59 protein-coding genes (3 of these 59 cut by a window edge) are annotated in these 57,171 nt (G+C 50.0%); 43 read left to right on the top strand and 16 right to left on the bottom strand.

Translation table 11 applies throughout. From position 1 onward, the window contains the following. From ACYVH9_RS18350 to ACYVH9_RS18305, 10 genes are all read right to left on the bottom strand, one after another. Positions 1-9 carry the 5' portion of a DUF5989 family protein gene (locus ACYVH9_RS18350; protein ID WP_460637844.1) on the bottom strand. Its footprint begins 141 nt before the window's first position, so 9 of the gene's 150 nt are visible here — the first part of the coding sequence; the start codon lies at positions 7-9; the stop codon falls past the left edge of the window. Positions 10-13: 4 nt separating this feature from the next. Further along, positions 14-1,918, bottom strand: coding sequence for a hypothetical protein (locus ACYVH9_RS18345; RefSeq protein WP_460637843.1), 1,905 nt, complete (start codon positions 1,916-1,918; stop codon positions 14-16). A 12-nt stretch (positions 1,919-1,930) separates the two neighbouring features. Next, the gene (locus ACYVH9_RS18340) at positions 1,931-3,172 is read right to left on the bottom strand and encodes a metallophosphoesterase (protein WP_460637842.1); all 1,242 of its coding nucleotides are present in this window, start codon (positions 3,170-3,172) and stop codon (positions 1,931-1,933) included. A 99-nt stretch (positions 3,173-3,271) separates the two neighbouring features. Further along, complete coding sequence (locus tag ACYVH9_RS18335; RefSeq protein WP_460637841.1) at positions 3,272-4,648, bottom strand: enolase C-terminal domain-like protein; 1,377 nt, start codon at positions 4,646-4,648, stop codon at positions 3,272-3,274. 75 nt (positions 4,649-4,723) lie between these two features. Next, positions 4,724-6,922 (bottom strand): outer membrane protein assembly factor BamB family protein, encoded by a 2,199-nt coding sequence (locus ACYVH9_RS18330; RefSeq protein ID WP_460637840.1) that lies wholly within the window; start codon positions 6,920-6,922, stop codon positions 4,724-4,726. A gap of 38 nt (positions 6,923-6,960) precedes the next feature. Then, the gene (locus tag ACYVH9_RS18325) at positions 6,961-7,947 is read right to left on the bottom strand and encodes a hypothetical protein (protein WP_460637839.1); all 987 of its coding nucleotides are present in this window, start codon (positions 7,945-7,947) and stop codon (positions 6,961-6,963) included. A gap of 169 nt (positions 7,948-8,116) precedes the next feature. After that, positions 8,117-9,850, bottom strand: coding sequence for a RagB/SusD family nutrient uptake outer membrane protein (locus ACYVH9_RS18320; RefSeq protein ID WP_460637838.1), 1,734 nt, complete (start codon positions 9,848-9,850; stop codon positions 8,117-8,119). 39 nt (positions 9,851-9,889) lie between these two features. Then, positions 9,890-13,339, bottom strand: a complete 3,450-nt coding sequence (locus ACYVH9_RS18315) for a TonB-dependent receptor (RefSeq protein ID WP_460637837.1) — start codon at positions 13,337-13,339, stop codon at positions 9,890-9,892. A 222-nt stretch (positions 13,340-13,561) separates the two neighbouring features. After that, positions 13,562-14,689, bottom strand: coding sequence for a FecR family protein (locus ACYVH9_RS18310; protein WP_460637836.1), 1,128 nt, complete (start codon positions 14,687-14,689; stop codon positions 13,562-13,564). Positions 14,690-14,795: 106 nt separating this feature from the next. Then, entirely contained in the window at positions 14,796-15,407 is a 612-nt protein-coding gene (locus tag ACYVH9_RS18305) for an RNA polymerase sigma factor (RefSeq protein ID WP_460637835.1), read from the bottom strand. A gap of 249 nt (positions 15,408-15,656) precedes the next feature. Here ACYVH9_RS18305 and ACYVH9_RS18300 point away from each other — a divergent pair, with 249 nt between their 5' ends. The 35 genes from ACYVH9_RS18300 (at position 15,657) to carA (ending at position 43,205) form a co-directional block, all read left to right on the top strand. Then, complete coding sequence (locus tag ACYVH9_RS18300; protein WP_265993378.1) at positions 15,657-15,782, top strand: hypothetical protein; 126 nt, start codon at positions 15,657-15,659, stop codon at positions 15,780-15,782. Between the two features lie 211 nt (positions 15,783-15,993). Further along, on the top strand, positions 15,994-21,000 hold the full coding sequence (locus ACYVH9_RS18295) for a translocation/assembly module TamB domain-containing protein (protein ID WP_460637834.1): 5,007 nt from the start codon (positions 15,994-15,996) through the stop codon (positions 20,998-21,000). Further along, on the top strand, positions 20,997-23,327 hold the full coding sequence (gene tamL, locus ACYVH9_RS18290) for a translocation and assembly module lipoprotein TamL (RefSeq protein WP_460637833.1): 2,331 nt from the start codon (positions 20,997-20,999) through the stop codon (positions 23,325-23,327). Before ACYVH9_RS18295 ends, tamL begins: the two co-directional genes overlap by 4 nt. A 406-nt stretch (positions 23,328-23,733) precedes the next feature. Further along, positions 23,734-25,836, top strand: coding sequence for an elongation factor G (gene fusA / locus ACYVH9_RS18285; protein ID WP_460637832.1), 2,103 nt, complete (start codon positions 23,734-23,736; stop codon positions 25,834-25,836). A 156-nt stretch (positions 25,837-25,992) separates the two neighbouring features. Continuing rightward, positions 25,993-26,298, top strand: coding sequence for a 30S ribosomal protein S10 (gene rpsJ, locus ACYVH9_RS18280; RefSeq protein ID WP_111626176.1), 306 nt, complete (start codon positions 25,993-25,995; stop codon positions 26,296-26,298). Between the two features lie 337 nt (positions 26,299-26,635). Then, positions 26,636-27,256, top strand: coding sequence for a 50S ribosomal protein L3 (rplC, locus tag ACYVH9_RS18275; protein ID WP_460637831.1), 621 nt, complete (start codon positions 26,636-26,638; stop codon positions 27,254-27,256). A 2-nt stretch (positions 27,257-27,258) separates the two neighbouring features. Then, positions 27,259-27,885, top strand: a complete 627-nt coding sequence (gene rplD, locus ACYVH9_RS18270) for a 50S ribosomal protein L4 (protein ID WP_460637830.1) — start codon at positions 27,259-27,261, stop codon at positions 27,883-27,885. 6 nt (positions 27,886-27,891) lie between these two features. Next, on the top strand, positions 27,892-28,185 hold the full coding sequence (gene rplW / locus ACYVH9_RS18265; protein WP_460637829.1) for a 50S ribosomal protein L23: 294 nt from the start codon (positions 27,892-27,894) through the stop codon (positions 28,183-28,185). 44 nt (positions 28,186-28,229) lie between these two features. Next, on the top strand, positions 28,230-29,054 hold the full coding sequence (gene rplB / locus ACYVH9_RS18260) for a 50S ribosomal protein L2 (protein ID WP_460637828.1): 825 nt from the start codon (positions 28,230-28,232) through the stop codon (positions 29,052-29,054). Positions 29,055-29,061: 7 nt separating this feature from the next. Beyond that, the gene (rpsS, locus tag ACYVH9_RS18255; protein ID WP_124878978.1) at positions 29,062-29,340 is read left to right on the top strand and encodes a 30S ribosomal protein S19; all 279 of its coding nucleotides are present in this window, start codon (positions 29,062-29,064) and stop codon (positions 29,338-29,340) included. Positions 29,341-29,413: 73 nt separating this feature from the next. After that, positions 29,414-29,803 (top strand): 50S ribosomal protein L22, encoded by a 390-nt coding sequence (rplV, locus tag ACYVH9_RS18250; protein ID WP_460637827.1) that lies wholly within the window; start codon positions 29,414-29,416, stop codon positions 29,801-29,803. A gap of 12 nt (positions 29,804-29,815) precedes the next feature. Then, positions 29,816-30,667: a 30S ribosomal protein S3 gene (gene rpsC / locus ACYVH9_RS18245; protein WP_460637826.1), complete on the top strand. Its 852-nt coding sequence runs from the start codon at positions 29,816-29,818 to the stop codon at positions 30,665-30,667. 43 nt (positions 30,668-30,710) lie between these two features. Beyond that, the gene (gene rplP, locus ACYVH9_RS18240; protein WP_460637825.1) at positions 30,711-31,139 is read left to right on the top strand and encodes a 50S ribosomal protein L16; all 429 of its coding nucleotides are present in this window, start codon (positions 30,711-30,713) and stop codon (positions 31,137-31,139) included. A 64-nt stretch (positions 31,140-31,203) separates the two neighbouring features. Beyond that, on the top strand, positions 31,204-31,398 hold the full coding sequence (gene rpmC, locus ACYVH9_RS18235; RefSeq protein ID WP_134032190.1) for a 50S ribosomal protein L29: 195 nt from the start codon (positions 31,204-31,206) through the stop codon (positions 31,396-31,398). Positions 31,399-31,415: 17 nt separating this feature from the next. Continuing rightward, positions 31,416-31,679 (top strand): 30S ribosomal protein S17, encoded by a 264-nt coding sequence (gene rpsQ, locus ACYVH9_RS18230; protein ID WP_460637824.1) that lies wholly within the window; start codon positions 31,416-31,418, stop codon positions 31,677-31,679. Between the two features lie 2 nt (positions 31,680-31,681). Continuing rightward, entirely contained in the window at positions 31,682-32,050 is a 369-nt protein-coding gene (gene rplN, locus ACYVH9_RS18225; protein WP_111626186.1) for a 50S ribosomal protein L14, read from the top strand. 2 nt (positions 32,051-32,052) lie between these two features. Further along, the gene (gene rplX, locus ACYVH9_RS18220) at positions 32,053-32,391 is read left to right on the top strand and encodes a 50S ribosomal protein L24 (RefSeq protein ID WP_460637823.1); all 339 of its coding nucleotides are present in this window, start codon (positions 32,053-32,055) and stop codon (positions 32,389-32,391) included. A gap of 38 nt (positions 32,392-32,429) precedes the next feature. Beyond that, positions 32,430-32,984 (top strand): 50S ribosomal protein L5, encoded by a 555-nt coding sequence (rplE, locus tag ACYVH9_RS18215; protein ID WP_460637822.1) that lies wholly within the window; start codon positions 32,430-32,432, stop codon positions 32,982-32,984. 20 nt (positions 32,985-33,004) lie between these two features. Continuing rightward, a complete protein-coding gene (rpsN, locus tag ACYVH9_RS18210; protein ID WP_460637821.1) occupies positions 33,005-33,274 on the top strand; it encodes a 30S ribosomal protein S14 in 270 nt (89 codons plus the stop codon). A gap of 88 nt (positions 33,275-33,362) precedes the next feature. Continuing rightward, positions 33,363-33,761 carry a 30S ribosomal protein S8 gene (gene rpsH / locus ACYVH9_RS18205; RefSeq protein ID WP_460637820.1) on the top strand — a complete coding sequence of 133 codons (399 nt, stop codon included), beginning with the start codon at positions 33,363-33,365 and terminating at the stop codon, positions 33,759-33,761. A 9-nt stretch (positions 33,762-33,770) separates the two neighbouring features. Then, the gene (rplF, locus tag ACYVH9_RS18200) at positions 33,771-34,325 is read left to right on the top strand and encodes a 50S ribosomal protein L6 (RefSeq protein ID WP_460637819.1); all 555 of its coding nucleotides are present in this window, start codon (positions 33,771-33,773) and stop codon (positions 34,323-34,325) included. A gap of 31 nt (positions 34,326-34,356) precedes the next feature. After that, a complete protein-coding gene (gene rplR, locus ACYVH9_RS18195) occupies positions 34,357-34,713 on the top strand; it encodes a 50S ribosomal protein L18 (RefSeq protein ID WP_460637818.1) in 357 nt (118 codons plus the stop codon). 8 nt (positions 34,714-34,721) lie between these two features. Beyond that, positions 34,722-35,237: a 30S ribosomal protein S5 gene (rpsE, locus tag ACYVH9_RS18190; protein WP_460637817.1), complete on the top strand. Its 516-nt coding sequence runs from the start codon at positions 34,722-34,724 to the stop codon at positions 35,235-35,237. 24 nt (positions 35,238-35,261) lie between these two features. Beyond that, positions 35,262-35,441 (top strand): 50S ribosomal protein L30, encoded by a 180-nt coding sequence (gene rpmD / locus ACYVH9_RS18185; protein ID WP_134032167.1) that lies wholly within the window; start codon positions 35,262-35,264, stop codon positions 35,439-35,441. Between the two features lie 2 nt (positions 35,442-35,443). Beyond that, positions 35,444-35,890, top strand: coding sequence for a 50S ribosomal protein L15 (rplO, locus tag ACYVH9_RS18180; protein WP_460637816.1), 447 nt, complete (start codon positions 35,444-35,446; stop codon positions 35,888-35,890). Positions 35,891-35,975: 85 nt separating this feature from the next. Then, entirely contained in the window at positions 35,976-37,289 is a 1,314-nt protein-coding gene (secY, locus tag ACYVH9_RS18175) for a preprotein translocase subunit SecY (RefSeq protein WP_460637815.1), read from the top strand. A 4-nt stretch (positions 37,290-37,293) separates the two neighbouring features. Beyond that, the gene (gene map, locus ACYVH9_RS18170) at positions 37,294-38,106 is read left to right on the top strand and encodes a type I methionyl aminopeptidase (protein WP_460637814.1); all 813 of its coding nucleotides are present in this window, start codon (positions 37,294-37,296) and stop codon (positions 38,104-38,106) included. Positions 38,107-38,109: 3 nt separating this feature from the next. Then, positions 38,110-38,328 (top strand): translation initiation factor IF-1, encoded by a 219-nt coding sequence (gene infA / locus ACYVH9_RS18165; RefSeq protein ID WP_460637813.1) that lies wholly within the window; start codon positions 38,110-38,112, stop codon positions 38,326-38,328. 95 nt (positions 38,329-38,423) lie between these two features. Then, positions 38,424-38,540: a 50S ribosomal protein L36 gene (gene rpmJ / locus ACYVH9_RS18160; protein WP_038119933.1), complete on the top strand. Its 117-nt coding sequence runs from the start codon at positions 38,424-38,426 to the stop codon at positions 38,538-38,540. 9 nt (positions 38,541-38,549) lie between these two features. Then, positions 38,550-38,927: a 30S ribosomal protein S13 gene (gene rpsM, locus ACYVH9_RS18155; RefSeq protein WP_460637812.1), complete on the top strand. Its 378-nt coding sequence runs from the start codon at positions 38,550-38,552 to the stop codon at positions 38,925-38,927. Between the two features lie 68 nt (positions 38,928-38,995). Next, positions 38,996-39,391 (top strand): 30S ribosomal protein S11, encoded by a 396-nt coding sequence (rpsK, locus tag ACYVH9_RS18150; protein WP_460637811.1) that lies wholly within the window; start codon positions 38,996-38,998, stop codon positions 39,389-39,391. 112 nt (positions 39,392-39,503) lie between these two features. After that, complete coding sequence (rpsD, locus tag ACYVH9_RS18145) at positions 39,504-40,109, top strand: 30S ribosomal protein S4 (protein WP_460637810.1); 606 nt, start codon at positions 39,504-39,506, stop codon at positions 40,107-40,109. 118 nt (positions 40,110-40,227) lie between these two features. Further along, complete coding sequence (locus ACYVH9_RS18140) at positions 40,228-41,217, top strand: DNA-directed RNA polymerase subunit alpha (protein ID WP_460637809.1); 990 nt, start codon at positions 40,228-40,230, stop codon at positions 41,215-41,217. Between the two features lie 9 nt (positions 41,218-41,226). Then, positions 41,227-42,000 carry a 50S ribosomal protein L17 gene (gene rplQ, locus ACYVH9_RS18135; RefSeq protein WP_460637808.1) on the top strand — a complete coding sequence of 258 codons (774 nt, stop codon included), beginning with the start codon at positions 41,227-41,229 and terminating at the stop codon, positions 41,998-42,000. A gap of 89 nt (positions 42,001-42,089) precedes the next feature. Further along, positions 42,090-43,205 carry a glutamine-hydrolyzing carbamoyl-phosphate synthase small subunit gene (gene carA / locus ACYVH9_RS18130; RefSeq protein ID WP_460637807.1) on the top strand — a complete coding sequence of 372 codons (1,116 nt, stop codon included), beginning with the start codon at positions 42,090-42,092 and terminating at the stop codon, positions 43,203-43,205. A 325-nt stretch (positions 43,206-43,530) separates the two neighbouring features. Here carA and ACYVH9_RS18125 read toward each other — a convergent pair whose 3' ends face one another. Beyond that, positions 43,531-43,731 (bottom strand): hypothetical protein, encoded by a 201-nt coding sequence (locus ACYVH9_RS18125; protein WP_460637806.1) that lies wholly within the window; start codon positions 43,729-43,731, stop codon positions 43,531-43,533. Positions 43,732-44,317: 586 nt separating this feature from the next. Between ACYVH9_RS18125 and eno the strand changes: the two genes are divergently transcribed. The 7 genes from eno to ACYVH9_RS18090 all read left to right on the top strand — a co-directional run bounded on the left by eno (position 44,318) and on the right by ACYVH9_RS18090 (position 53,421). Then, positions 44,318-45,595, top strand: a complete 1,278-nt coding sequence (gene eno / locus ACYVH9_RS18120) for a phosphopyruvate hydratase (RefSeq protein ID WP_460637805.1) — start codon at positions 44,318-44,320, stop codon at positions 45,593-45,595. A 50-nt stretch (positions 45,596-45,645) separates the two neighbouring features. Further along, positions 45,646-45,969, top strand: a complete 324-nt coding sequence (locus ACYVH9_RS18115) for an FtsB family cell division protein (RefSeq protein ID WP_460637804.1) — start codon at positions 45,646-45,648, stop codon at positions 45,967-45,969. A 47-nt stretch (positions 45,970-46,016) separates the two neighbouring features. After that, positions 46,017-46,544, top strand: coding sequence for a low molecular weight protein-tyrosine-phosphatase (locus tag ACYVH9_RS18110; RefSeq protein ID WP_460637803.1), 528 nt, complete (start codon positions 46,017-46,019; stop codon positions 46,542-46,544). A 159-nt stretch (positions 46,545-46,703) separates the two neighbouring features. Beyond that, complete coding sequence (locus ACYVH9_RS18105) at positions 46,704-47,654, top strand: UTP--glucose-1-phosphate uridylyltransferase (RefSeq protein WP_460637802.1); 951 nt, start codon at positions 46,704-46,706, stop codon at positions 47,652-47,654. A gap of 3 nt (positions 47,655-47,657) precedes the next feature. Next, positions 47,658-50,993 (top strand): UTP--glucose-1-phosphate uridylyltransferase, encoded by a 3,336-nt coding sequence (locus ACYVH9_RS18100; protein WP_460637801.1) that lies wholly within the window; start codon positions 47,658-47,660, stop codon positions 50,991-50,993. Positions 50,994-51,165: 172 nt separating this feature from the next. Continuing rightward, positions 51,166-52,698 (top strand): 2,3-bisphosphoglycerate-independent phosphoglycerate mutase, encoded by a 1,533-nt coding sequence (gene gpmI, locus ACYVH9_RS18095; protein ID WP_460637800.1) that lies wholly within the window; start codon positions 51,166-51,168, stop codon positions 52,696-52,698. Between the two features lie 171 nt (positions 52,699-52,869). Then, on the top strand, positions 52,870-53,421 hold the full coding sequence (locus tag ACYVH9_RS18090) for a hypothetical protein (RefSeq protein WP_460637799.1): 552 nt from the start codon (positions 52,870-52,872) through the stop codon (positions 53,419-53,421). A gap of 57 nt (positions 53,422-53,478) precedes the next feature. On the opposite strand, the gene ACYVH9_RS18085 is transcribed toward ACYVH9_RS18090, so the two are convergent. From ACYVH9_RS18085 to ACYVH9_RS18075, 3 genes are all read right to left on the bottom strand, one after another. Beyond that, positions 53,479-54,294 carry a TPM domain-containing protein gene (locus tag ACYVH9_RS18085; RefSeq protein WP_460637798.1) on the bottom strand — a complete coding sequence of 272 codons (816 nt, stop codon included), beginning with the start codon at positions 54,292-54,294 and terminating at the stop codon, positions 53,479-53,481. Continuing rightward, complete coding sequence (locus ACYVH9_RS18080; RefSeq protein ID WP_460637797.1) at positions 54,295-54,729, bottom strand: TPM domain-containing protein; 435 nt, start codon at positions 54,727-54,729, stop codon at positions 54,295-54,297. A 76-nt stretch (positions 54,730-54,805) separates the two neighbouring features. Next, on the bottom strand, positions 54,806-55,387 hold the full coding sequence (locus tag ACYVH9_RS18075) for a LemA family protein (protein WP_460637796.1): 582 nt from the start codon (positions 55,385-55,387) through the stop codon (positions 54,806-54,808). A gap of 232 nt (positions 55,388-55,619) precedes the next feature. On the opposite strand from ACYVH9_RS18075, the gene ACYVH9_RS18070 reads away from it, so the two are divergent. Beyond that, the gene (locus ACYVH9_RS18070) at positions 55,620-56,408 is read left to right on the top strand and encodes an SDR family oxidoreductase (RefSeq protein ID WP_460637795.1); all 789 of its coding nucleotides are present in this window, start codon (positions 55,620-55,622) and stop codon (positions 56,406-56,408) included. A gap of 11 nt (positions 56,409-56,419) precedes the next feature. On the opposite strand, the gene ACYVH9_RS18065 is transcribed toward ACYVH9_RS18070, so the two are convergent. Then, positions 56,420-57,171, bottom strand: partial view of a DUF4129 domain-containing protein gene (locus ACYVH9_RS18065; RefSeq protein WP_460637794.1) — the 3' portion only. 1 nt of this gene lie beyond the right edge of the window; 752 of the gene's 753 nt are visible here — the last part of the coding sequence; the start codon is cut by the window's right edge — 2 of its three bases fall inside, at positions 57,170-57,171; the stop codon is at positions 56,420-56,422. Then, positions 57,156-57,171 carry the 3' end of a hypothetical protein gene (locus tag ACYVH9_RS18060; RefSeq protein ID WP_460637793.1) on the bottom strand. The gene runs 881 nt beyond the window's last position, so 16 of the gene's 897 nt are visible here — the last part of the coding sequence; the start codon falls outside the window, past its right edge; it ends in the stop codon at positions 57,156-57,158. Before ACYVH9_RS18060 ends, ACYVH9_RS18065 begins: the two co-directional genes overlap by 17 nt.

The raw sequence follows: 57,171 nt of genomic DNA, 5'->3' as shown, positions 1-57,171 counted from the left end.
AAACTCCATCGGATTAGTTTTTGAGGGTTTGAAGCCGGGCCTTTAATTGCAACGCTACGGGGTTGCGTGGGTCCAGCTGAAGCGATTTATCCACGTATTTAGCGGCCCCGGCGGTATTGGCAAATTTCAGATAACCAGCCGCTAACTGATTGCTCAAGGCAACATTGGTTGTATCGGCCAGAAACTGATTTTTGGCAGCAACCAATTGTTCAACAAACAGCTGCAATTCGTTCAAACTGAACTGGGTTTCGTTATGAGCCGTTGCGTAGCGCAGATAAGGCAGGGCTTCGTCGGGTCGGTCAAGTTTCAGCAAAGTGATGAACAGGTTCTGCGCGGTCGGAAACGTTTCTTCCAATTGAAATGCTTTTTTCAGAAACCAGACCGCCCGTTCGGGCTGATTCAGGCTTAGGGATAATTTCCCGGCCTGACCATAAAAAGCCGGGTCATACGGAGACTCCAACATCAGCGCTTCGGTAACCTGCAAAGCAGCCTGTGGGTTTTGCGATTTCTGGTAATGGACCAGGAGTTGTTGCATAGCATTGGGCCACGAAATCTGCTTTACCACCAGCGCGCCCGCCAGCTGTTCTTCAACGGTTTTGGCGCGCTTTTCGTCCGGAGGCATTGGTTCATTGAACGGCCAGCCTTCTTTCAGGATCAGCATTTCAAATGACCCTTTGAGCGAGTCCACTGGCGTAATCGGCATTTGCTGGCGCAGTTGAGCCAGAGAAAGTTCGTTTTTCCACTCGTCGGCAATCAGGCGCCTTTTTTTCAGGGCCTCATAAAATGCATCCGAAAGGAGTGCATAACCGTATAAATTGGGGTGAACGTGTTCCAGCAGCGTTTCCTGGCCCAGAATGCCGTTCGGTGAATGGCGTTCAAAAACCGTTTGAGCGTCTACCACCGTAATGCCCGGATACCGGTTTGCCAGCCCCTGAATCACCTGATTCATGGCTTCTGGTGCCCGAAACCGTAACAAATCCAGTTCCTTCGCCTGCACAAACTGCTGTTTAGCCTCGGCAAAATGGCCATTTGCGTAGGACTGAGTGGCCTGTTCGAACTGGTGCTGCGCTGAGGCCGTGGTGTTGCCCGGTGCGCTGATAAACGGCTTTAGATCCTTTTCGTTGCTGACCAGGTTGCTGATGAAAACCGGAATGTGCTTTTTCGAAAATAACCGGCAAAGATCGTTCAAGTTGGTTTCAAACTGCTTAATACCTTGCTGATATGTGTCCGAACCGTAGACAATCTGCTGATCGGCGGCCATGCGTTTCATCAGGTTTTCGCGCAAATCGACGTCTCCGCCCGATACGGCTTTGCGAATACCCACCAGTGTACGGTTTAGCAACTGTATGACCCGAAATTCCCGCAGCTTGAGCACCAGCCGTACCAGCACCGGATGCCCGCCCAGCGAACTGGTGGACCCCACGCCCATGGCACCGTAATATTCGTTATGACCGGTGTAAATGAGCACGGCATCCGGCTCATAATCGGGCAGTTGCTGAGCAAAACCAAAAACCGTATAGGAGTTTACCGCCGTCAACGACAGATTAATGACCTCGAAAGTTCGGTTTGGAAAGGTGTGCATCAGCCGGTAGTGCAACCAGCGGTGAAACGAACCGTTGTGAAAATACGGATAGCCAACGGTGGTCGATTCGCCCAGCACAAAAATGCGGAAGGTGCCCTCGGCTTTCCGTTGCCGGAACGGTTCGAAATTGCCGACGGTAGCGTTATCGGTTTCGGTAAAATACCGTTCCGACGCGTGCGGATTCATGATCCAGTATCCCTTGCGCTGCGGGTCTTCGATAAACAGCCGATAATCGTGACCGTAACCGAATAGACGGAGCAGCCCTTCGACCAACAGCAGCAGCAGCAAGGGCGAAAGGGCCGCGAGCCCTTTAAAGAGCCATAACCGTTTTTTCATGGCTACAACCGTTTACCGTTTGCCCGTCAGGTGATACCTGCCAACTTCTTTTCCATCGTCCAGCAGCATGGTCAGGTGCAGGTCTTTCCGGTCTGCCTTTAGCCTGATCAGTGTCCGGGTGCCGTCTTTTGAGCCTCCGCCAATGATGATCGGGTAGTTGTGCTGGCCCGCAACCGGTTCGTGAACACCGTATTTGTGCGTATGGCCGCTGATGCACAAATCGACCTTGTGTTTATTGAACAGGGGCGTAAAAAGTTGCTGGCAATGCATGGGGCCATGCCAGTTGTTGTGGTGATGGGTCGGAATGTGCATAAAAACCACCCGGAATTTAGCTTTCCTGTACGCGGCACTTTGCATGACCTGATCCACCCAGCGGGCCTGTTCTTCGCGGTAGGCGTCGAAATCAACGATGCCCGCGTACACTGGCTCGCTGTCCGGCTTGTCTTCGCCGGTGTCAATCACGGTAAAATGAACCGGCCCCCAGGTGTAGCTATAATAGTGTTTGCCCTGTGGATTGGTGAAATACTGGTGGATTTCACCCCGGTATTTGCCGCGCGTTTCGTGATTGCCCCGAACAAACAGAAACGGTTTCTCCTTCGCGAAACCGGCTGAACACGGCTTCAGGAGGTGGTCAATCAGTTGTTTCTCATTGGTTTGGTAATCGAAAAGGTCACCGTTCAGAAAAACAAAATCAAATGGATCATTGCCCTTCAAACTCAGCAGGTGCGTGATGGTGTCGGGCCGGTCGTGAACGTCATTCAGCACCAGACAGCTTACGGCGTTGGCCTGTTCATTCGGTACCGTAAAGCTCAGCAGACTGCTTTCAAGGGTATTGCCGTAGGTGAGTTTATACGGTTTGAACTCGGTAATTTCTTTGGAAAAAACCCGGTACCGGTAAGTGGTGCCAGGTTTTAGGCCGGTGAGGGTGATTTTATTGATCCGGTTGTAGGCGTCAACCAGACCGTCGGTAACGCTGTGCGCTTTTTGGCCGAGCGATTCATTCTCCCCGTGTTCGACCCAGCTGTAGGACGGCAGATTGGTGATCCACATCACCGTCATGGAGCCTGGCCCGGTGTATTGGAGATACGGTTCGCTCAAAAAAATGTGCCCATTTGCCGGATTGGGCGAGTGCAACGACGGATTTTGGGCCAGGGCCGATGCGGGCAGGACGCTACTCAGCGCGCTCGTTGCGCCAAGACCAGTCGCCGATTTCAGAAAAGACCGTCGATTCGTCGATTGTTTGGGAGTATTCATGATGTAGGAAAATGCGGCAGTAGGCCATTGAAAACCGCTTCCCAAATCCGATATAGGTTTCAGATTCGTAAGCGGTTTTCAATGCCGGATGGCTCTTCTTTACGGACGGATAATGGTTCCGTCGGCTTTCCGAACCTGCCAGTTCGATTTGGTCGTGATGGGGTACTTTGCCGCTTCCTTCTCGTTGATGTCCACGCCCAGTCCCGGTGCTTCGTTGACCGACATGTAGCCTTTGTTCATCGTTGGGCAGCCGCTGAACACTTCTTTCATCTTATCCGAAAACTGCACGGCTTCCTGAATGCCGAAATTCCAGACGGCCAGATCGATGTGGGCATGGGCCGAGTGGCCAACCGGCGATACGTCGCCCGGACCGTGCCAGGCCGTGCGGATGTTGAACCATTCACCCAGCCGTGCTACCTTCATCGCGGGCGTGATTCCACCAATCTGCGAAACGTGAATCCGGATGAAATCGAACCATTGATTTACCATTGGCTCCTTGAACTCGTTGATGTTGTTGAACAACTCGCCCATCGCAATGGGTACCGAAGTGACCTGACGCAGCTGCGCGAACCACTTCATGTTTTCGGGCGAGAACGGATCTTCGATGAAAAACGGCCGGTAGTCTTCCAGTTTTTTGATCATATTGATGGCGTCGATCGGCTGAACGCGCTCGTGAATGTCGTGCAGCAATTCGACCTCCTCACCGCATTGTTTACGGACTACGTCAAACATTTTCGGTACCGATTTCAAGTAGAGCTGCTCGTTCATGTAATTGTCGGTAGTTCCCCCAAAACCGGCCGCTTTGAAGTCGGGTTGGCTGTTGCTCGCATTGGCCCCCACGGCCCCGTAACCACCCTGCTGGATGCGAATGTGTTTATAGCCCTGCTCCATGAATTTTTTCACGCTTTCGGCAGCCGCTTCGGGGGTGTTACCGCCCGCGTGGGTATAGCACGGAATGGCAAACCGGGCTTTTCCGCCCAGCAGTTGATACACCGGCATATTCGCCCGTTTGCCCTTGATGTCCCACAACGCCTGATCCAGCCCGGAGAGCGCGTTGTTCAGCACCGGGCCATTGCGCCAGTAGGAGCTGACGTAAGCGGCCTGCCACATATCCTCGATGTTATCCACATCTTTGCCCACACAAAACTCGTTGAGGTACGTATTGATGGCCACAATGACCACGGCGGCACGTTGCGTAAACGTTGCGCAGCCCAGGCCGTATAATCCCGGTTCGGTGGTTTCGACTTTGACAACGATCAGGTTGGAGCCCTGCGGAGCGGTGGCGATGGCTTTGACCGATTTGATTTTGACGGGAGCCAGCCCTTTGGCGTATTGGGGAGTACCCTGCCGTTCGCGGGCTTCAGCGTTAGAAATACCTCCGAACAAGCCCAGTAAACCCGCCGAGGAGCCAAAACCTATTTTTTTCAACGTCTCGCGACGGCTATTCCATTCGGCGGAGTTTTCGATTTCTTTCATGATTCAGGAGTTAAAGGTTTACTGACAAAATGTATTTATAAAAGCACAGAATTGGGTTTCGTTACTGTTTGCGGTTCATGGCAAGGCAAAGGCGATATAGGAGCCGCCCGGCTTGTGTCCGTTTTTTACTCCACCAGCCGCAATGACAATGTATTGCTTTCCACCCACTTCATACGTGATCGGCGTAGCAAAACCGCCCGCCGGGAGCTGGTATTCCCAGACAACTTTTCCCGTTTTTTTGTCGAAGGCCCGGATGCGTTCGTCTTTGGTTCCGGCAATGAAAATCAACCCTCCCGCCGTCACAATCGGACCGCCGTAATTTTCGGTCCCTGTGATGGGAATACCCTTTTTGGTCAGTTCGGGAAATTCGCCCAGCGGAACCCGCCAAAGGTATTCGCCGGTATTCAGGTCGATGGCGTTCAAAGTTCCCCAGGGCGGTTTGACGGCGGGGTAACCGTCTGGATCAAAGAAACGCGTATAGCCATTATTGATGTAGGGTGGAATGTACGGAAACTCGGCACGTTGATCCTTTTGAGTCAAAACCGGAGCATTATGCTGATCCTGACTTTCGGACGGTTTGGATTCGGGCGCTTTGGTGTCGGCATTGAGAAGATACCGAATGAGGGTGAAGCGGTCCTGGTCGGAAATATGCTGGAACGACGGCATTCGACCCCGGCCGGATTTCAGCACGGCGTTGATATCGGGCGCGGAAAGCCGTTTGCCAATGTCAATCAGGCTTGGATATTCCTGGCCACTGCCTTTGCGATCGGGTCCGTGGCAGGCCATGCAATTGGCCTGATAGAGCGTTTTCCCTTTCGAGGCAATTTCGGCGTTCCGGGTCGCCAGGTCCGACATTTTCAGGTCCCAGACCATTTCGTTCGAATTCTGGTACAGAATTCCGTCCGGATCCGACGCGTTGCCACCCCATTCGGCGCCACCGCCAATTCCGAAAAACAACGTTCCTTCCAGGCTGGGTGGCATAAACTTGTCACCGTGACGGGTTTTCAAAAACCGTTCCTTAACGAATTTGTGCGCTTCGGGCGTCCGGTCTGTGATGTCGCTTTCGGTAAAAACCTGCCGGGCAAAGGGTGCGGGCTTGAGCGGAAATTTCTGGGTCGGCCACGGCACCTCGCCGGGCAGGGCGGGCGAAGTCGGCACGTTGCGTTCTTCCACCGGAAACAGGGATTCGCCGGTATCGCGATTCAGAACGTACACCAGTCCGTCTTTGGTGGTCTGCGCCACGGCATCGACCAGCCGACCATTGTGCTTCACCGTCATCAGGTTGGGCGGACACGGGAGGTCGCGGTCCCAGAGGTCGTGGTGAATGGTCTGGTAAAACCACTTCATCTTGCCGGTTTCTACATCCAGCGCCAGAATGCAATCGGAATACAGATTTTGGCCCGCGCGAATACCGCCGTAGAAATCGACGGACGGCGAACCGGTTCCGAAGTAAACGGTCTTCCGCTTTTCGTCAAGAACCATACCGGCCCAGTTGTTGGCACCACCAATGCGTTTGTACGCATCTTTCGGCCAGGTTTCGTAGCCCGGTTCGCCCGGTTGCGGAATGGTATGAAAAACCCAGCGGACGTTGCCGGTACGAATGTCGAACCCACGAACATGGCCCGGGGCTGCGTCGCCCTGCTCCGAAACCGCCGACCCCAACACCAGAATGTCTTTGTAAATAACACCCGGCGTGGTAGACGTTACCGATACCTTGCTCAAATCCCGCTTCGATTCGTCGTCGAGCCCCAGCCGCAAGTCCACTTCGCCGTTGGTGCCAAACGTGGCTACAGGTTCACCCGTCAGGGCGTTGAGGGCGTAAAGTGTCGATCCGGCGGTATACAGAATGCGTTTGTCGGCCCCACTTTCCCAGTACATGACGCCCCGGCTCTGATTAAAGCGTGGTGATTTGTTTTTAAATGGGTCGAAAAGCCAGCGTTGTTTACCGGTGTTGGCATCCAGCGCAAACACCTTCAGCATGGGCGTTGTTCCGTACAGAAACCCATTGACGACAATAGGTTGACACTGAATTTCCAATTGTCGTCCGGCGGTACCATCGGCTCCGGCGGCATTGTACGTCCAGGCCACTTTCAGGTTTTTGACGTTTCGGAGGTTAATCTGATTGAGGGACGAATAACGGTTTCCGGCGTTGTTTCCGCCGTAGGTTGGCCAATCCTTCCCGCCCGGCTGATCGGTGCTGATTCCTTCCCGAATGGGCGCGATGGCCGAGCTCAGGAACCACAATCCCACTACAATTACTAAGGCATATTTCATGGTATATGCTGGAAAACTTGGCAATGGTTTAAACGGTCTTACTTAGCCGACGCCCCGGTCGGGAGCTCATAAAATTCGTACGCGATTTGCCAGTTGAACGTCTGGCCCGGTTCGGCTTTGAGCTGGATATACGGTTCGGGACAAACCGTAGTTGGAATGGACCAGAACGCCAGTTGGACAATCGGTTTGTCGCCCACCACCCGTACACCGGAACCGCTTTTACGGTTTTCAACGCGGAAGTTGTAATCACTAGCCGAGTCGCCGAAACCGGTCAGGTAACAGTGTGTACTTTCGCCTTTGGGCAATTCTTTCAAATAAATGAAACGGTTTTTCTGAATATCGGCCAGTGTACCGATGCCGCGCGAGGGTTTCACCTGAAGCTGGAAGGGAAACGTAACCGATACGTCTGGTCCGGTGGGCTGGTTGTCCATTACAAAAAAATTGTGGTTATACACCGTCGTCGTAATGGTTTTGGGGCCAGTATTTTTCAGGCTATGTTCCAGCACCAGCGTGGGTTTTCCTTTTAAAAGCCTGACGGTTTTCTGGTATACGTAGGAATAGCCAGCCGCATCAGTTAGCTCATGGGTAAAAACGACCCGATCTTTATTAGGTTTTACAGTCCATTTTCCGGCATTGACGATGGGGTATGGGGTTGCAAAACGATACGGACTATCTTTGGTTTTGCGCAGCGAACCCACGCCAATTTTCAGAAAGTCTTCACCAACGCTTGCGGCATCGTACCCAATGGGCGTAAACTCTTCCACCGGGCCGCTGATGGCGTCGTGGAGTTTCGGGTCGTACTTCTCAAACCATTGACCGAAATAGGAATGATCCTTGTAATGCAGGCTGGCCATCACACCCGACCAGTCGAAGCGGACGCCCTGATAATACCCGTTCACCGAATCCGGCAGATACAGTTTGGCCCGAATGATGCCGTTGGTGATCTCGGCTTCGGGAAAAGGCCGTACTACGGTGATACTCGCAAACCCGATTAGTACAGTGAGAAAAAAGAGGATTTTCTTCATAAATCGACATAGAAACCCTGCGATTGAAAAAACGGAGCAGCGCAGAACGGCTGCTCCGTTCGAAATCCGTTGAAGGATTGATCTGGCACTCGACCAATTTAAACCTATAAGGCCTTGGAGATGGGTCGCCCAGAAGGGGTCGCCTAAACCTTGCAGGTTCAATTAATTTTTAGTATCCCGGATTTTGCTTCATGCTGACATTCGAGTTGATTTCATCAATCGGAATCGGCTGGGCGTAATCGGTAGCTTCCCATTGAATGGTCCCGCCCCGAACCCGTTGGTAATAAGCGGCTTCCTGCGGGCCAAGCTGCCAGCGTCGAACATCAATCCACCAGTGGCCTTCCCCGAACAATTCGGCCCAGCGCTCGTACTTGAGCGGATCGTTTTTCAGGACCGGATCGGGTGCTTTTGTTGCGTCCGTCAGGGTTTTGTAATCAACCGGAGATGCGGCATTGACTGGATACCCGTACGCGCGTCGTTTCACCTTGTTGATATATTCCAGCGCGTTGGCGTTGTCGCCGGTTCGGGTGAGCGTTTCGGCGTAGAGCAGGTAGACATCGGCCAGTCGCAGGAGCAGAATGTTGTTTCCGTTCGCCATATTCACCTCCGTTTCGGTGGCATCGATGGTCAGGTACTTGCGAAAACTCCAGGCTTCCATATCCATCTCGGTGATATCGAGGAAATGCGAAAGCGGCCGTTTGCGGGTACTGACCACCATGCTATCCACGTAAGGTTGCCAGCAGGCGACCCACAAACGCGGATCGACGGTTTTGTTCCGGCGGGCTTGCAGCGACCGGGTAACATACGCCGGATCAAGATTGGTTGCCAGCGGCTGCGTTGTACCGGCTTTGAAATAGTGACCTTCATTAAATCCGAAACGGGCGATGTTTTTGGCGTGCGGAAAAACGTTCGACCAGGCCGACGCTGCGGGCAGGTTATTGTCGCCCACGTAAGTAGGAGCCAGCACCATGCCCATGCTCGAACCCATTGAATTGTCGGTATTCCCGCGTGCCGTCATGTCCACGTTCAGGTTCATTTCTACCAACGATTCGGAATTGAATTCGTTTTTGCCGTTGAACATGTCTTTGTACACATCAAACGAAACCAGCGATTTGCCACTGTTGGTGATCACATCGGCCAGTGCGGTTTTTGCGTTGTTCCAATCCTGCGTATACACGTAGGCTTTGCCCAGCGCAGCTTTAACGCCCCAGCCGCTAATCTTGTGCTTTTCATTCGCACCCGGCCAGGTTTTGCCCGCGAGCAGGGTTTCGGCGTCTTTCAGGTCTTTGATGATGAAATCCCAGACCTCCTTCACCGTAGCCCGCGACACCTGCGTCTGGTCGAGGCTCGTGGCGGCTTCGGTAATAATGGGTACGCCCAGCTTATCACCGCCCTGGTTGTTGATAATGAAGGCTTCTCCCCAGATCGTGATCAGGTGTTGGTAATACCAGGACCGCAGAAATAGCGCCTGCCCTTTGATAAAATCGAGGGCTTTTTTATCGGCGTCCGACGTTGCCTTGGGGCGAAATTTTTCGATGTTAACCAACAGTGTATTAGCCCGTTGAACTCCTCTCCAGGTATCTCTCCAGGTTTCTGAGAGAAAACCGTCGTTGGGCTGCGAGTTGTTTTGGCCCAGCTGGATCCAGGTGGGGGTGCCCTGCCAGCTTAAGTCGGCGGTATGATCCCACATGTAAAAGCCTTTGCCATAGATATTATGCCCGAAAAGGCCCGCCGAGTGCTGATTGCCATAAACGCCCGTCAGCAATTGCTCCAGGTCCGTTAGCGTATTGGGGTAGTTGTTCGTTGACAAGGCCCCCGGGTTGGTCACATCAATGAAATCTTCCTTACAGCCGCCCAAACCGATGAGCGCTATAAAGAGGGTTATTTTCAGGAATGGCTTCATGCTATGAAATATCGTTTTTCAACTTGTTAGGTCTGATGATTAAAAACTCGCGTCGATACCCAGCGATAGGAGGGTTGTACGCGGGTAGGAGTAGATAGCGTCGATACCGCGTTCGGTGGTTCCGTTACGTCCGAGTACTTCTGGGTCCAGCCCGGTATAACCGGTGAGGGTCATCAGGTTTTGGCCCTGAACATACACGCGAAGGCTACTCATTTTGACTTTTTTCATCACAGCAGCCGGAATGGTATAACCGATCTGCAAATTGCGCAGCTTCAGGTACGCACCGTTTTCGACGTAATAATCCGAGATACGGGTGTAATTGGAATTGGGATCACGGATGTAGTTGCCGGATGCATCGACGTAGCCTACCCGCGGACGGTCGGTCAAACCGCCCCCGTTGAAGAACGAGGTTTTGAAAATATCGCCCGTGGTGTTGTAGTCGCCCACAAAGAATTGCGTGTAGTAGCGGTTGGCGTTGTAAATATCCAGTCCCTGCACACCCTGGAAGAGGGCCGACAGATCAAACCCTTTCCAACCCAGATTCAGCGTCAAACCGTAGGTCATTTTGGGCCACGGATTTCCAACGTAGGTTTTATCATCGATGGTGATTCGGCCGTCACCGTTGATGTCCCTGAAACGAAGGTCACCCGCGCCGGTTCCGGCGGCCTGGTAAAAAACACCTGTTGTTGGTCGGCCAGCGGCTGCCGCTTTTTCCTGAGCCTGCCGGTTCAGAGCTGCCACTTCAGCGTCACTCTGGAAAATACCCTCTGTGACATACCCGAAATACTGACTCAGCGGATAACCCGCCTGTGTCCGGGCAATGGTACTTTCCAGGTAGTCGCCCCCCGAACCAGCGTTGATGGGGTTGTTGTTGGTTCCGCTCAATTGCTTCACCAGGTTCCGGTTGAACGCGGCATTGGCGGCAATGCTGTACGTAAAGCTGCCTTTTTTGCCCCGATAATCGACGGCTATCTCGATTCCTTTGTTGCTCATCTGACCAATGTTGGTGTAGACGTTAGAACCCGCGAAGCCTGCCGAACGGGGAACCGGCACCTGGTAGATCATGTCTTCCGTCTGGCGGCTGTACCAGTCAATTACCAGGTTCAACTGGTTGTTGAACAGGCCAATATCAGCACCAACATCGGTTTGCCGGACTTCTTCCCATTTGATGTTTTCGTTGGGCAACTGGGCCGTCAAAGCGTACCCTTTCGCGCGGCTGCCGTCTGGCAAACCGTGGATGTTTGTACCGCCGGTACCGCCGTAAGAAGCCTGATAGGTAAATTGCGGAATGTTGCTGGTGCTTCCCAGTTTTCCGTAGCTGGCCCGCAGTTTGAGGGTCGAAATCACCGGAATGTCACGCATAAAGGCCTCGTCAGTTACGCGCCAGCCCACCGAGAAAGATGGAAACACCCCCCAGCGGTTGGCCGGACCGAAGCGGTCGGAACCATCCCGGCGCACGTTCGCGGTAAACAGGTACTTTCCTGCATACGTATAATTAATCCGGCCAAACTGCGAGAGTAACCGGGTTTGGGGGTATTCGCCCCCGCCGGCCCGGTAGGTGCTTGGGTCGGTACTTAGTCCAAGGTTGTACGTGATAATCTGAAAACCCTGCGCTTCGGCGTTTAAGCTGCTGAGGTCCTGCTGGTAAGCCTCGTAACCTGCCATTGCTTTAAATTCATGCTGACCAACGGTTTTGTCGTACGTCAAAACGAAGTTGGCAGTCAGATTCCGCTGGTTGGTTTGTTCCCGGCTTAGGTAAGCAATGGGGTTACGCACAACGCCAAAGTCGTGGGCTTCCCGAAACGTATAATTCCGACCGCTATAAATCGAGGCTCCGAAGGTTGAGCGGAAATTCAGACCGTTCGTAATTTCCCAATCCGCGTAAATATTTCCTTCCAGCGCATACTGTTCGTTCAGCCGGTGGTGCGTATATTCCCACCCTACCGGATTCGGACCCGTGAAGAACGAACCGGTTTTAGCCCAGCCGCCGTACGGGTTGGTTTCGTCGCGAACGGCGATCAGCGGAGCCGATCGAAACGGATAGGTAGTTGTTTGCGTTGGGTTGGTACTGGTTTTCCAGGCGAACAGCGTTTCGCCGATCTTAAACCGTTTGTTGATTTTGAAATCCGCATTGGAGCGAAGCCCGTAACGCTCAAACGAGTTGTCGATGATCGTACCGTCTTCGCGCTGGTAGTTGGCCGATAGGTAATAGTTGGCTTTGGCCGAAGCGCCAGCCAGTGAAAGCGAATAACTCTGTTCTTTGCCGTTCCGGAAAATTTCGTCGCTCCAATCGGTATTTGGTAAGGTTGCCGGATCGCCCCAGCCGTTTGTATTAACACCGAAAGCCTTTTTGGCGGTAATATAGTCTGCCGTATTCAGCATTTGATAAAGGTTTCGGGGTTGCCGAACACCATAGTAGGCGTTGAAGTTGATGTTCATTTTGTCCATCTGCGTGCCTCGTTTGGTGGTTACCAATACCACACCACCAGCTGCCTGGGCGCCGTAAATAGCGGCTGCACTGGCGTCTTTCAACACCTCGATGGATTCGACATCCTGCAGGTTGAAGTTGTTACCGGCTCCCATCCGAATCCCGTCGACGATGTAGAGCGGAGCCATCCCACCAATGGAACCAACGCCCCGGATAACGATGTCGGAGCCACCGCCTGGGGTTCCGTCCGGACGCGTTACCTGCACCCCGGCGGCCCGGCCCTGCAAGGCTTCGTTGACGCTGCGAACGGGCAGGTTTTTAATTTCATTGGCTTTGACGGACGAAACGGAACCTGTTAGATCCGAGCGTTTCTGGGTACCGTACCCCACCACCACTACTTCACTGAGGTTTTTGGTGTCGGTGATCAGACTAATGTTGATCTCGGTACGGTTATCAACGGCGATTTCCTGTGAGGTGTAACCGACAAAGCTGAACACCAGAATGGCATCGCCGGGAAGGAGCGTCATTTTGTATTGACCGTTTCCGTCTGTGGTAGTACCTCGCGTGGTGCCTTTTACCACCACGCTAACCCCGGGTAACCGGGCACCGGTTTCATCGGAAACCGAACCCGTGATCGTTTGATCAACGGCGGCTGCATCCTGCTTCCGCAGGATTTCATCGGCAGAAGGCAGCGGTCGAGGTTCCAGATTGAGGATGATCTGTCGGCCTTTTACCTGATAGTTCAGGTCCAGCGGTTTGAGTAATTTATTCAGAATTTCGCCCAGCGGCTGGTTGTTAGCATTGAACGTCACCCGTTGATTTAATTGAACCAGGGTGGAACGATAGGCAAAGCGAACGTCGGTCTGCTTACCTAACTGGTTCAATACGGTCCGTACCGGTTGGTTATTCACCTGGATGGTAACGCGTTGGTCCATGATTCGCTGCGCTTCGACCGGGCGGGCCAAAGCCAGTCCGGTGAAGATCGCTGCCAGGAGTAACTGGTAGAAAGTCAATTTCATAAAGCTACGCAACAGGCTAAGCGGTTGTCGAAGTTTTTTCATACTTTTGCTTGTTTTTTGGCTGTTTGGGGTTACAAATGGACAAAAAAATCCCTGAATCATCCTGCATGGGTTGATCGGAAAGGGGCTTGTTAGGGTCAATGATGCTGGTACCATCATTGACCTTTTTTCGTAAAGTGAGGTTACTTGATCATAGGCAGACGGGCTTAGCTATAGAGATGGGTTTGGAATAAGAAATTAGACAAGGTTTAGGAATAGGATACTTTATTGACAGCCTTTGCTGGTAATCACAATCTGACCATCCAGCACTTCATACGAGGCTCCGATGGTCTGGCTGATCACATCCAGCCGTTCCATCAGATTCTCTTCATTGAATGTGACATTCACCAGGCAGGCCGCCAGCGCATCTTCGTCGAAGAGGAGCTTTACGCCGTACGTTTTTTCCAGGCTTGAAAACACGCGTGCAACCGGAGCATCTTCAAATACCTGTTCGCGGCTGGGCCGGTTGGCGATCAAAACCGCCGGTGTTTCTACCAACGCTTTCACCAAACGGTTTTCGTCCAGGTTGTAGGTCATTTGCTGATTCGGGGTCAACACCACGCCTTCAACCCGGCGAAGGCCCGACCGTTGGGCTTTTTCATAGTCTTTCTGCGAATACACCGACACCCGGCCCGTTTTCACCATTACCGTTACATCTTTTTCTTTGCAATAAGCGCGCACTAAGAAACTGGTTCCCAGTACTTTGGTGACGGTTCGGTTGGCGTAAATCAGAAACGGTTTTTCGGGGTTTTTAACCACATCGAAGAAGGCTTCTCCGCTGAGGTAAACCGTTCGGGTATTGGTATCAAAATGGTGTGGATAACTCAGTCGGCTTTTGGGATTCAGCGTTACTACGCTTCCATCGCTTAGTAAGACATTAATGGCTTTGGTACCGGTATTGATTTTCTCCTGGAGTGGAACCGTCGTTGCTGTTTTGGTTAAGTATTCGTACGAGTTGGGCGTTGGTTTCGGGGTACGGTTTAGATAATACCAGACGCTCAGAGCGACCAGCAGAACAGAGGCCGCTGCGGACCAGCGCCACCAATGTTGTTGAAGTGGCATAACCGGTAGATCATTCTGTTCTTCCAGCTCGGCCTCCCGGCGTTCGGCGGCTCGACTGACAAGCTGGTTTAGTTCCAGTGTTAATCGTTCGTCGGTAGCATCGTCCTGATAATGCTTGTATAACGCACAAACTAATTCCTGCGCTTGCCGAACTACATCGGCACGATCCGGATTTTGAGCCAGCCACCGCTCCCAGAATTGACTAGTTTGCGGAGTGGAGTCCAGAGCCCATTGCCGAAACGACTCATCGAACAGGAAGTCTTCTGCTTCGTACGTTCTGTAATTAATCATTGAGTAAATAGTATTCTTAGGCTTCTAAATCCATAGTGTAGCCTTCCGATCGCTCATACTCAAAAAAAAGTAAAATTATTTTAGGGGAGAATTCAATTGGAGATGGTTAGAATCTGAACAGAAGCAATTCCAACAGCACCGGGATCATACTGGACGACCATTGACTGCGGAGTTCCTTGAAAGTGCGGTGCAGCAAGTTGGCCACGCTTTGCCGCTCCAGCCCCATGATCTGGGCAATTTCGTGGTTGTTCAGGTTTTGGTAAAACCGCAGATAAAGCACTTCCTGCTGGCGTTTGGAGAGCGATGCCATGAGCTGATGGAGTAAGCGGGTTTGCTCGGTATGCTCTTCATGTTCAATGATTTGCTGCTCAACAGAATCATCGGCCGGTAACAGCGTCGGGCCCGACTCGTCGAGGTGAATGGGGTGCTGTTGCGGAAGGAGTTTTAACAGTTTGTAGCGCAGGGCTTTCAGCAGGTACGTTTTAACAAAAACGGCATCGCCGACGGTCGTACGGTGGTCCCACAGTTCCAGCAGCAAATCCTGGATCGTGTCCCAAACCAGCTCAGAATCCGTAGTGAGCCGCAGACCGTAATTGTAAAGACTCCGGTAATGCACCTGAGCCAGTTCGCCAAAGGCCAGTTCATCACCGGCCTTGAAGCGCTGCCAGAGCTCTTGAGGAGTAAGGTTTTTATAATCTGTGGCCAAAAAACGTTCCAAGCGATAGAGTGTGTTGTCACGTGCTCACTACTGTAAGTCAAATGTACGGTTATTTTACTTTTAGGATGGTACTTTGCTGGTTAATTCTATAATTAAAAGAATTTAAAATATACTGATTCGGATAAGACGTTTATCAAAAACAGTTAGACGGTTTTCAATAACCTGACAGTTGGCTAACTTTGACAAATTATCAAGCTCAGAAACACAGGTCATTAGTAGAAAATCGACCTCATTCAGTATCGCCATACCATGAATAATCGCTTTAAAACATGGCTCAAGCGCGTCGGTTGGCTGGGCTTCCTCTTCTTTCTTATCAAAGGCCTGCTCTGGCTAATTATTCCTTATTTAATTGCTAAAGGCGTCTTTTCGAAGTAAAACCGCATTGCAAAGGCATTTCCCGATAACATAATCACGTTTACAGGGTTTATTGGATACAACAAATAGCCGGCAGTTGCCGCCGTAAACTACTTTTTTAGGCCAAATTGATCCGTTGCTCAACATTTGTCGTCTAAAGTTCGTATTGGTTTGTGTAACGATATTGAAAAAAAGATAGACAAAAGGCTATCCGGAGACAGATAAAAGGAACGTGAAAAAATTTCTGACGGTTTTTTTTCTTGCCATTCTGGCGTTGATTTTTCTGGTACTTGGTTTTCTCGGGGTTGTTGCAACAACAACGTGGGGCCAGGAATTTGTTACCCGTCAGGTCAATAATTACCTAGCTGGAAAAATCAAAAGCCCCTTCCGGATCGGTCGGATTACGTACGACATTCCAGATTACATTAGTCTGGAAGATGTGCTGTTTATAACACCCAAAGGCGATACGTTGCTGGCCGGGCAGAAGCTACGCGTTGATCTGGACATGATGGGCTTGTTGAAAAACCGGGTTGCTCTAAACCAGATTGAACTGGAGAAGGTTCGGGTAAATCTCAATCGGACGCTGCCCGATACAGTTTTCAATTTTCAATACATTATTGATGCGTTTGATACCGGTGGACCCCCGCAGCCGGTTGATACGACGGCGGCTCCTTTGGACATTAGCCTGGCCGGTATTACGCTCAAAGATGTACGAATCCGCTATAAGGACGATGTCGTTGGGGCGGAGGTGGGCGCTTATGTAGATAGCCTGCGGGCAAATTTTTCCGAAACTGATGTGGCCCGGTCGAAATACCATTTGCAAACCGTTACCATCGATGGTTTGGTAGCCAATACGCGGTTATACAAAGGAATCGACACTCCTGAAACTCCCCCGACAACATCGAGCGATACACTTGACCTTCAATTAGGAAGCTGGCAGGTGAATCGTGCGCGTTGGGATGTAAACGTGGAAGAAGCTGATTTCCGGACGAACGGAGCAATTGGAAGGCTGGCGATGGAAGCCGATTACCTGTATCTGGATGGGCAGCGCCTTGGAATCAAGTCCATTGAACTAGAAAATTCGGACATTACGGCTATTTTAACCAAAGCAACGGCTAAATCGGCTGCGGCTGCGCCCGAAACCACGACATCCTCCGATGATTCGGCGGGGTGGAGAGCAAACATCGGACGGGTAGCGCTGGCCAAAAACCGCATTCGTTTTGAGGATCAGAACCAGCCCCGGCAGAAAACCGGTCTGGATTATGGCCACCTCGATTTGCAGAATTTTTCCCTGACGGCTCAGGCTCTGCAATACACTCCGCAGGTGATCGCCGGAAAATTCCGCGGAGGGCAGTTCCGCGACCAGAGCGGTTTTACGCTCCAACGGCTCGACGCCGATGTGGTCTACAGTGATACCCTTACTTCGGTGACCCGACTTTTGGTGCAGACGCCCCAGACGTTGCTGCGCGACCAGTTGATTTTGCGTTACGATTCCATCGGACAGCTGAGCCGCCCACGTGAGGCCGGGCGCGTGGGCGTTCGGGTTAATTTACGACAAAGCCGTCTGGCTGTGGCTGACATGCTGTATCTGGCTCCCTTTTTGGCCAGTACATCACCGTATTTTGCAAACCGTCAGGGAGTGATCCGGGTCAATACACTGATGCGGGGCACACTGGCGAATCTGAGTATTCCAACGTTTGAGCTGGATATGCTGTCGGGCACTCGGTTACGCGCCAGTGGCCGGTTACGGAATGTAACGGATGTGGAACGGCTGGCCATGGATATCAACCTGACGGAAGGGTCCACTCAACTCCGTGATGTTCAGCAGCTTGTTCCGAAAGGAACTTTGCCGGACTCGTTCAATATTCCGCCCAAACTTCGGCTAACGGGGCGCTTTCAGGGCGAGCTGGACAACTTAAACATGAACGCGGCTTTGCAAACCGACTGGGGAAATGTCGATTTTGATGGCAATGTGCGCGGTTTTGTTGCGGGCAAAAATCAGGCGTATCGCGGCACGCTGTCGCTGGCAAATCTGGAAGCTGGGCGTTGGCTGGGACAACAGGGAACCATTGGTAGTATTACCGCCGATGCAACGGTTGACGGGCATGGAATTGATGTCAAAACCATGCAAACCGCTTTTCGGATGAATGTTCGTCAAGCGGAGTTAATGGGGTATAACTACCAGAATTTTGCCGCTGAAGGTCGACTCGAGCAGGGAACACTCACTATGCAGAGTACGCTCAATGATCCAAACGCTCAACTTGCCCTGAACACCCAGGTCGGATTGCAACAGGAGTTTCCGAGTGTCCGGGGAAATCTGGCCATTCAGAAACTGGACGTTACCCAGCTGAAACTATACAAAGAACCGCTCAGTCTCGAAGGACGGTTACGGTTTGATTTTGCCTCTACCGATCCTACCAAACCGGTTGGTATGCTGGTTGCTCGTGAGACGGTGGTACGGTATAACGGACAGACCTATCCGCTGGATTCTTTTTACGTAAGAACCGATGTTGATGGGATTCGGAAAATAGTGGAAGCCAAGTTGCCATTCGCCAGTATGAACCTCGACGGCCAGTTTGACTACACGCGGCTGTATGACATTGCGGCCAGTGAGTTTAGCAAATACATTCAGCTGCCCGATCTGACGTACAAGCCGGTGGATCCGCCATATAGCTTCAACGTTGACATGTCGGTTCGGCAGCATCCGCTGATAAGAGCTTTTCTGCCCGCCTTAACCCGTTTGGATCCCGTTACCCTGCGAGCGTACGTAGACAACGTACGTGATACTACCTTTGCCGCTTCGTTGCGGGGTGGGGTGATCGAATACGATAGCACACAGCTCCAGGGTATTACAATGAATCTGGCGGGGGTTAACGGAAAGTTGGGAATAACGGGGCAAATCAATGCAGCCAGTGCAAGCGGCATTCGTTTGAACACCACAAAATTGAATGCCGAAGCCATCAAAAACACGTTATGGTTTGAAGTGGAAACCGACGATTCAACGGGTCGGGCGTGGTATGGAGCATCGGGCAATCTGGCAATTGCCGATCGGGCGTACCAGTTTCGGTTCAATCCGGATGGGCTGCTGACCAATTACCAGCGCTGGACGAGTGATACAACTGGTTACATTCAGTACAGTGAGGAAGGCATTGTGGCCGACCGGTTCTTGCTCCAGACCGGAGCGCAAAAGATTCTGGTCAACAGCATTGCGAAACAGCCCAATGCGCCGATGGAAGTGATCGTCGAAAACATTGATCTGACGAATATGGCCCGACTCGCCAATCAGGATACGACGCTGGTAGGGGGCACGCTGAACGGCGATGTTATGCTGCGGAATGTGATGACCAATCTTTCGTTTACCGGCAATGTGTCGGTTGATAGTCTGAACGTCATGGCAAAGCCGATTGGGAATCTGACGGCCAAGTTTGAAAATACAACGGAACAACGGATTTCGACCGAAATAGAACTGGTGGGTTCGGGCAACCGGGCCCGGGTGGCAGGATTTTATAAAGCGTCTGATCCGGCCAATGCACTGGACTTCAAAATCAGCCTTGATGAACTCAGTGCACAGACCATCGAAGCATTCAGTTTCGGGCAGTTACGGGAAACCAGCGGCCGTCTGCGTGGTCAGGTTGATATAACGGGTTCAACGGAACAACCCCGCCTGAACGGTTCAATGTCATTCGATTCGCTGGCGTTCAATGTCGCTTATCTGAATGCTAAATACCATATTGATAACGAAACCATCCGGTTCAACGAAAAAACCATCAGATTTCAGGATTTCAGCCTTCGGGATGCTGCCAACCGCAGTTTAACGACCAACGGAACCATCACCATCCGGGAACTCCCCGATATGGCTTACAACCTGAATGTGAAAGCGGACAAATTCCAGGTGCTGAACGCGACCCGCAAAGACAACGATCTGGCGTACGGAAATGCGGCCATTACCGCGAATCTTAACATTCGCGGCAGCGGAACCAGCCCCACGATCAACGGTTCTATCAAACTGGAAGACGAAAGTAAAATAACGATGGTGCTGCCTGATGAAAGTGCGAGCGCGAACGAAGCCCGCGAGATCGTCACATTTATCGACCACCGAGATACACTGGCGTTGCGCAAGTACCTGGTGGTTCCGAGACGAGACACCACGACGAGTAAGCTGGCTTTCCAGGATTTAAATAATGCCCAGATTGATTTAAGTCTGGAGGCCAATGAAACGTCCGAAATCACGGTCATTGTTGATGAACTCAACGGCGATAATCTGCGCATCAAGGGAAATGCGCGTCTGAATGTCGGCATCAGCCAGAGTGGAGCCATTTCGCTGCTGGGGCGGTATGATGTAACTGAAGGAGAATATTCGCTGACTTATGAGGTGCTGAAACGTACTTTCTCAATTCAGAAAGGTAGCAACCTGACCTGGACGGGCGATCCGCTTCGGGCACAACTCGACATTACGGCTATTTACCAAACCACGGCCACCCCTTCAAACCTGATAGCCAACGAAACCAGTGAACAGCTCCGGACGGCTTCCAAGCAGAAACTGCCGTTCAATGTGCTGCTGAAAATGAAAGGGTTGTTGTCGTCACCCGACATTAGCTTTGATATTAACATCCCGGAAGAAGGTTTTGTAGCCTCCCGGACGGTGATCGACGCCGTTAACTCCAAGCTAACCCAATTGCGGCAGGATCCGTCACAGCTCAATAAGCAGGTTTTTGGTCTGATGGTACTGGGGAGCTTCATTGCTGAAACCTCTTCCAGCTCGTCGGGGGGGGGCATCAATACCGAAGAAATTGCCCGGAGTAGCGTCAGCAAGATTCTTTCTGATCAGCTGGAACGGTTTGCGTCCAGTCTGCTAAAAGGCTTCGACGTCAACTTTGATCTTTTGTCTTCAAGTCAATCAGCGGGAGCAAACAACACCGTGGGCTCGCGAACGGACCTCAACGTGGGTGTATCTCGCAGTTTTCTGCAAGGACGGTTAACTGTTTCGGTAGGCCGAAATTTCGTCCTTGAAAATAATACCGGTATCAACCGGAACCCCAACGAGGTGTTTGATAATTTGTCCTTAAACTATAACCTGACCCGTGACGGGCGCTACATGCTGCGGGGCTACCGCAAGAGCGATTACCAGGCGGTTTTGGAAGGATACATCATTGAAACCGGGGTTGGTTTTGTCATTACGGTCGATTATAACCTGCTGCGAGACGTATTTCGTAAGCCAGCAGCAAATGAAAATCAATGAGAAACGGTTTAATATACAGTTTCGCTTTCCTTGCATTGACCGGTTGTCATGTGGCCCGACACATTCCGCCCGGTGAAAAATTGTACGTTGGAACGGAAATCAATGTACAGGTTGATTCGACGGTGTCTAACGGCGAAAAAGAACAGATTGAAACCCAACTGGCCGAAATGGCCCGCCCAAAACCAAATGCCAAACTGTTTGGCTACCCTTTTAAGGTAGGGTTGTATTACCTGATGGGTGAGCCTAAAAAAGAAAAGGGATTTCGGGCCTGGTTTCGGCGGAAATTCGGGGAAGAGCCGGTTTTTGCAAGCGCTAAAGCGCTATCGGCGAATGCAGCCAACTGGGTCGCTTTTCTGGAAAATGAAGGCTATTTCTGGTCAACGGCTTCGGGCCGGTTGCGAGAAAACACGGATAGCTCGAAAAGCTATCAAGCAACCGGCGTTTACAACGTTCAGGTAAAACAGCGCTACCTGATCGATTCTGTGGCTTTTCTGATGGATTCGAGTACGTTGAAGCAGCCAATGGTTGACGTCCAGAAACGTAGCCTGTTGCGAAAAGACAACCCCTATCGACTGGAAATCATTAAGCTGGAACGCGAACGGATTACGCAGGCGTTGCAACGGCAGGGTTTTTTCTACTTCCAGCCGGATTTTATTGCGGTATTGGCCGATAGTGCCCAGGGCAACCACCGAACCCGGTTATACCTGGCTCTTAAACCTGGAACACCCCCCGCGGCTTTATTACCTTATTCCGTTCGGGATATCTACGTTTACCCAAACTACAGTCTTTCGTCCAACTCACTGCAAAACGATACACTAAAAAATCAGGCGGTGCAATTTGATCGTTTTAAAATCGTAGACCCGGAAGGAACGTATAACCCCAAACTCTTTCGAGACATCATTGCCTTACGACCCGGTCGACTTTACAACAGCCGGGCCCAGGATCAAACCTTATCGCGGTTTATTAATGTGGGTTCGTTCAAGTTTGTACGAAACCGGTTTGAACCCGACCAGCAGGGCGATTCTACGGTAATGGATGTGCATTATTACCTGACGCCCTATCCCAAAAAATCGGCCCGTTTTGAACTCGCTGGAACCAGTCGTTCCAATAACCTTGTCGGTTCGCAACTAAGCCTAAACTGGCGAAATCGAAACGTACTGGGCCGCTCTGAGCTGTTTACCATCAGCGCCAATGCAGGTTTTGAGTTTTTGCTTGGCGCCCGTACAACGGGAATCACCAACTACCGTTACGGAATCCAAACCAGTTTAACGTTTCCCCGCTTGGTTTCTCCTATTCCAATCAAGCATTACGAACGTGGACAGGCGCTGCCCCAGACAACCGTTTCATTGGGGTATGATCTGATTGTACGGCGGGAATATTATAACCTGAACTCCTTTCTGACCACCTTTGGCTATAGCTGGCGGAGTAATCCTCAGTCAGAGCATGTGTTTCAGCCGATTAGCATCAACTACGTGCTGCCGTCTCACTTTGGCGAGAAGTTCTTTCTCATGGAGGACGATCCGGCTACCCGGCAGCAATATGTGAATATTCTTCGTTCCGAACAGCTGATCCTGAGCTCACTGTATACGTACAATCTGAGCTCTTCTCCCCGAAGATCTACGGCGTATACGTACCGGTTGAGTGTCAATGTCGAACCAGCCGGCAACCTGGCATCGTTGCTGACCAATAAAGTTAATGAGCTTGGGGAGGAAGTAATCTTTAACGTTCCATATTCCCAGTTTTTCCGGATGGACGTCGATAGCCGGCACTTTTTCAGGTTATCACCGGGCATGACCTGGGCCAATCGGTTGTTCGCTGGTTTTGGAATGCCTTATGGCAACTCTGATCAGCTGCCCTTTGTAAAGCAGTACTTTGTGGGAGGAGCCAACAGTATACGGGCTTTTCGGCCCCGCGCCGTTGGCCCCGGTGTTTACACCCGGAATCTGGATGGATCCGTTATTCTTCAGGATGGTGGAGGTGACATCAAGCTGGAGTTTAACACGGAACTTCGGCCCAAAATCAATAAATATTTTCAGGGAGCCCTGTTTCTGGATGTAGGGAACGTCTGGATGTATTCCGATGAGACGACCTATGGGACAGGTACTCAGTTTAAATCGGATTTTTACAAGCAACTGGCGGTCGGTACCGGGTTGGGGCTGCGACTCGATGTATCGTATTTTGTGTTGCGGTTCGACTTGGCATTTCCCCTGCGCAAACCGTGGCTACCAGAGGGGCAGCGGTGGGTATTTGACGAGATCGATCCAACCAACCGCAGCTGGCGACGCGACAACCTGATTCTGAACGTGGCTGTAGGTTATCCGTTCTAACACAGGCTTGTTGTCATTTAAAAAGACTGAGCCTCCCCAAATCGATTTGGGGAGGCTTTATTGTGTAGTGACTAATCATTCGTTCAGAATCACCCAGGACTGCATCACTACGAGCCAACGATGATGGAGGAATTCGGAGCATAGGAAAATAATAAGTCAGGCTAAAATATAACCCAGAAACCAAGCCCTTACCAAATACCGGCGTTTTAACCCGGACGCCGGTAGCTAACAAAATAATAATGGGAAGCTTCGGTAACTTCCGTAATATCAGTTTACAATAGTCTTGTTATTACACACTAATTTGCCTATCTTTGCGGTCTGATTCGCGAAAAGTGCCTTTTAATATCCAATAAACGGTTTTTCGCACTCCGATTTTGTAAATAAACTTCTGAAATAATACTTCATTATGGCAACTGATCTTCGATACCTGCGAAACATTGGTATCGCTGCCCACATCGACGCCGGTAAAACGACCACCACCGAGCGGATTCTTTACTACTCCGGGGTGAGCCACAAAATCGGCGAAGTACACGAAGGGGCTGCTACCATGGACTGGATGGAGCAGGAACAGGAACGCGGGATCACCATTACGTCGGCTGCTACCACCGTCAACTGGAAATACCGTGACCAGAACTATCATGTCAACATCATTGATACCCCGGGTCACGTTGACTTTACGGTAGAGGTAAACCGCTCCTTGCGGGTATTGGATGGTCTGGTATTTTTGTTCAGTGCGGTAGACGGTGTCGAACCACAGTCGGAAACCAACTGGCGGTTGGCCAACAACTACAACGTAGCCCGTCTGGGTTTCGTGAACAAAATGGACCGTGCCGGTGCCGACTTCCTGAATGTTGTAAATCAGGTGAAAGAAATGCTCGGCAGCAATGCTGTGCCACTGCAATTGCCAATCGGGGCCGAAGACAACTTCAAAGGAGTGGTCGATCTGGTTAACTTCCGCGGTATCCAGTGGAACGAGCACGACAAAGGAATGACCTTCCAGGAAGTGCCTATTCCGGACGATATGCTGGAAGAAGCACGTGAATGGCGTGGTAAGCTGCTCGAAGCCGTGGCAGAATACGACGAGTCATTGATGGAAAAATACTTCGAAGACGAGAACTCGATCACCGAAGATGAAATCCTGAATGCCCTGCGTCAGGCTACGATTGAAATGAAGATCGTTCCGATGTTGTGTGGTTCATCGTTCAAGAACAAAGGTGTTCAGACGATGCTCGACTATGTGATGTCGCTGCTGCCGTCTCCGCTCGATAAGCCGGAAATCAAAGGAACGAACCCGAACACGGAACAGGAAGTAGTTCGTCATCCGTCGGAGAGCGATCCATTTACGGCATTGGGCTTCAAAATTGCTACGGATCCTTATGTTGGTCGTCTGTGTTTCGTGCGGGTTTATTCAGGTGTTCTGGATTCCGGCTCGTACGTGTTGAACACACGTTCTGGAAATAAAGAGCGGATTTCGCGGATTTTCCAGATGCACGCCAACAAACAAAACCAGATCGATAAACTGCGGGCTGGTGATATTGGTGCCGTTGTTGGATTTAAAGACATCAAAACGGGTGATACCCTTTGCGATGAGAAAAACCCGATCATTCTGGAATCCATGATCTTCCCGGATCCGGTTATTGGTTATGCTATTGAGCCGAAGAAAACCGCCGATCAGGATAACTTCTCAAAAGCGATTGGTAAGCTGATCGAAGAAGATCCAACGCTGAAAGTAGAGACTGACGAAGAAACCGGCCAGACGATTATCCGCGGTATGGGCGAGCTTCACCTTGAAATCATCATCGACCGGATGCGTCGTGAATTCAAAGTGGAAGTCAATCAGGGTGCTCCACAGGTTGCTTACAAAGAGACTCTGACGAAGAACTTTGAACACCGTGAAGTATACAAAAAACAAACCGGTGGTCGTGGTAAATTCGCTGACATCGTTTTCGAAATCATGCCGGGCGAAGAAGGCAAAACCGGACTGGATTTCGTGAACGGAATCGTTGGTGGGGTTATTCCGAAAGAATTTATCCCATCTGTCGAAAAAGGTTTCCGCGAAGCCATGTCTACAGGACCGTTGGCGGGTTATCCGTTGGATTCCATGAAAGTACGGTTGTTCCACGGTTCTTTCCACGATGTTGACTCCGATTCACTCTCGTTTGAATTGGCCGCTCGTCTTGGTTTCCGTGAAGCTGCTAAACAAGCCGGTCCGAAACTACTTGAGCCAATTATGGCCGTTGAAGTTTTGACACCGGAAGAATACACAGGCCCGATTACGGGTGACCTGAACCGTCGTCGTGGTATCATGAAAGGAATGGATACTCGGGCTGGTTCACAGGTGATCAAGGCGGATGTTCCGCTCTCGGAGCTGTTTGGTTACGTAACAGATCTGCGGACGATGTCATCAGGTCGGGCAACGGCCAACCTGACGTTCTCGCATTACGAGCAAGTGCCGACCAACCTGGCGGAAGGGATCGTAGCGAAGGCCAAAGGAACTGGTAAATCTTAATTGTATTCATATGTAATGAACAGTTGAAGGCGACACTCTTCATTTTCAACTGTTCATTATTCTTTTAACTCAAAGCTGTGTTGCTGGAGTAAATGGTTCTTTCAGCAGCGCGCTGTCGGTCTCGAATCGACTTTATTGATCAGAACCACTACTATCATGAATCAAAAAATTCGGATTAAACTGAAGTCCTTCGACCATATGCTGGTCGACAAGTCGGCTGAGAAGATTGTGAAGGCTGTGAAATCAACGGGTGCTATCGTAAGCGGCCCGATTCCCCTGCCGACCGAGAAAGAGAAGTTTACGGTTTTGCGTTCTCCGCACGTCAACAAAAAGTCACGGGAGCAATTCCAGCTCTGTACGTACAAGCGACTGGTTGATATCTACTCCACTAGTGCAAAAACGGTTGACGCTTTGATGAAACTGGAACTGCCGAGCGGGGTGGACGTTGAGATCAAAGTGTAACTGAAAAACTTCTAAAATTTACTTACAAAAAGTTTTAGAAGAAAAAAGAATAGCTTACCTTTGCAAGCCGAATTAGAAGTAAAGCAAAGACATAAAGCGGGTGAAGGTCCTTTTGAGGAAACCACATCTGACTAATTTAGTCCGGTACTTGTGTTCATCACAGGCGAACCGAACAAAAGGTCAGGTGTAAAACGCCTGGCCTTTTTTGTTGTTACTAGCTTCGAAATAGTTGATAATAAATAAACTACGGTTTGGATTACCAGGAAGTAATTCCTACCTTTGCACTCCGATTTTTTCGGGTTCAAAATTATAAATTCCTGCTTTACAACCACTTATTATGTCTGGTTTAATTGGAAAGAAGATTGGGATGACCAGTCTGTACAATGCTGACGGGCAGGCTCTGGCATGTACAGTCATTGAAGCTGGTCCCTGTGTTGTTACTCAGGTTAAAACACAGGATTCGGATGGCTACCAGGCCGTCCAATTGGGTTACGGTGATAAAAAAGAAAAACGTACCACGAAGCCACTGCTTGGGCACTTCAAAAAGGCTGGTACGACACCGAAACAAAAATTAGTAGAGTTCAAAACCTTCGAACGGGAATTGAACCTGGGCCAAACCCTCCAAGTTGCTGACGTTTTTGTTGAAGGCGACTTTGTTGATGTGGTTGGAACGGTAAAAGGTCGCGGTTTCCAGGGGGTCGTTAAGCGTCACGGTTTTGGTGGTGTCGGTGGTCAAACCCACGGTCAGCACAACCGTCAGCGTCACCCGGGTTCGATTGGTGCCTGTTCATTCCCATCACGGGTGTTCAAAGGCATCCGCATGGCCGGCCGTATGGGCGGTAACCGGGTGAAAGTTCAGAACCTGCGCGTTCTGAAAGTACTATCAGAGCAAAATCTGATCGTTGTGAGCGGCTCGGTTCCGGGCGCTAAAAATTCCTTCGTCATTTTAGATAAGTAATCATGGAGGCAGCAGTTTATAACTCGAAAGGAGAGGATACGGGCAAGAAGATTAACCTATCTGACGATATCTTCGGAATTGAGCCGAGCGAGCACGCGATCTACTTAGACGTGAAACAATACCTGGCTAACCAACGTCAGGGTACGCACAAGGCAAAAGAACGGGCCGAGAATGCTCACTCGACTCGTAAGATTAAGAAACAAAAAGGTACGGGGGGCGCTCGTGCTGGTTCGATCAAATCACCGGTTTTTGTTGGTGGTGGAACGATCTTCGGTCCTCGCCCACGCGACTATTCGTTCAAGCTGAATAAGAAAGTAAAACAGCTGGCTCGTAAATCGGCTCTGGCAACTAAAGCAAAAGCCAATAACGTGTCAATCCTGGAAAACTTTACATTGGAAGCTGCTCGTACGAAATCATACATTGAGTTTCTGAACGGTTTTCAGGCGCTGGATACCAAAACGTTGCTGATTTTGCCGGATGTGGATACGAATGTTGTTCTGTCAAGCCGCAACCTGAAAAAAGCAAAAGTAACGACGGTTGACAATGTCAATACCTACGATCTGATGCACGCCGACCGTCTGTTGATTGCAGAAGGCGCGTTGGAAAAATTAGAATCTCTTCTCCAGTAACAGACCATGGAAAACGTACTGAAAAGACCGCTTATTACCGAGAAGGTAACGGCCCAAAACAAGAAGGGACAATACGGATTTGAGGTGTCGATGAATGCCAACAAAATCGAAATTAAGAAGGCAGTCGAAAAACTATACGGCGTTACCGTAACTGAAGTGAATACGATGCGGTGCATTGGGCACACGAAATCGAAAAGCACGAAAAGAGGTGCCGTTACATCGGGCCGGACGTCTACCTGGAAGAAAGCAATCGTTACGGTTGCCGAAGGAGAGATCATCGATATTTACGCCGAAGCATAAGGGGTAACCCAACCACGAACGACTAAACGAAGTAGTTAGGAATCATGGGAGTTAAGAAACTGAAACCAACAACCCCGAGTCAGCGTTTTCGCGTGGCCCCGGATTTTGCCGAGATCACGACGGACAAGCCGGAACGGAGCCTGCTGGTAACGATAAAAAGAACGGGTGGCCGTAACAACCAGGGTCACCGGTCGATGCGCTACATTGGTGGCGGTCACAAGAAACAATACCGGGTTATCGACTTCAAACGCGATAAAAACGATATTCCGGCAACGGTTAAAACAATTGAGTACGATCCTAACCGTTCGGCCCGCATTGCGCTTTTGTTCTACGCTGACGGCGAAAAACGGTATATTCTGGCCCCTCAAGGCATCACCGTTGGGCAGCAAGTGATCTCTGGTGCAGCAGTAGCACCGGAAGTTGGAAACGCCCTGCCGCTGTCGGCTATGCCGATTGGTACGATCGTTCACAACGTTGAGCTGAAGCCTGGCAAAGGTGGTGCAATGGTTCGGAGCGCCGGAACCTACGCTCAATTGGTTGCCCGCGAAGACAAATACGCTATTCTGCGGATGCCTTCAGGCGAACAACGGATGGTTTTGGGAACTTGCATTGCAACCGTTGGATCGGTATCCAACCCCGACCACATGAACGTCAGCATCGGTAAAGCTGGTCGGACGCGCTGGTTAGGTCGTCGTCCTCGCGTACGGGGTGTTGCTATGAACCCTGTCGATCACCCAATGGGTGGTGGTGAAGGCCGGGCATCCGGAGGGCACCCACGGTCACGTACGGGTCTGTATGCGAAAGGGAAGAAAACCCGCCCGGTGAACAAGTATTCAGATCGCATGATCATTAGTAAACGGAAAAAATAAGAAGTAGATGGCACGCTCACTTAAAAAGGGTCCCTACATAGATTTTCGTCTGGAAAAAAAGGTGGATACCATGAACGATTCGGGCCGTAAATCCGTAATCAAAACCTGGTCTCGCCGTTCAATGATTTCTCCGGATTTCGTTGGCCATACGTTCGCAGTACACAATGGTAACAAGTTCATTCCGGTGTATGTGACCGAGAACATGGTTGGCCATAAGTTAGGCGAATTTTCACCAACCCGTAACTTCCGGGGCCACGTTGCGAAGAAAGACAAAGGCAAACGGTAGAATTGTTTAATGTTTAAAGTCTGAAGTTTGAAGATTCGTCAAACGTTAAACTTTAAACCTGAAACCAGAAAAAATGGAAGCAATAGCAAAGCTAAAAAATGTGCCTTCGTCTCCTCGCAAAATGCGGTTGGTTGCCGACATGATCCGGGGCCAGAAGGTTAGCAAAGCATTGGGTGTTCTGCGTTATCAACCCCAGGCTGGTGCTGCGTTGCTGGAAAAGCTGCTGCTCTCAGCGGTTGCTAACTGGCAGCAAAAAAACGCAGACGAACGGGCCGAAGACGCTGACCTGTACGTAAAGACGATCTTTGTTGATGGCGGCCGGATGCTGAAACGTCTGCGCCCTGCTCCGCAAGGTCGTGGTCACCGGATTCGCAAACGCTCAAACCACGTAACCATCGTGGTAGAAAGTGCCGCTGGTTCACTGACAATTGCACCCGAAGTATCAACAGAAAACGCAGAATAACAAGACAATAAAATGGGACAAAAAGTAAACCCCGTTGGTTTTCGGCTTGGTGTTGTTAAAGGATGGGACTCTAGCTGGTATGGCGGTAAAGAGTTTCCGGATAAGCTGGTTGAAGACGAAAAAATTAGAAAATATATCCAGGCACGTATTCCGAAAGGATCCATTGCCCGGGTTGTTATTGAGCGGACTCTGAAACGCATTACGTTAACGATTCATACGGCCCGTCCGGGTATTGTTATCGGTAAAGGTGGTGGCGAGGTTGATAAGATCAAGGAAGAGCTAAAGAAAATCACGGGCAAAGACGTTCAGATCAATATTTTTGAGATCAAACGGCCGGAAATCGACGCCAAACTGATTGGCGAAACGATTGCTCAGCAACTTCAGGCTCGTATCTCTTATCGGCGCGCTATGAAACAGGCGATCAGCTCGGCGATCCGCGTTGGTGCGCAAGGAATTAAAGTCCGCGTATCAGGTCGTCTGGGTGGTGCTGAAATGGCCCGCACGGAAGAATATAAAGAAGGACGCGTTCCTCTGCATACCTTACGCGCAGACATCGATTATGCTATTTCGGAAGCACAAACCATCTACGGTAAGATCGGTATTAAAGTTTGGGTTTTCAAAGGCGAACTGTACGGCAAGCGTGATTTGTCACCGGCAGCACAGATTACAGCAGCGCAGTCAGAGCGTGGCAACGATCGGGGTGACCGTCGTGGCGACCGCGGTGACCGTCGCGGTGATCGGGGTGGCGATGGCGAGCGGAACGATCGGCGCCGGGGACGGAATGACCAAAACCGGGGTGGCGGTAACAACCAGCGTGGTGGTAACCAGCGCGGTGGCCAAGGCGGTGGCGGACGCAAAAGATAGTAAGAACATCGGACGTCAGCACGTCCTTTAGATACGACTAAAGATGTTACAACCAAAAAGAACCAAGTTTCGTAAGCAACAGAAAGGCCGGGTGAAAGGCATTGCCGGACGGGGCCACCAAATCGCTTTCGGATCGTTTGCCATCAAGTCGCTGGAACCCGGTTGGATTACAGCCCGCCAGATTGAAGCGGCTCGTATCTCCGTAACCCGCGCTATGAAACGGGAAGGCCAAGTCTGGATTCGGATTTTCCCAGACAAGGTCATCACGAAAAAACCAGCCGAAGTACGGATGGGTAAAGGAAAAGGAGCTCCGGAATACTGGGTAGCTCCCGTAAAACCAGGGACGATTTTGTTTGAAGCAACCGGCGTTCCGCTGGATGTCGCAAACGAAGCCCTGCGTTTGGCAGCTCAAAAGTTACCGATCAAAACAAGATTCGTTGTTCGTCGGGATTATCAAGAAACAGAAGGCTAACTCGGGAATCGGTTGCCCGTTGCGTCTCAAAACATCGACAGGCAACCTCCACTAAAATTCAGTCATGAAAAAGAACGAGATTAAGTCGCTGACGGTTGAACAATTGAATGAGCAGGTAGCGGCTGAGAAAGATCGCTTGCAAAAATTAAAGTTTGCGCACGCTATTTCGCCCATCGAGAACCCGATGCGGATTCGTACGACGCGTAAATTGATTGCTCAATTACTGACCGAGCTGACTATCAAACAAAAGGCCAGCTAATTTAACGGTATCAACTCATGGAGCAGCAAGAAAGAAATCTGAGAAAAGAAAGAATTGGTAAAGTAGTAAGCAACAAGATGGAAAAATCCATCACGGTTGCAGTCGACCGGAAAGTGCAGCACCCCATTTATGGTAAGTTCATGCACCGTACGAAGAAGTTCATGGCGCACGACGAAAAAAATGAATGCGGAATCGGCGATACCGTTCGCATTATGGAAACCCGTCCGATGAGCAAGAATAAATGTTGGCGATTAGTCGAAATCATTGAAAAGGCGAAGTAATCATGATCCAGCAAGAATCACGTTTGGGCGTAGCCGATAACAGCGGTGCCAAAGAAGTACTTTGCATTCGGGTACTGGGTGGAACCGGCAAGCGTTTCGCTACGGTTGGAGATAAAATTGTAGTGACGGTTAAGCAAGCACTTTCTTCAAGCAATATGAAGAAAGGAACTGTATCGAAAGCCGTTGTTGTTCGGACGAAGAAAGAAATTCGTCGTAAAGATGGGTCTTACATCCGGTTCGAAGACAATGCTGCTGTACTGCTGAACAACAACGATGAGCCACGCGGAACCCGTATTTTCGGACCCGTTGCCCGCGAGTTGCGCGAGAAGCAGTTTATGAAAATCGTTTCGTTAGCTCCAGAAGTATTGTAACTATGAAAAATGTAGCAGATAAGCCTGCGAAGTTACACATCAAAAAAGGAGATACTGTAAAAGTTATTTCTGGTAACTCGAAAGGTCAAACCGGTACGATATTGCGCGTTTTGGTCGATAAGCAACGCGCCGTGGTTGAAGGGGTAAACATGATCACTAAACATGTGAAACCATCCGCAGCCAACCCACAGGGAAGTTTGGAGAAACGGGAAGGAACAATTCACATCAGCAACCTGATGGTTGTCGATTCCAAAACGAATGAACCCTCACGGACTGGCCGCAAACTGAATGACAAAGGTAAATTGCAGCGGTTCTCGAAAAAATCGGGCAACTTTATCTAATTGATTTAGAAATCAGGTACGTATAAACGGATACGAAAGTGGCAACTCCGAGACTGAAAGAGAAATATACGAATGAGATCGTGGCCCAATTGAAGGAAAAGTTTCAGTACAAAAGCGTTATGCAAGTACCGAAACTGACCAAGATTGTTGTAAACAAAGGGATTGGGGCCGCCGTCGCTGATAAGAAATTAGTAGATGTCGGTGTAGAAGAACTGACCATGATTACCGGTCAGAAAGCAGTTCCTACAATTGCGAAAAAAGCCGTCTCTAACTTTAAGCTGCGCGAAGGCATGCCAATTGGCGCGAAAGTGACCTTGCGCGGAGAGAAGATGTACGAATTTCTGGATCGTCTGACCGCTGTCGCTCTGCCGCGCGTTCGTGACTTTAAAGGAATTAGTGACAAGGGCTTCGACGGTAATGGAAATTACACGTTCGGCGTTCAGGAGCAGATCATCTTCCCAGAAATTACGATTGACAAAGTGAATCGGATCTCTGGAATGGACATCACGTTCGTGACAACGGCGAATACGGATGAAGAGAGCTTTGCATTGCTGAAAGCACTGGGCATGCCCTTCGCCGGAGGTAAAAAATAACGCACAACGCGAATAAAAACATGGCAAAAGAATCCATCAAAGCAAGAGAACGTAAGCGGATTGCCTTAGTTGCGAAATACGCTACCAAGCGTGCCGCACTGAAAGCTGCTGGTGACTACGTCGGATTAGACAAACTGCCGAAAAATGCTTCCCCGGTGCGTCTGCACAACCGGTGTAAGCTGACGGGCCGCCCCCGGGGGTATATGCGGAAATTTGGTATCTCCCGCGTAACGTTCCGCGAAATGGCCTCGGCCGGTAAAATTCCGGGTGTAACTAAGTCAAGCTGGTAACTTTTACGCCATCTTAGCGATTATCGAAACAATTCCCTAATTTTGCAGGCCCGTTTGAAAAGGGTTTGCAGTTACCAATCAGGAGGAAATGAATACTGATCCCATAGCAGATTATCTGACTCGCATCAGAAATGCGATCCGCGCCAAGCACCGGGTCGTCGAAATTCCTGCTTCCAATATAAAGAAGGAGATCACTAAGGTACTCTTTGATAAAGGCTTCATCCAGAACTACAAGTTCGACGAGACAGGCCCGCAAGGAAGTATTAAGATTGCGCTGAAGTACAATCCGGTAACCAAACAGCCTGCTATCGTGGATATGCAGCGGGTAAGCCGTCCGGGTCTGCGTCAATACAAAGGCGCAACGGAAATTCCGCGTATTTTTAACGGCTTAGGTGTCGCCATTGTCTCCACATCAAAAGGAGTAATGACCGATAAAGAAGCCCGGACGCTGAACGTAGGCGGTGAGGTGTTGTGTTACGTATATTAATTAGAAACTATGTCACGCGTAGGTAATAAAACCATTGCACTGCCTGAGAAAGTGTCGGTTTCGGTTGAGAACGGTAATGTTACGGTAAAAGGTCCGAAAGGTTCTTTGTCGCAAAACATCAATCCGGATATCAAACTGGAAATTGCTGACGGCGAATTGAAAGTGGTTCGTCCGAACGACCAGAAGCGCTTCAAAGCCCTGCACGGCCTGTATCGCGCATTAGTCAACAATATGGTGACGGGCGTCAGCACGGGCTACCGCATTGAACTCGAAATCGTTGGGGTTGGTTACAAAGCCGTTGCATCGAACAATATTTTGCAACTGACCTTGGGCTATTCGCACGATATTTATGTGGCTATTCCGACAGAGCTGAATGTAACGGCTGTTACGGAAAAAGGTCAGAACCCGAAAGTAATTCTGGAAGGGATCGACAAACAACTAATTGGTGATGTAGCGGCCAAAATCCGTTCACTCCGGAAAGTTGAGCCATACAAAGGAAAAGGTATCCGGTTTGTGGGCGAGAAAATTCGTCGTAAAGCTGGTAAATCTGCTTCTAAGAAGTAATTGGTGAACCATATAATAAGCACAGGCGAAAATGGCTGTCACAAAAGCAAGCAGGAGACTGCGTATCAAAAAACACATCCGGAATAGAGTATCCGGAACGGCTGATCAGCCGAGATTGTCCGTATTCCGGTCAAATGCCCGAATTTACGCACAGATTATTGACGATGAAAAAGGCCATACGTTGGTTAGTGCCTCTTCAATCGAAATCAACGGTAACGATAAAAAAGGCGTTAATGTCGAGCTGGCTAAGCAAGTTGGACAGGCTCTGGCAGAGAAAGCAACTACCAACGGTATTTCTAAGGTAGTTTTTGACCGAAATGGCTATTTGTATCATGGTAAGGTGAAAGCGTTGGCCGATGGGGCCCGCGAAGGAGGCCTACAATTCTAAGCAAAACAATGGTAACAAATACAAGACCTGCTAAGGTTAACGAGTCTGAACTGAAAGAACGCGTTGTGGCCATCAACCGCGTTGCCAAAGTGGTAAAAGGTGGTCGGCGTTTTAGCTTTGCTGCCATTGTCGTTGTTGGCGACAGCAACGGTGTTGTGGGCTATGGCCTGGGTAAAGCAAACGAAGTAACGGATGCAATTGCCAAAGGAATAGAAGATGCGAAGAAAAACCTCGTACAGATTCCTTTGCTGAAGCATACGGTTCCTCACGAAATGGAAGGTAAGTTCAGCGGTGGTTTCGTTCTGCTGAAACCTGCTTCGGCCGGTACGGGTGTAATTGCCGGTGGTGCTATGCGTGCCGTTCTGGAGAGCGCAGGTATCCGCGATGTATTGGCAAAGTCGAAAGGATCATCAAATCCTCACAACGTGGTTAAAGCGACCATCGACGCACTTCTGAAAATGCGGGCTCCGCATCAGGTAGCATTCCAGCGTGGTGTGAAGTTGAGCAAAGTTTTTAACGGATAACAATCCTTAACAACGGCAAAAGAAATGGCACGGGTTAAAATTACACAGGTTCGCAGCATCATCAAGCGGCCAAAAACACAGAAACTGGCGATTCAGTCGCTTGGTCTGGGCAAAATTAACCGTAGCGTTTCATTGGAATACAATGACGCAGTCGGTGGAATTATCCGTAAAGTTCAACACTTAGTTAAAGTAGAAGAAATTTAATCATGAATCTGCATACACTTAAACCTGCGCAAGGATCCGTCCGGGAGCGCAAGCGAGTAGGTCGAGGTACGGGTTCTGGCATGGGTGGAACATCAACCCGTGGCCATAAAGGTGCCCAGTCTCGTTCCGGTTACAGCGCGAAGAAAAACTTCGAAGGTGGTCAAATGCCGCTGCAACGTCGGGTACCGAAGTTCGGCTTCAAAAATATTAATCGGGTTGAGTATAAGCCCATTAACCTGGATACACTTCAGCAATTGGTTGACAAGGCGGGGGTTACTTCGGTAGACATCGATGTGCTGCTGCAAAACGGCTTGGCTGGAAAATATGATAAAATCAAAGTTCTGAGCCGGGGTGAATTAACTTCAGCGATCGAAGTGAAAGCCCATGGTTTCTCACAGAAAGCCGTTGAAGCCATTGAAAAAGCAGGTGGTAAAGCAGTTAAGCTCTAATCGGTTTGTTCGTTCATCAATAGTTTTAGCCATTTTTTCTTGTTAAATTTGGTGACTTTTTTTGGACGAGCAGCTTGATAAACCAATGAAACGATTCATCACGACCCTTCAGAATATCTTTTCGATCGAAGAACTGCGGACGCGTATTCTCAATACGCTGTTATTTGTCGCGGTTTTCAGATTAGGGTCTCAAATTGTATTGCCAGGTATCGACCCAACCCGACTAAACCTCAATCCGCAGGGTCTCCTAGGGTTGCTGGAGACGTTTTCGGGTGGTGCCTTTAGTAAAGCGTCAATTTTTGCGTTGGGAATCATGCCGTACATTTCGGCTTCGATTGCGATTCAATTGTTGACGCTGGCTTTGCCTTACTTTCAGAAAATGCAGAAGGAAGGCGAGTCGGGTCGGAAGCGGTTAAACCAAATCACCCGGATTCTGACTATTTTTGTTACGGCTGCTCAAGCCATCACCTACCTGACGACTACCATTCCGGATGAAGCCATTTTGATTAATAAGGCAACGTTCAACACGGTATCCGTAATCGTTTTAACCGCCGGTACAATTTTTTGTATGTGGCTAGGTGAGCGAATCACAGATAAAGGAATCGGGAACGGTATTTCCATGCTGATCATGATCGGTATCGTATCGCGGTTCCCGGGTGCGGTATATGGAGAAGCGCTTTCGCGGGGATCGGGTGGTGCCCTGCTGTTCGTTCTGGAGATCGTTGCCCTGTTCTTCGTTGTAATGGGTGCGGTTGTCCTTACGCAGGCGGTTCGGCGGATTCCAATTCAGTATGCTAAGCAGGTAGTTGGTAACAAAGTTGTGGGTGGCCAGCGGCAGTATTTGCCTCTTAAGCTAAATGCAGCTGGCGTAATGCCAATCATTTTTGCTCAGGCTTTGATGTTCGTGCCCTCATTGGTGGCGTCTCTGTTCTCAGAAAAAAGTGATTTGGCCGGCTCCGTGCAAACGGCTTTCGCGGATTATACTTCGTGGCAATACAATGTTTTGTTTGCCTTCTTGATTATTGTCTTTACGTTCTTCTACACAGCGATTTCGGTTAATCCTAACCAGATCGCGGATGATATGAAGCGGAGTGGTGGTTTCATTCCTGGCGTAAAACCGGGTTTTATGACCTCGGAGTACATCGGTCAGGTACTGGATCGGATAACGTTGCCGGGTGCTTTGATGCTGGCGATTGTGGCCATTCTACCTGCGATTGCATCGTTGTTTGGAATGACGCGGAACTTCTCTCAGTTTTTCGGTGGTACATCTCTGTTGATTATGGTGGGTGTAGTACTGGATACGTTGCAGCAAGTTGAAAGTTATCTGTTAATGCGTCGTTATGAAGGCTTGATGAAATCAGGACGTGTAACGGGTCGTACGGAGAGCGTAACAGCTTAAAAAAATGATTTACCTGAAATCAGACGCCGAAATTGAACTGATGCGAATCAGTGGGCAGGTCCTCGGGAAAGCACATGCTGAAGTTGCCAAACGGATTCGTCCGGGTGTCACAACGAAGGAACTGGATCGTGTGGCTGAAGAATATATTCGTGATAACGGAGGGATACCATCTTTCAAAGGGTTTAACAACTTCCCGGCCGCTTTGTGTATTTCCGTGAATGAAACGGTCGTGCACGGTTTTCCGAGTAAGTACGAATTGAAAGATGGTGATATCATATCGGTTGACTGTGGCGTAAAACTGAATGGATATCATAGCGATAGCGCTTACACCTATCCAGTAGGATCAATAAGCCAAGAAGTTCGTGACTTATTGATCCGTACGAAACAGTCTCTGTATTGCGGTATTGAAAAGGCAATTGAGGGAAACCGGATTGGTGATATTGGCAATGCAGTGCAGAGTCACGTCGAAAAATACGGTTACTCGGTCGTTCGTGAATTAGTAGGACACGGGCTTGGTAAAAGCCTGCACGAAAGCCCTGAAGTTCCTAACTACGGTAAACGCGGGCAAGGTATCAAGCTGAAAGAAGGCATGGTATTGGCTATCGAACCGATGGTGAATTTGGGCAAGAAAAATATTGTTCAAGAAAGAGATGGCTGGACTATCCGTACAATTGACCGGAAACCGTCAGCCCATTTTGAACACTCGGTAGCGATTCGGAAAGGAAAAGCAGAGATTCTGACAACGTTTCAGTATATCGAAGAAGTAACGGCTAATACTAGCTTAATGATCGAGGTCAACGAAGCGACCATAGCGTAACGAATGGCAAAACAAACATCCATCGAACAAGACGGCACTATTGTAGAAGCACTCTCCAATGCCATGTTTCGGGTACAGCTCGAAAATAAGCATGAGGTGGTTGCCCACATTTCCGGGAAAATGCGGATGAATTACATTAAGATTTTGCCGGGCGACCGGGTAAAGTTGGAAATGTCTCCGTACGACCTTACTAAAGCAAGAATTGTTTATCGGTATAAATAAGGTTGACGGTTTAAAGTCTATCGTTTAAGGTTCTCACGAGTTCAGAAACCGTAAACTATAAACTGTAAACCCAAAATCGTAAACGGAGTGAGATCATGAAAGTCAAGGCGTCTATCAAAAAGCGCAGCGCTGAATGTAAAGTGATTCGCCGGAAGGGCAAGCTTTACGTTATCAACAAGAAGAATCCAAGGTATAAACAAAGACAAGGTTAATTACTGAATATGGCACGTATTGCAGGGGTTGATATTCCCGACCGGAAACGCGGTGAAATTGCGTTGACCTACATTTTTGGCATTGGCCGTAGCTCAGCACAGCAAATCCTGACGAAAGCAGGTGTTTCTGTTGACAAGAAAGTGAGCGAATGGAACGACGAGGAGTCGAACGCCATCCGGACCATCATCAGCGGTGAATACAAAGTAGAAGGTGCGCTGAAGTCTGAAGTTCAGTTGAACATCAAGCGTTTGATGGACATTGGTTGTTATCGTGGACTGCGTCACCGGAAAGGTTTGCCGGTTCGTGGACAACACACGAAAAACAACTCCCGTACGCGGAAAGGTAAGCGTAAGACGGTAGCGAACAAGAAGAAAGCAACTAAATAATAAGGTTTGACGTTTAAAGTTTAATGCCTACTGGCGTTGAACTTTAGGCGTTAAACGATCAACTAGAAATGGCTCAGGCAAAACGCAAGGATAAAGCGAAGAAGCGGGTAGTAGTTGTTGAACCTGTTGGACAGGTACACATCCGGGCTTCGTTCAATAACATTATTATTTCAATTACGAACAGCACCGGGCAAGTGATCTCGTGGGCATCGGCGGGTAAAATGGGCTTCAAAGGCTCAAAGAAAAACACCCCGTATGCTGCACAGACAGCCGCTCAAAACTGTGCCGCAGTAGCACATGATTTGGGTATGCGTAAAGCGGAAGTGTTTGTAAAAGGTCCCGGATCAGGCCGTGAATCAGCCATCCGGACTATTCAGAACTCGGGCATCGAAGTAATGTCGATCAAAGATATTACGCCACTGCCGCACAACGGCTGCCGCCCCCCGAAACGCCGTCGCGTTTAATCCAACCTTACAGTTATGCGGTTCACTGTATAGAAACCGCTTCATCCCAGTGAATAAGAGCAGGCGACATTGGGTTGTGTCTGTTCAGCTTCTATTCATCTTATAAGTCAAAATGGCAAGATATACCGGCCCCAAGGCCAAAATCTCCCGTAAGTTTGGCGAGCCGATCCTCGGCCCCAGCAAAGCACTGCAAAAGAAAGCGTATGGTCCCGGACAGCACGGCCGTGGTCGTAAGCGCAAACAGTCGGAATACGCTGTTCAGTTGCAGGAGAAACAAAAAGTAAAATACATTTATGGTATTCTGGAGCGGCAGTTCCGCGGATTGTTCCACCGGGCCGTTGTGAAGCAAGGAATCACAGGGGAAAACCTGCTGAAACTCTGCGAAGCTCGTCTGGACAATACGGTTTATCGGTTGGGGATTGCTCCAACACGTCGGGCCGCTCGTCAATTAGTAGCTCACAAACACATTGCCGTTGACGGCGAAGTGGTCAACATAGCCTCTTACTCATTGAAACCTGGCCAGCTGGTTAGCGTTCGTGAGAAGTCAAAATCATTAGAAGCCATCACTACCAGTTTAGTCGGCCGCAATGCTAAGCGCTACAACTGGTTGGAATGGGATCAGCAACAACTCCAGGGTGTATTCACGAGTTATCCCGAACGGGATCAGATTCCTGAGAACGTCAACGAGCAGTTAGTTGTCGAATTGTATTCTAAATAACAGTACGGTTTTTGGTATGTGGCTTATAGTTTTTCGTAAAACACCGAAGCAACTATAAACTGTATATCGAAAACCGTAATCTATATCTCTTTTTTTGAACTGTTAACAACAAAATCGTATGTCAATATTAGCGTTCCAAATGCCCGATAAAGTTGTCATGGAGCGAGCTGACGACTTTCACGGGTTGTTTGAGTTCAAGCCACTCGAAAAGGGCTATGGCGTGACCATAGGGAATGCGTTGCGGAGAATTCTGCTGTCGTCGCTGGAAGGCTATGCCATCACCAGTGTACGGTTTCCCGGCGTACTGCACGAATTTTCATCAATAGAAGGCGTTGTTGAAGACGTAACCGAGATTATCCTGAACCTGAAAATGGTTCGGTTTAAGAAAATTTCGGACATGGTCGACAACAAAATTACCGTTACGATCAAAAACCAGTCGGTGTTGAAAGCCGGCGATATATCGAAGTTCACGGCTTCGTTTGAAGTGCTGAATCCAGAACTGGAAATCTGCCACATCGACGACACCCGCGAATTGGAAATGGAAATTCACGTGGAGAAAGGTCGGGGCTATGTTCCGGCGGACGAACCACGCGCTAACGAACTGCCTTTCGGACACATCCCGATCGACGCAATTTACACGCCGATCAAAAACGTTCGCTATAGCGTTGAGAACACGCGGGTTGAGCAGAAAACCGACTACGAACGGTTGTTGCTCGACATCGAAACCGATGGCTCGATTCACCCGGAGGAAGCTCTGAAAGGTGCGGCTACTATCCTGATTCAACACTTCATGCTCTTCTCGGATCAGACGATGACGTTTGAAACGGCAAAAGCAGAAGAAGACAATGTAGTAGACGAAGAGATGCTGCACATGCGGAAACTGTTGAAGACTCCGCTGGCTGATCTTGACCTGTCTGTGCGGGCTTACAACTGCTTGAAATCTGCCGATGTAAAATCACTGGGTGATCTGGTGAAACTGGAGATTTCAGATATGATGAAATTTAGAAACTTCGGTAAGAAGTCGCTGACTGAGTTAGAACAGTTGGTGGCCGAAAAGAATTTGACTTTCGGCATGGATATCAGTAAATACAGATTAGACGAGGACTAATACAAGACCATGAGACACGGTAAAAAACATAATCACCTCGGCAGGACCCATTCACACCGGACGGCAATGCTGTCGAACATGGCCTCCTCGCTGATTCTGAGCAAGCGCATCGAAACGACGGTTGCAAAAGCGAAAGAACTGCGGAAATACGTTGAACCCCTGCTGACACGTGCCAAAGACGATACGTATCAGAACCGTCGGGTGCTTTTCTCATACCTCCAGAATAAAGAGACTATGAAAGAGCTTTTCAACGTGGTTTCTGACAAAATTTCGAACCGCCCAGGTGGATACACCCGCATCATTAAGCTGGGAAACCGGCTGGGTGACAATGCCGAAACCTGTATCATCGAGCTGGTTGATTTCAACGAAACGCTGTTGAATGCAGCCGCTGAAGAACAGAAAGCAGCCCGTACTCGTCGTAGTCGTCGTGCTGGTAGCCGCAAAGCGGACGAAACGACACCGGCTGCGGAGGTTGTTGAAACTAAAACAGAAGAAACATCGACCGTTGAAGCTGCTCCGGCAGCCGCAGCAGATGATCTGGCCCTCGTAGAAGGGATCGGTCCGAAAATTGCGGAAGCTCTTCAGGGTGCCGGTATTACCACCTTTGCGCAACTGGCCGATTCAACGCCGGAATCCATCCGTGAAATTCTGGACAACGCTGGTTCACAATTTGCTGCTCACGATCCCGGAACTTGGCCTCAACAGGCTGCACTGGCCCGCGATGGCAAATTTGATGAGTTAAAAGCTTTGCAGGATGAACTAAATGGCGGTCGCCCGAGTTAATTCATTGTGAAGAACGAACACAAATAATATAGAGGGTTAGCCGTAACGGGTTAACCCTTTTTTTTAACCGAACAACTCCAAAGTAATTCATGAAACAGGTTCAGCAACGAGCTGCTTTACTAGTTTTGAAAGATGGTTCTGTTTTCAGAGGAATAGCCCTCGGGAAAATCGGAACGGCGGGTGGCGAAATATGCTTCAATACCGGGATGACCGGTTATCAGGAGATTTATACGGATCCTTCTTACTACGGGCAGGTAATTGTTAACACAACCTCACACATTGGAAATTACGGTATCCAATACCAGGACGAAGAAGAATCCGGTAGTGTGACGATCCGGGGAATGGTCTGTAATTTCTTTTCCCAGATTCATTCGCGGGCAACCGCTGATAGTTCTCTGCAGGAATACTTTGAGAAGGCAAATATTGTCGGTATCAGCGGTATTGATACCCGTCAGGTCGTGCGACACATCCGTGACAAAGGGGTTATGAATTGCATCATCTCCTCCGAGATTCTGGACCCGGCGGTTTTGCTTGAGCGTTTACACCAGATTCCGGATATGGAAGGGCTGGAATTGTCGTCGGAAATTAGCACCAAAAAGATATACGAGGTCGGAAATACGAACCAGGCCGAATTTAAGGTGGCGGTGCTTGATTTGGGAATCAAGAAAAGCATTCTGAACAACCTCGCTGGTCGGGGGGCGCACTGCCGCGTGTTTCCCGCTAAAACACCTTTTGAAGAAATTAATGCCTGGGGCGCCGACGGTTATTTTATTTCCAACGGCCCGGGTGATCCGGCGGCAATGCCGTATGCGGTCGAAACTGTTAAGCAAGCACTGGAAACCGATAAACCGTTGTTTGGAATCTGCCTGGGTCACCAGATTCTATCGCTGGCCAGCGGAATTACTACGTACAAAATGCACAATGGACATCGTGGCTTGAACCATCCGGTAAAAAACCTAATTACGGGTCGTTGTGAAGTGACGTCGCAAAACCACGGTTTTGCGGTGAAAGCGGATGAAGTAATGGAAAATCGGGATATTGAGTTGACGCACGTCAATCTGAATGACAAAACCATCGAAGGGATTCGTCGCAAAGACCGTCCGGCTTTCTCTGTGCAGTACCACCCCGAGGCTTCGCCCGGGCCACACGATTCCCGGTATTTGTTTGATGATTTTGTGAAGATGATTGAAGCAGAAGCTAAGTAAACCAAGTAAGAAAAAGCCGGTCAAGTGACCGGCTTTTTTAGTTGCGCCCAATATACAGGTGCATTGGAATAGGGGATAGCGGTTTTGGGGCCGTGCGAGCGAATGTAGGTGGTAATCCTGTTGCGGGCCTATCAAGTTGCTTTGTTGCCAGACAGCTTTTCTGGGCAGATATAGACTTTCAAAACCATACGATTGGAATTCATGCTGGATCACGGTTTATCCCTGATGCAACCTATATGATTGTTAGTCGCGCTGATAGTGTATTCGCGTTGTAAATGCTATGAACGTATCAAAAGTTAAAGTCGTAATCAATCGGTGTGTACCGTTAGGCATGCGCCATATCCGAGGCAAACCAGGTAAGCATGCTGGTCTGTTTCGCTAAAAATTGCGCCGAAAGATTTTGATATTCGAGCTTTCGATAGTGAAGAAGCAGCAGGTAACGCTGAAAAGTTATCTCGGAGGGAATGTCGGGTAAAACGTTCTCAGATAACCAGTGTTGATGAAATTTAGGAGATGAAGAAGCCATAATGTCAGTTAAAAACCAAAGGACACGGGGGGACCCGTACCAGAATTCATGAACAGAGAAAAATAGAATACAATATTCCGGAATTTAGGCCAAAAGACCGCACAATTTCCGGACAAATGCCCCTTAATTTTCAGACAAAGCATTGCGGTTGTAACTGGAAAACGCTCAATTGACAAGCATCAGAGTTTTGTCCGAAATCAGAGTCAGCTACATCGGCGGTTTTTGAAGATGGTAAATTAGGCTAGATTTACAAATGGGTATGACCGGGAGCCTCTTATAGCCACAAGCTCATTTATCGAGCAAAAAAAGCACAATCCCTTACAAAAATCTCAAACTACGTATGGCCGTTTAGGAGCTGCTATGCAACTCGTTCTCGGGGACTAGTTGTATAGCAATGAATCGCTTAATTAGCCAGGCACTCTCTAGAAACCGAAAAAATCGCTTACTTTGTAGCGCAAAAATGGTGCTACAGCGAATTGTCAAATGATTGACCAGCCACCCCTTATTTACCAAGTGGTACTGCAAGTGGTACTGGATTCTGTATTTCGCTCGTATGTAAAATATTAACCAACTTTTTTCAGACACAATGAGTATTATTCAGTCTATTCATGCCAGACAGATTCTGGATTCGAGGGGCAATCCGACCGTAGAAGTCGATGTTCGTACTGAAAACGGTTTTCTGGGCCGGGCGGCTGTTCCGTCGGGTGCATCAACCGGTTCGCACGAAGCCGTCGAGTTGCGCGACGATGATCCGAAACGGTATGTCGGCAAAGGCGTATTGAGAGCGGTTCAAAACGTCAATGAGCTGATTTTTCCGGAGCTGGTTGGAACGTCGGTATTCGACCAGAGCCTGATCGACCGGGTAATGATTGAACTGGATGGAACTGCAAACAAAGCTCGTCTGGGTGCCAATGCTATTCTGGGGGTGTCGCTGGCCATTGCCAAAGCCGCTGCGCAGGAAGCTGGGTTGCCGTTGTACCGCTACATTGGTGGGGTAAATGCCAACACCCTGCCTGTTCCGATGATGAACATTCTGAATGGTGGGAGCCATGCGGATAACTCCATTGACTTCCAGGAGTTTATGGTAATGCCGGTGGGGGCGCCTAATTTCTCGGAAGCCCTGCGTTGGGGCACGGAAGTATTCCACTCGCTGAAAAAAGTACTGAAAGGCAAAGGCATGTCGACCAACGTGGGCGACGAAGGTGGTTTTGCGCCGAACATCCCTTCCAACGAAGAGGCTATTCAGATCATTCTGCAAGCGATTGACAAAGCGGGTTACCGGGCCGGTGAAGATATTTACATCGCCATGGATGCCGCTGCGTCTGAGTTTTACGATGCCGAATCCGGAACGTACCATTTCAAAAAATCGACGGGTGACAAACTTAGCTCGTCTGAAATGGCGAATTACTGGAAAGAGTGGGTGGATAAATACCCAATCATCTCCATTGAAGACGGCATGGCGGAAGACGACTGGAATGGCTGGAAAGAACAGACCGAGCTGATTGGTAAGAAAACCCAGCTGGTGGGCGATGACCTGTTCGTAACCAACGTAACCCGTTTGCAACAGGGCATCGACCAGGGTATCGCCAATGCCGTACTGGTGAAAGTAAACCAGATCGGTTCGCTGACGGAGACAATCGATACCGTAAACTTGGCGAAACGCAATTCGTATAAAAACATCATGTCACACCGTTCGGGTGAAACGGAAGATGCAACGATTGCCGACCTGGCCGTGGCGCTCAATACCGGACAGATCAAAACGGGTTCAGCTTCACGCTCTGATCGGATGGCCAAATACAATCAGTTGCTTCGTATCGAAGAAGAGCTGGGCGAAACGGCCTACTTCCCAGGTATCAAAATGTAATTTCAATACCCCCAACCGTTTTCGGTTGGGGGCTTTTTGCTTTAAAGCCGATGAATCCAACGATCAACAAAATTCTCCGGGTCGCCAAAAATTTTTACATCGCAACCGGCGTGGTGCTATTCATCTGGATGGCTTTTTTTGATACGAATGACATGATCTCGCAATTCAACAACAGCATGAAATTGCGGGATCTGGAAACGGATTTGGTGTATTACGACGAAAAAATTAAGGATGTAGAAGAGCAACGTCAGGCGCTACTGGGCAACGCTCGTTTACAGGAAAAATATGCCCGCGAAAACTACCTCATGAAAAAGCCAAATGAGGATGTTTACGTGCTGGTCAACGAGAACAACGAACCTATTGAAAAAGAATGATGGACACACGTATCCATTATTGCGTATCATCCATCTAATTCATTATTGTGATCAACGTTCTGTTTGTCTGTCTGGGAAATATTTGCCGCTCTCCCTTAGCGGAGGGTGTGTTTCGGCAGTTGATTAAAGAGCGGGGTCTGGAAACCGCACTTCATTGCGATTCGGCAGGAACCTCCTCGTATCATATCGGTGATTTACCCGATCGCCGGACGCGGGAAAATGCCCTTGAACACGGCATCAGGCTTACCCACCGGGCTCGTAAATTGGCGGGGGAAGATTTATCGCAGTTCGATTATCTGGTGGCAATGGATGAATCGAATTACGAAGCTATTCAGTACTTCAGCCACCGCAGTACGGGCCTTTACAGCGAAGAAAATACGGTTTTGCTGCGCGAATTCGATCCAGCCCCGGGTACTGGTCCGGGTGGTTTGAGCGTGCCAGATCCGTATTACGAAGACGCTGCGGTTTTTGAAGAAGTCTACCAGATTGTGTATCGCTCCTGCGAAAATTTCCTGAATTACCTGATCGAACAACATGGCCTTCAGCCGCAGCCCGACCGCCAGCTGGGCTTCTAATAGTGCGTTGCGTATCTATTCCTAACAACCCATTCCCTTGGCCGCAAAAAGCTACATAATGCCATTTTTAGTCTGATAATTTTGTGCTAGATTGGTAAAATCAGGCTATGCCTGGCTAAAAATAGAATAACGGACAAGTCGTATAACTATTCAGATTACATGATGCGAATCAAAAAAGCCGTCATAACGGCGGCCGCCCGGGGAGAACGCCTGTATCCGGTGGCAGATACCATTCAAAAAGCCATGCTTCCGGTGATCGACACCGACGGGTTGCACAAACCGGTGATTCAGATTATTGCCGAAGAAGCCTTTGCCAGCGGAATCGAAGAGTTGTGCGTTGTGTGTGCGCCCGGCGACGGGGACCGGTACCTCAAAGCCTTTGCTTCCCTGCGGGATAATCTTTTTCATTCATTCCAGGGAAGCGATTGGGCGAAAAAGGAAGCCGAAAAAATTGATAATCTGCTGAACCGCATTCAATTTGCCGAACAACAGGAGCCGCTGGGCTACGGCCATGCGGTATATTGTGCCCGAAATTTTGTGGATAAGGAGCCTTTTCTACTTCTTTTGGGGGACTATCTGTACGTTTCAAACCTCCGCCAGAAAGGCTGTGTGGCCCAGTTGATGGAACTGGCCTCGCAGGAAAACAGCTCCGTTTCGGCGGTCAACCCGACCATTGAGCACCAGATTGGGCGGTATGGTACGCTGACCGGCAAACAGGTTGCTAACCGCTCCGGCATTTATCAGATCGAAAAAATCATCGAAAAACCGTCGTTAAGCGTGGCCGAACTGGAACTCCAGACACCCGGGTTGCGGGCGGGCTATTACCTCTGTTTCTTCGGAATGCATGTGTTTACACCCGCTATTTTCGATATCCTGCAAAAATACATCGATCAGAACGACCGCAATATTTTACTGACACCCGCACTGCAGGAGCTGGCCGAAACCGAAAAATACCTGGCGCTGGAAGTAAAAGGAAACCGTTACGATTTAAGCCGTAAACACGGTTTGTTGCGGGCGCAGATCGCGCTTGGTCTGGCTGGCGAAGCCCACGGCGAAGTATTGTCAACCCTGGTCGAATTACTGGCCGAAGCAAACAGCCGAACGGTCTGATATATGAATGTTTTTATAGAAACCATTGTCTCGACAGATCCCGCCAGCCGAAACCGTTCCTTTTACGAAATAAGCCAGCGGCTGTCGAAAAAAGAATTGCTGACCGCGCTGCGGGAATTGGACGAATTTCGAAAAACGACGCCTAACTTATACGATAAAGTCCGGGCAATCCTGTTTCTGTATGCGGGGTTTCGGTTTTTCCTGATGGAAACGCCCGAAACTCCGTCGACCGGGAAAATACCATATGCCGGTTTTGAAGATTTGCTGGCACGTCGCTTCGAGCAATCGATTGCAACAATCTGGCAGGAACTCGATAAACAAGGACCGAATGCCGCGCTGTTCAGTGCGCTGGCGGAAAGCTACCACCATTTGTCTTTCCAGATTCTGGCCGATCAAGTGCGGAAAAGCGTGCGTTCCAGTAAAGGTAACCAGTGGATGTTCCGGGTGGGTCACCGTGAAGAACACCCGATTCGGATTCACCCGGCACTGCTGCAACGTCCGGAAGGCTCGCTTTTTTATCCGGTGCTGCACGAGCAAACTTCGGTACGGATGGACCTGACCCACAGCGGCTGGTCGGATATTTTCTTTCTCGGAATGGACTACCCGGAAGGCGCGCGGGTAATCAATATTTCCATTGATCTGGGCGTTTTTGGCCGCGACGCCGATATTCGTCCGCCGTTGAACTGTTACGTCCGGGTGATTCCCGAGCCGGTTTTGCGGCTCACGAGTATCGACCTCAATACGACCAAGGATATTGATGACCTGGCCGATTTGTTCAATTTCGGGAATGATTACTTGAGCCTGGTCAAAGCCGGGGTAATTGCTTCCGGGCTGATTCCGCCTTCGTTTGAAGGAACCAACCAGTCGTTGCCGGACATCTTATCCCGGATTGTCGCGCCGGGCATGGGGATCGAACTGGTCACGAAAGTGAACGACATTCCGAAAGGCTCCCGGTTTGCGGTTTCAACCAACCTGCTGGGCTCGATCATCAGCCTGCTCATGCGGGCCACGGGTCAGACGCAAACGCTGGAAGGTGGTTTGCAGGAAAGCGAACGGCGGCTGGTGGCATCGCGGGCTATCCTGGGCGAATGGATTGGCGGTTCGGGTGGTGGCTGGCAGGATTCGGGGGGCGTCTGGCCGGGCATCAAGGCCATTCAGGGTACCTTTGCGCAGGAGGGCGACCCGGAGTTCGGAATCAGCCGGGGAACGTTGTTGCCGCGTCACCGTGTGTTGCAGGGCGAAGCGATTCACCCGGACATGGGCGAGAAAATCATGAATTCGCTGGTGTTGATGCACGGCGGGATGGCGTCCAACGTTGGGCCGATTCTGGAAATGGTCACCGAAAAATACCTGCTCCGGGGCGCTAATGAGTGGAACGCCCGGCAGCAGACCAACCAGATTTTCGATAACATTCTGGCCGCTATCAAAGAAGGCGATATCCGGAAACTGGGTGCCAATACGGCCCGCAACTGGGAAGGCCCCATCAAAACGATCATTCCGTGGGCTTCAACCTATTTTACCGAACAGATTATTGCCAAAGCAAAGAAAACGTTTGGCGATGATTACTACGGTTTTCTGATGCTGGGCGGTATGTCGGGAGGTGGCATGGGTATGTTTGTTAACCCAGCGGGCTACGAAGACTACAAAATGAAAGTGCTGGACATCTTGCGGAAGACCAAGGCGGAGTTGTCGGCTGCCCTGCCGTTTGCGATGGAACCCGTGGTTTACAACTGGAGCATCAATTACAAAGGCTCCTGGGCAAATCTGAAAGAAGGGACCGACGCACTGATGCCCGAACAGTACTACGGAATTCACGTTTCGGAACTGGTCAGGAAAGACCCCGCGTCGATTTCCTACATCCGGCGGGCCGAAATGGACGTCTTCACGACTTATTGCGAGAAAAACAACCTGGCGTACCCGCTGCTGCGTACGATCATCAGCAATCTCTTTAAAGTTTCGGACCCGACCTCGCAGGGGAATCGCAGCGTCGAGAACGAAAAAGCGGACCGGATCAAAAAGGAAAACGGTTTTGATTACATCCAGCACGAAGAAATTCGGGAGGATTTGCAAAAGGGCCGTATTGGGCTTTCACGTAACCGTTTACCCGCCGAAACCCGGATTGAAGACGTGCGGCCGGGCGATCTGGTGCAACAGGAAGCCTTGGCCAGTTCGGTAAAAACCGGTGAGGATGCCATCCGGAACGGAAAAGTGGCGGTTTTGAGTTTGGCCGCCGGGGTTGGTAGCCGTTGGACCAAAGGTGCCGGGGTGATCAAAGCCCTGAATCCGTTTGTGGAAATTGGCGGGAAACACCGCAGTTTTCTGGAAATCCACCTCGCCAAAACCCGCAAAGTAGCCGAAACGTATGGCGGGGTAATTCCGCATCTGGTAGCGACCAGTTACCTGACCCACGAACCGATCCGGCGAACTTTGGAAGAAACGCAAAATTTTGGCTACTCCGGTCCAACGTATTTATCGCCGGGCCGGTCGATTGGCCAGCGGTATGTGCCGATGGAGCGCGATTTGCGGTTTATGTGGGAAGAAATGCCGCAGGAAACCCTGGACGAGAACAAGCAGAAAGTTCGGGATGCGGTTCGTCAAACGATGATCGGCTGGGCCAAGTCGAAAGGCGAAGGCTCGGATTATGTCGACAACATTGCGGCTCAACGGTTTTCGCCCCTGGGGCACTGGTACGAAGTTTCAAACCTGCTTCGCAATGGCACGCTGGCGAAACTTCTGGCTGAGAATCCGCAGGTAGAAACCATTGTTCTGCACAACATCGATACCTTGGGGATGGATGTAAATCCGGCGGTAGTGGGGCATCACCTGGAGTCAGGCAATATGCTGACGTTTGAGGTGGTTCCGCGCCGAATCGAAGACCGTGGGGGAGGGTTAACCCGCGTCAATGGGCATCTGCGGCTGCTGGAAGGTCTGGCGCAACCCCGCGAAGAGGACGAGCTGAACCTGAGTTATTACAACTCCAACACCACCTGGATTCAGATCGATCCCTTGCTGGCGTTGTTCGGTTTGGTCCGTCAGGACTTGCAGGACGGTGACGACGCCCGGTTGGCCAAAGCTGTGCGTAGTGTGGCCCACCGCATTCCGACGTATGTAACCATCAAAGACGTGAAATACCGTTGGGGGCATGGCCAGGAAGATATTTATCCGGTAGCCCAGATCGAAAAACTGTGGAGTGATATGTCGGCCCTGGCGGACGTACAATGCGGCTACATTGCGGTGTCACGGATGCGGGGTCAGCAGCTGAAAGATCCGGCTCAACTCGATGCCTGGGTAACCGACGGCAGTAAAGAGCATGTAGCCAATTTGGGCACATTTTCGTGATGGGTAAAAAACGAAGGGCCGAAGGATCGCTTGATAGGCACGGTTGTCATAAAGTTGATTCTGGTAGAAATCGATAACTATTTAGCTTTTCAACGATTTAATGATCAAGCCTTCAGGTCATTTAATCCTATAAAACAGTGGCTTTTTGCCGCTTATGTTGTTAATTCGAAGCATGAATAAGAAAGTCATTTTGATGATTCTGGACGGCTGGGGAATTGCCGGAAAGGTCGATGTATCGGCAATAAATGCCGCCAAGACGCCATTTATCGATTCGTTGTATACAAAATATGCGCACAGCCAACTAGAAGCCTCAGGATTGGCCGTTGGTTTGCCAGCGGGCCAGATGGGTAATTCTGAAGTTGGGCACATGAACCTCGGTGCCGGCCGGATTGTGTATCAGGATCTGGTCAAGGTAAACAAAGCCGTTGAAGAGCATACGCTGGATAAAGAGCCCGTTTTGCTGGATGCCCTGAATTATGCGAAAGCCAACGGGAAGAAAGTCCATTTCATCGGGCTGGTGTCCGACGGTGGTGTTCACGCACATATCCAACACTTGAAAGGTCTTTGTTCCATTGCCTACGAACAGGGCCTGACCGACGTGTTTATCCATGCCTTTACGGATGGGCGTGACACGGACCCCAAAAGCGGCTACGGTTTTCTGGCCGATCTCGAACAGCACCTGCAAACTACGACGGGTCAGATTGCCACGGTGGTAGGACGGTATTACGCGATGGACCGCGATAACCGCTGGGAGCGCGTTAAGCAGGCGTATGATGCAATGGTCAAAGGAGTAGGCCACGTTACGTGTACGCCCGGCGAGATTCTGGCCTCTATCCAGCAATCGTATGACGAGGACGTAACCGATGAGTTTATCAAGCCGATCATCGTTACCAATCCTGAGGGCAACCCGTTAGCCACAATTCAGGATGGTGACGTGGTGTTGTGTTTCAACTTCCGCACCGACCGGGGCCGCGAAATTACAATGGCGCTCAGTCAGCGGGATTATCCGGAGCAGGATATGAAAAAGTTGAATCTGTATTACGTCACGATGACCAATTACGACAACGACTTTGTGGGCGTAAAAGTCATTTATGACAAAGATAACCTGACTCAGACTCTGGGTGAAGTACTATCCAACGCCGGGAAAAAACAGATTCGGATTGCCGAAACCGAGAAGTACCCGCACGTTACATTCTTCTTTTCTGGTGGGCGCGAAGATGTTTTTGAGGGGGAAAGCCGATTACTGTGCCCATCTCCTAAAGTTGCTACCTACGACCTGAAGCCGGAGATGAGCGCATTTGGGATTCGCGATGCAATTATTCCGGAACTGGAGCGCGAGGACGTGGATTTTGTTTGTCTCAACTTTGCCAACACGGACATGGTGGGGCATACGGGTGTTTTTTCTGCCGTCGTGAAAGCCGCCGAAACCGTCGATCAGTGCGCGCAGGCCGTCATCACAACCGCACTTGAACACGGTTATTCGACCCTGGTCATTGCCGACCACGGAAATGCCGACTACATGATCAACGAAGATGGTTCGCCCAACACGGCTCATACGACCAACCCGGTTCCGTGTATTCTGGTTGATGCCAATTATCACCCTAAGCTGAACAACGGAGTACTGGCGGATATTGCCCCCACAATTTTGCAGCTGATGGGCATCTCGCAACCCGACGTTATGACGGGGCATAGCCTGCTTGCGTGATAGTCAAGAGTAAAGAACAGAGGACAACGATTTTTTAGCGTCTCCGATCGGTCTTGCTCGTTTGTCTCATCGCTCTTGTCTTTCCGGACAAACTTTTCGGCTTTGGTTGGTGTTGGCCAACTAAGTCCTCCTTACTCCCCCTGACTTTTCAATCAGGGGGTATTTTTTGTCATGATGAAATATTGGTACATCCTTGTTTTAGTGTCGGTGCTGGCTGCTTGCAGCAACCCAGCCAAAGAAGCGCCCGTTGGAACTTATTACGACCTGAAAACTTATATTGAGCAGCAAATCAGTCTGTTGCAAACCCGGCAACCAACGGTTTCGAAACGGGCCGGTTTTGGCGACGATCAGGAACAGCAAACGACAAAAAGCATTGACTGGAGCCGCGAACTAGACTTGTTTCTGCAAGCGGATATCAACAAACAGGCGTATCAATCGAGCTACGAGAAAAACCGTCCGGATTCGCTGACGTACGAATACACCTTGAAAAGCGGTGAAAAATTGCCGGTACAATTTCTGCGCGTTGAACTGGATTCAATTACCCGGCAGCCCCGTTTAGTCAAGGCAACGATGCGCACCAAGAATTCACTCTACGAATCGGAACGGAATGTCTGGCTGGAAAGTGAAAAAGGCGCTATCAAACGTTATCACATTGACGGTTTTCAGCAACTGGCGTGGCTGGATGCAAAACGGTTTTTAATCGAAGGAAAAGTAGAGGAGTGAAGCGTTATGAATTGAATGAAGTGTTAAACGTGTCATTCAATTCATAACGCTTCATTCTTAATAGTCTCCACCGGCGCCACCGCCACCAAAGCTGCCACCGCCGAAGCCGCCAAAACTAGAGCCTCCGCCCCCTCCACCCCAGTTGCCGGACGAACCGCCCCAGCCTGAATAGGTAGAGGTAGGGAAGGGAACGGGAAAGAAGCCTCCGCCCCGGTTCCGATGACGATTGCCGCCACTGCCACCACCGCGGTTACGGCTTATCCAGATGAAGATAATGATGGCGACGAAAATAATAAGGAACAGGAAAACGCCCCCTCCACCATCGCCGTCATCGGAGGCATCGGCCTGGTATTCTCCGTTCGCCCGTCGGATAATTTCGTTCGTAGCTTCGTCCAGACCGGCGTACCATTGCTCATTTTTAAAACGTGGAACGATAATCTGACTGACAATCCGTTTGGCGATGGCATCCGGGATTGCTCCCTCCAGGCCATAACCCGTGGCAATGAAGATCTTGCGGGTTGAGGGTACCCAGGTCAGCACCAGGCCGTTATTCTTACCTTCCTGGCCAACGCCCCATTTACGGCCTACCTGAAAACTAAAGTCGCCGATTGGATACGGGTCGGTAGTTTTGACGATCAGGATAACGATTTGAGTGGATGTGGTATCGTTATAACGCCGGAGCTTCTCTTCCAGTCGCGCCCGTTCATCCGGTTGCAAAATACCTACCAAATCGTTTACCAGTCGTGGCGGATTCGGTCGGTCTGGAATCACGTTATCCTGCCCGAAAGCTTGGAACGAGACGACAGCCAAGAGAAGAATCGCAAGAATTCGAACGGGCAGGAAAAAACGATATGGAAGAATTTTAAACGTCATTTAGTGTGAAATTTCGTCGGAAAGCTCGTTGGAATCATCCTCCAACCGAGGAAAATACTGCCGCAACTGCTGGCCGGCGCGCTCAATACCCTGACAAAAGCCGTCGGTAAACCGGCCCTGCCGAAAGTTGTCGCGCATGACTTCTTTGGTCGATTCCCAGAAATCCTTCGGCACAACCTTATTGATGCCTTCGTCGCCCAGCACAGCAAACTTGTGGTCGTCGGTGGCCAGGTAAAACAACACGCCGTTGCGCTGAGCGGTTTGTTCCATACCCAATTGCCAGAAAACCTGTACGGCGCGGTCCAGCACGTTGGGCGTTGGGCAGAACAGTTCAAGATGAACCCGGATTTCGCCGGATGTTTTCCGTTCAGCCGATTGGATCGCCTGAATAATCTGCTGTTGCTCCTCAGCCGTGAAAAGGTTGATTGCGGACATAAAGGAATCAAGAGTTAAGAGTTAAAAGTAGGCTGGCGCATGACACGACACTCCTTTTAACTCTTACTTTTTTAACTTAAAACTGAACCGATGGAGCGTTTTGGGCGGCTTGCGAGGCTTCAAAGAAACCTTTCTGAGAGAAGCCGAACAGGCCCGCAAAAATATTGGCCGGGAAGGTCCGGACGGAGACGTTATAGTCTTTGACGGCTGCGTTGAAATCGTTCCGGGCTACACTGATGCGGTTTTCCGTTCCTTCCAGCTGAGACTGCAATTCCGAGAAGTTTTGCGTGGCTCGCAACTGCGGGTAGTTTTCGGAAACGGCCAGCAGCCGGGATAGGGTACCGCTCAATTGATCCTGCGCCTGTTGAAAACGCTGCACATTTTCGGGGGTCAACTGATCCGCATTGAGTTGAATGCCCGTGGCTTTCGAACGGGCTTCCATAACGGCTGTGAGGGTGCTTTTTTCGAAATTAGCCGCTCCTTTTACGGTATTAACCAGGTTCGGAATCAGGTCGGCCCGGCGCTGATATTGTGTCTGGACCTGCGCCCATTTTTCACCCACATTCGCATCCTTCCCAACCATACCGTTATACGTGCTACATCCAAAGAAACCGAAAATTAGCGCCAGAACAATGGCAATAATGAGACCTTTTGACATGATGGTGTTAAGTTATTTTGTTCGTAAAGTTGGTTTAAAACCGGTTGTGGTCATATAAAAACTACAGGATCGGATACTTTTGTCCGTAACCCACGCGCCGGACCTGATGGTCGGAAAAGCCGACGGGTTTGCAGAAAAGAACCCGAATAAATAACTGATTTGAACAACAATTGATTAGTAAATTAGTAAAATCCTTGTGGGAAACCATTATTGAGCATAAACCATTAGAATGATGAATCTTTCGCTTGTTGGCAAAACCGCTCTTGTATGCGGAAGTACGCAGGGCATCGGCTACGCTACTGCCGTCGAATTGGCTTCGTTGGGGGCCAACGTAACCCTGCTGGCCCGGAATGAAACCAAACTCCAGGAAGCTGTTGACTCGTTGGCAACGCAGCCGGGGCAACAACATCAGTACCGCGTGGCAGATTTCGCAAATCCGGAAGAAGTAAAAACCGTTGTCGATGCTTATCTGGCCGAATTTCCGGACGTTCATATCCTGATCAACAATACCGGTGGCCCGGCGGGTGGGCCGCTGATTGAGGCTCAACTGGAGGAGTTTACCAAAACGTTTGCCGCCCATTTGTTGAATAACCAGCAGTTGGTGCAAGCCGTGGTACCTGCAATGAAACGACTGGGGTACGGGCGGATTGTAAACATTATCTCTACTTCCATCAAGCAGCCGATTGTGGGGCTGGGCGTGTCCAATACCATTCGCGGAGCGGTGGCGCAGTGGGCCAAAACACTGTCGCTGGAAATCGCGCAATACGGCATTACCGTCAACAACGTGTTGCCAGGGTATACGCGCACGGCCCGACTGGAGGCCATTCTGGAGAAGCGAATGAAAGAAACCGGACAGTCGCGGGAAGAAGTGGAAGCGCAGCTACAGGCCGAAATTCCCAGCAAACGGTTTGTCGAACCGGAAGAAGTGGGCGCAGTTGCGGCTTTTCTCTGCACCCCGGCGGCCGCTTCCATCAACGGAATCAATGTGCCGGTAGACGGCGGAAAAACCGGTAGTTTATAGCGCTAGCTCAGCTACTGGTTGAATCGCTGAAATGATTCACGCAACGGAGTAAACCGCTCTTCGGTAACCGGAAAATCACCGTACCAGATGTATTCAAACTGGGTGGTCAATGATTCGAATTCCGGTTTCAGGGGCGACTGTGCCAGTTCGTAAACGTAACTGCGGTTGGTTTTATTCGGTTTCCAGTCGATCAGGTTCCGGTTACTCAGGCGTTTAAGCGTTTGCAGGTAAAGCAGTCGCACGGCCAGCCGGTAATTCCGCTGCTCGATGGCGGCTTCAATCTGCTGGTCAAAGTTGATCTCGTGAATGTTTTCGGTAAAGGTTTCATACGGTAGGTCGGACGGGCGCGATGGGGGGCTGAAAAAGAATCCCACAATTTGGGCTTTGATTAGTAACCAGATAACGCCCATCGCAACCCCCACCAGCAATACATACTGCCAGAAGTTCTGATACGATTTACTGTTCAGAAACGAACCTACCTTGTTCCAGAACCAACTCCAGAATTTTGACCACAGGCTATTGGTGGGTTTGAATTCGTTCCCGTACTGATAATCCCGATCTTCTCGGTACTTCTCAATCCGGTCAGCGGCTGGGCGTCGAATCCGGATTGGGTTACGGTCGTCGGGGGCCGGTTGTGCCCGCACCGTATCGGTTGAAGGAGTAGCCGAAAGCTGGGCAAGAACGGAACCGGCCGGCAGGGTGGTCAACAGCAACCAGAGCAGGATCGTACGGTTTTGGAAAATGCGGTTAATAATCACCTTCA

The sequence above is a fragment of the Larkinella harenae genome (assembly GCF_054780515.1).
Note: the sequence above shows the minus strand (reverse complement) of the source record. Positions and strands in the feature narration are given on the sequence as shown.

What these genes read in the sequence shown, in the direction of transcription:
- ACYVH9_RS18345 (WP_460637843.1), bottom strand. Translation starts at nt 1,918, where the DNA reads ATGAAAAAACGGTTATGGCTCTTTAAAGGGCTCGCGGCCCTTTCGCCC.
- ACYVH9_RS18340 (WP_460637842.1), bottom strand. Translation starts at nt 3,172, where the DNA reads ATGAATACTCCCAAACAATCGACGAATCGACGGTCTTTTCTGAAATCG.
- ACYVH9_RS18335 (WP_460637841.1), bottom strand. Translation starts at nt 4,648, where the DNA reads ATGAAAGAAATCGAAAACTCCGCCGAATGGAATAGCCGTCGCGAGACG.
- ACYVH9_RS18330 (WP_460637840.1), bottom strand. Translation starts at nt 6,922, where the DNA reads ATGAAATATGCCTTAGTAATTGTAGTGGGATTGTGGTTCCTGAGCTCG.
- ACYVH9_RS18325 (WP_460637839.1), bottom strand. Translation starts at nt 7,947, where the DNA reads ATGAAGAAAATCCTCTTTTTTCTCACTGTACTAATCGGGTTTGCGAGT.
- ACYVH9_RS18320 (WP_460637838.1), bottom strand. Translation starts at nt 9,850, where the DNA reads ATGAAGCCATTCCTGAAAATAACCCTCTTTATAGCGCTCATCGGTTTG.
- ACYVH9_RS18315 (WP_460637837.1), bottom strand. Translation starts at nt 13,339, where the DNA reads ATGAAAAAACTTCGACAACCGCTTAGCCTGTTGCGTAGCTTTATGAAA.
- ACYVH9_RS18310 (WP_460637836.1), bottom strand. Translation starts at nt 14,689, where the DNA reads ATGATTAATTACAGAACGTACGAAGCAGAAGACTTCCTGTTCGATGAG.
- ACYVH9_RS18300 (WP_265993378.1), top strand. Translation starts at nt 15,657, where the DNA reads ATGAATAATCGCTTTAAAACATGGCTCAAGCGCGTCGGTTGGCTGGGC.
- tamL (WP_460637833.1), top strand. Translation starts at nt 20,997, where the DNA reads ATGAGAAACGGTTTAATATACAGTTTCGCTTTCCTTGCATTGACCGGT.
- fusA (WP_460637832.1), top strand. Translation starts at nt 23,734, where the DNA reads ATGGCAACTGATCTTCGATACCTGCGAAACATTGGTATCGCTGCCCAC.
- rpsJ (WP_111626176.1), top strand. Translation starts at nt 25,993, where the DNA reads ATGAATCAAAAAATTCGGATTAAACTGAAGTCCTTCGACCATATGCTG.
- rplC (WP_460637831.1), top strand. Translation starts at nt 26,636, where the DNA reads ATGTCTGGTTTAATTGGAAAGAAGATTGGGATGACCAGTCTGTACAAT.
- rplD (WP_460637830.1), top strand. Translation starts at nt 27,259, where the DNA reads ATGGAGGCAGCAGTTTATAACTCGAAAGGAGAGGATACGGGCAAGAAG.
- rplW (WP_460637829.1), top strand. Translation starts at nt 27,892, where the DNA reads ATGGAAAACGTACTGAAAAGACCGCTTATTACCGAGAAGGTAACGGCC.
- rplB (WP_460637828.1), top strand. Translation starts at nt 28,230, where the DNA reads ATGGGAGTTAAGAAACTGAAACCAACAACCCCGAGTCAGCGTTTTCGC.
- rpsS (WP_124878978.1), top strand. Translation starts at nt 29,062, where the DNA reads ATGGCACGCTCACTTAAAAAGGGTCCCTACATAGATTTTCGTCTGGAA.
- rplV (WP_460637827.1), top strand. Translation starts at nt 29,414, where the DNA reads ATGGAAGCAATAGCAAAGCTAAAAAATGTGCCTTCGTCTCCTCGCAAA.
- rpsC (WP_460637826.1), top strand. Translation starts at nt 29,816, where the DNA reads ATGGGACAAAAAGTAAACCCCGTTGGTTTTCGGCTTGGTGTTGTTAAA.
- rplP (WP_460637825.1), top strand. Translation starts at nt 30,711, where the DNA reads ATGTTACAACCAAAAAGAACCAAGTTTCGTAAGCAACAGAAAGGCCGG.
- rpmC (WP_134032190.1), top strand. Translation starts at nt 31,204, where the DNA reads ATGAAAAAGAACGAGATTAAGTCGCTGACGGTTGAACAATTGAATGAG.
- rpsQ (WP_460637824.1), top strand. Translation starts at nt 31,416, where the DNA reads ATGGAGCAGCAAGAAAGAAATCTGAGAAAAGAAAGAATTGGTAAAGTA.
- rplN (WP_111626186.1), top strand. Translation starts at nt 31,682, where the DNA reads ATGATCCAGCAAGAATCACGTTTGGGCGTAGCCGATAACAGCGGTGCC.
- rplX (WP_460637823.1), top strand. Translation starts at nt 32,053, where the DNA reads ATGAAAAATGTAGCAGATAAGCCTGCGAAGTTACACATCAAAAAAGGA.
- rpsN (WP_460637821.1), top strand. Translation starts at nt 33,005, where the DNA reads ATGGCAAAAGAATCCATCAAAGCAAGAGAACGTAAGCGGATTGCCTTA.
- rpsH (WP_460637820.1), top strand. Translation starts at nt 33,363, where the DNA reads ATGAATACTGATCCCATAGCAGATTATCTGACTCGCATCAGAAATGCG.
- rplF (WP_460637819.1), top strand. Translation starts at nt 33,771, where the DNA reads ATGTCACGCGTAGGTAATAAAACCATTGCACTGCCTGAGAAAGTGTCG.
- rplR (WP_460637818.1), top strand. Translation starts at nt 34,357, where the DNA reads ATGGCTGTCACAAAAGCAAGCAGGAGACTGCGTATCAAAAAACACATC.
- rpsE (WP_460637817.1), top strand. Translation starts at nt 34,722, where the DNA reads ATGGTAACAAATACAAGACCTGCTAAGGTTAACGAGTCTGAACTGAAA.
- rpmD (WP_134032167.1), top strand. Translation starts at nt 35,262, where the DNA reads ATGGCACGGGTTAAAATTACACAGGTTCGCAGCATCATCAAGCGGCCA.
- rplO (WP_460637816.1), top strand. Translation starts at nt 35,444, where the DNA reads ATGAATCTGCATACACTTAAACCTGCGCAAGGATCCGTCCGGGAGCGC.
- secY (WP_460637815.1), top strand. Translation starts at nt 35,976, where the DNA reads ATGAAACGATTCATCACGACCCTTCAGAATATCTTTTCGATCGAAGAA.
- map (WP_460637814.1), top strand. Translation starts at nt 37,294, where the DNA reads ATGATTTACCTGAAATCAGACGCCGAAATTGAACTGATGCGAATCAGT.
- infA (WP_460637813.1), top strand. Translation starts at nt 38,110, where the DNA reads ATGGCAAAACAAACATCCATCGAACAAGACGGCACTATTGTAGAAGCA.
- rpmJ (WP_038119933.1), top strand. Translation starts at nt 38,424, where the DNA reads ATGAAAGTCAAGGCGTCTATCAAAAAGCGCAGCGCTGAATGTAAAGTG.
- rpsM (WP_460637812.1), top strand. Translation starts at nt 38,550, where the DNA reads ATGGCACGTATTGCAGGGGTTGATATTCCCGACCGGAAACGCGGTGAA.
- rpsK (WP_460637811.1), top strand. Translation starts at nt 38,996, where the DNA reads ATGGCTCAGGCAAAACGCAAGGATAAAGCGAAGAAGCGGGTAGTAGTT.
- rpsD (WP_460637810.1), top strand. Translation starts at nt 39,504, where the DNA reads ATGGCAAGATATACCGGCCCCAAGGCCAAAATCTCCCGTAAGTTTGGC.
- ACYVH9_RS18140 (WP_460637809.1), top strand. Translation starts at nt 40,228, where the DNA reads ATGTCAATATTAGCGTTCCAAATGCCCGATAAAGTTGTCATGGAGCGA.
- rplQ (WP_460637808.1), top strand. Translation starts at nt 41,227, where the DNA reads ATGAGACACGGTAAAAAACATAATCACCTCGGCAGGACCCATTCACAC.
- carA (WP_460637807.1), top strand. Translation starts at nt 42,090, where the DNA reads ATGAAACAGGTTCAGCAACGAGCTGCTTTACTAGTTTTGAAAGATGGT.
- ACYVH9_RS18125 (WP_460637806.1), bottom strand. Translation starts at nt 43,731, where the DNA reads ATGGCTTCTTCATCTCCTAAATTTCATCAACACTGGTTATCTGAGAAC.
- eno (WP_460637805.1), top strand. Translation starts at nt 44,318, where the DNA reads ATGAGTATTATTCAGTCTATTCATGCCAGACAGATTCTGGATTCGAGG.
- ACYVH9_RS18115 (WP_460637804.1), top strand. Translation starts at nt 45,646, where the DNA reads ATGAATCCAACGATCAACAAAATTCTCCGGGTCGCCAAAAATTTTTAC.
- ACYVH9_RS18105 (WP_460637802.1), top strand. Translation starts at nt 46,704, where the DNA reads ATGATGCGAATCAAAAAAGCCGTCATAACGGCGGCCGCCCGGGGAGAA.
- ACYVH9_RS18100 (WP_460637801.1), top strand. Translation starts at nt 47,658, where the DNA reads ATGAATGTTTTTATAGAAACCATTGTCTCGACAGATCCCGCCAGCCGA.
- gpmI (WP_460637800.1), top strand. Translation starts at nt 51,166, where the DNA reads ATGAATAAGAAAGTCATTTTGATGATTCTGGACGGCTGGGGAATTGCC.
- ACYVH9_RS18090 (WP_460637799.1), top strand. Translation starts at nt 52,870, where the DNA reads ATGATGAAATATTGGTACATCCTTGTTTTAGTGTCGGTGCTGGCTGCT.
- ACYVH9_RS18085 (WP_460637798.1), bottom strand. Translation starts at nt 54,294, where the DNA reads ATGACGTTTAAAATTCTTCCATATCGTTTTTTCCTGCCCGTTCGAATT.
- ACYVH9_RS18080 (WP_460637797.1), bottom strand. Translation starts at nt 54,729, where the DNA reads ATGTCCGCAATCAACCTTTTCACGGCTGAGGAGCAACAGCAGATTATT.
- ACYVH9_RS18075 (WP_460637796.1), bottom strand. Translation starts at nt 55,387, where the DNA reads ATGTCAAAAGGTCTCATTATTGCCATTGTTCTGGCGCTAATTTTCGGT.
- ACYVH9_RS18070 (WP_460637795.1), top strand. Translation starts at nt 55,620, where the DNA reads ATGAATCTTTCGCTTGTTGGCAAAACCGCTCTTGTATGCGGAAGTACG.